General features: G+C 68.6%; 58 protein-coding genes (2 of these 58 only partly in view). 38 read left to right on the top strand and 20 right to left on the bottom strand.

Annotated features, from left to right (window positions below; translation table 11 throughout):
• On the top strand, window positions 1-582 hold the 3' portion of the coding sequence (locus ABL840_RS30915; protein ID WP_176947470.1) for a diguanylate cyclase. The gene continues 456 nt to the left of window position 1, outside the view; the window shows 582 of its 1,038 coding nt (coding positions 457-1,038); the start codon falls outside the window, past its left edge; it ends in the stop codon at window positions 580-582.
• A gap of 124 nt (window positions 583-706) precedes the next feature.
• On the opposite strand, the gene ABL840_RS30910 is transcribed toward ABL840_RS30915, so the two are convergent.
• A complete protein-coding gene (locus ABL840_RS30910; RefSeq protein ID WP_418116071.1) occupies window positions 707-1,021 on the bottom strand; it encodes a hypothetical protein in 315 nt (104 codons plus the stop codon).
• 357 nt (window positions 1,022-1,378) lie between these two features.
• Here ABL840_RS30910 and ABL840_RS30905 point away from each other — a divergent pair, with 357 nt between their 5' ends.
• Window positions 1,379-2,290, top strand: coding sequence for a hypothetical protein (locus ABL840_RS30905; protein ID WP_093302094.1), 912 nt, complete (start codon window positions 1,379-1,381; stop codon window positions 2,288-2,290).
• A gap of 23 nt (window positions 2,291-2,313) precedes the next feature.
• On the opposite strand, the gene fliR is transcribed toward ABL840_RS30905, so the two are convergent.
• The 13 genes from fliR to fliF form a co-directional block, all read right to left on the bottom strand.
• A complete protein-coding gene (gene fliR, locus ABL840_RS30900; RefSeq protein WP_176947484.1) occupies window positions 2,314-3,099 on the bottom strand; it encodes a flagellar biosynthetic protein FliR in 786 nt (261 codons plus the stop codon).
• Window positions 3,100-3,112: 13 nt separating this feature from the next.
• A complete protein-coding gene (fliQ, locus tag ABL840_RS30895; protein ID WP_093197882.1) occupies window positions 3,113-3,382 on the bottom strand; it encodes a flagellar biosynthesis protein FliQ in 270 nt (89 codons plus the stop codon).
• A gap of 49 nt (window positions 3,383-3,431) precedes the next feature.
• Entirely contained in the window at window positions 3,432-4,190 is a 759-nt protein-coding gene (fliP, locus tag ABL840_RS30890; RefSeq protein WP_093197880.1) for a flagellar type III secretion system pore protein FliP, read from the bottom strand.
• Window positions 4,187-4,612 (bottom strand): flagellar biosynthetic protein FliO, encoded by a 426-nt coding sequence (fliO, locus tag ABL840_RS30885; protein WP_093302092.1) that lies wholly within the window; start codon window positions 4,610-4,612, stop codon window positions 4,187-4,189. Before fliO ends, fliP begins: the two co-directional genes overlap by 4 nt.
• Before the next feature lie 55 nt (window positions 4,613-4,667).
• A complete protein-coding gene (gene fliN / locus ABL840_RS30880; protein WP_093197875.1) occupies window positions 4,668-5,120 on the bottom strand; it encodes a flagellar motor switch protein FliN in 453 nt (150 codons plus the stop codon).
• On the bottom strand, window positions 5,113-6,111 hold the full coding sequence (gene fliM, locus ABL840_RS30875) for a flagellar motor switch protein FliM (RefSeq protein WP_093302089.1): 999 nt from the start codon (window positions 6,109-6,111) through the stop codon (window positions 5,113-5,115). Before fliM ends, fliN begins: the two co-directional genes overlap by 8 nt.
• A gap of 36 nt (window positions 6,112-6,147) precedes the next feature.
• On the bottom strand, window positions 6,148-6,651 hold the full coding sequence (fliL, locus tag ABL840_RS30870) for a flagellar basal body-associated protein FliL (protein WP_093197869.1): 504 nt from the start codon (window positions 6,649-6,651) through the stop codon (window positions 6,148-6,150).
• Window positions 6,652-6,810: 159 nt separating this feature from the next.
• Window positions 6,811-8,238 carry a flagellar hook-length control protein FliK gene (locus ABL840_RS30865; RefSeq protein WP_093302087.1) on the bottom strand — a complete coding sequence of 476 codons (1,428 nt, stop codon included), beginning with the start codon at window positions 8,236-8,238 and terminating at the stop codon, window positions 6,811-6,813.
• A gap of 34 nt (window positions 8,239-8,272) precedes the next feature.
• Complete coding sequence (gene fliJ, locus ABL840_RS30860) at window positions 8,273-8,728, bottom strand: flagellar export protein FliJ (protein ID WP_093197864.1); 456 nt, start codon at window positions 8,726-8,728, stop codon at window positions 8,273-8,275.
• Window positions 8,725-10,209: a flagellar protein export ATPase FliI gene (gene fliI, locus ABL840_RS30855; protein WP_093197862.1), complete on the bottom strand. Its 1,485-nt coding sequence runs from the start codon at window positions 10,207-10,209 to the stop codon at window positions 8,725-8,727. Before fliI ends, fliJ begins: the two co-directional genes overlap by 4 nt.
• Before the next feature lie 5 nt (window positions 10,210-10,214).
• On the bottom strand, window positions 10,215-11,042 hold the full coding sequence (fliH, locus tag ABL840_RS30850) for a flagellar assembly protein FliH (protein ID WP_093302084.1): 828 nt from the start codon (window positions 11,040-11,042) through the stop codon (window positions 10,215-10,217).
• On the bottom strand, window positions 11,029-12,027 hold the full coding sequence (gene fliG, locus ABL840_RS30845; protein WP_093197857.1) for a flagellar motor switch protein FliG: 999 nt from the start codon (window positions 12,025-12,027) through the stop codon (window positions 11,029-11,031). The genes fliH and fliG overlap by 14 nt, the downstream gene beginning before the upstream one ends.
• Window positions 12,020-13,759: a flagellar basal-body MS-ring/collar protein FliF gene (fliF, locus tag ABL840_RS30840; protein WP_093197854.1), complete on the bottom strand. Its 1,740-nt coding sequence runs from the start codon at window positions 13,757-13,759 to the stop codon at window positions 12,020-12,022. The genes fliG and fliF overlap by 8 nt, the downstream gene beginning before the upstream one ends.
• 284 nt (window positions 13,760-14,043) lie before the next feature.
• Here fliF and fliE point away from each other — a divergent pair, with 284 nt between their 5' ends.
• The 25 genes from fliE (at window position 14,044) to ABL840_RS30715 (ending at window position 40,463) form a co-directional block, all read left to right on the top strand.
• Window positions 14,044-14,361 carry a flagellar hook-basal body complex protein FliE gene (gene fliE / locus ABL840_RS30835; RefSeq protein ID WP_093302082.1) on the top strand — a complete coding sequence of 106 codons (318 nt, stop codon included), beginning with the start codon at window positions 14,044-14,046 and terminating at the stop codon, window positions 14,359-14,361.
• Between the two features lie 191 nt (window positions 14,362-14,552).
• Window positions 14,553-16,211, top strand: a complete 1,659-nt coding sequence (locus tag ABL840_RS30830) for a FliC/FljB family flagellin (RefSeq protein ID WP_093302078.1) — start codon at window positions 14,553-14,555, stop codon at window positions 16,209-16,211.
• Window positions 16,212-16,395: 184 nt separating this feature from the next.
• A complete protein-coding gene (locus tag ABL840_RS30825; RefSeq protein ID WP_170217154.1) occupies window positions 16,396-16,743 on the top strand; it encodes a flagellar protein FlaG in 348 nt (115 codons plus the stop codon).
• Window positions 16,744-16,793: 50 nt separating this feature from the next.
• Window positions 16,794-18,236: a flagellar filament capping protein FliD gene (gene fliD, locus ABL840_RS30820; protein ID WP_093302072.1), complete on the top strand. Its 1,443-nt coding sequence runs from the start codon at window positions 16,794-16,796 to the stop codon at window positions 18,234-18,236.
• A 33-nt stretch (window positions 18,237-18,269) separates the two neighbouring features.
• Window positions 18,270-18,689 (top strand): flagellar export chaperone FliS, encoded by a 420-nt coding sequence (gene fliS, locus ABL840_RS30815; RefSeq protein ID WP_093197841.1) that lies wholly within the window; start codon window positions 18,270-18,272, stop codon window positions 18,687-18,689.
• 28 nt (window positions 18,690-18,717) lie between these two features.
• The gene (locus tag ABL840_RS30810; protein WP_256228295.1) at window positions 18,718-19,050 is read left to right on the top strand and encodes a flagellar protein FliT; all 333 of its coding nucleotides are present in this window, start codon (window positions 18,718-18,720) and stop codon (window positions 19,048-19,050) included.
• 43 nt (window positions 19,051-19,093) lie between these two features.
• Complete coding sequence (locus ABL840_RS30805; RefSeq protein WP_093302069.1) at window positions 19,094-20,398, top strand: flagellar hook-length control protein FliK; 1,305 nt, start codon at window positions 19,094-19,096, stop codon at window positions 20,396-20,398.
• Window positions 20,395-20,670, top strand: coding sequence for an EscU/YscU/HrcU family type III secretion system export apparatus switch protein (locus tag ABL840_RS30800; protein ID WP_093302067.1), 276 nt, complete (start codon window positions 20,395-20,397; stop codon window positions 20,668-20,670). The genes ABL840_RS30805 and ABL840_RS30800 overlap by 4 nt, the downstream gene beginning before the upstream one ends.
• A 336-nt stretch (window positions 20,671-21,006) precedes the next feature.
• Window positions 21,007-21,375, top strand: coding sequence for a flagellar transcriptional regulator FlhD (gene flhD, locus ABL840_RS30795; RefSeq protein WP_256228294.1), 369 nt, complete (start codon window positions 21,007-21,009; stop codon window positions 21,373-21,375).
• Window positions 21,372-21,968 carry a flagellar transcriptional regulator FlhC gene (gene flhC, locus ABL840_RS30790; RefSeq protein WP_093197832.1) on the top strand — a complete coding sequence of 199 codons (597 nt, stop codon included), beginning with the start codon at window positions 21,372-21,374 and terminating at the stop codon, window positions 21,966-21,968. Before flhD ends, flhC begins: the two co-directional genes overlap by 4 nt.
• A gap of 76 nt (window positions 21,969-22,044) precedes the next feature.
• Window positions 22,045-22,905 carry a flagellar motor stator protein MotA gene (motA, locus tag ABL840_RS30785; protein WP_093197830.1) on the top strand — a complete coding sequence of 287 codons (861 nt, stop codon included), beginning with the start codon at window positions 22,045-22,047 and terminating at the stop codon, window positions 22,903-22,905.
• Window positions 22,906-22,936: 31 nt separating this feature from the next.
• Entirely contained in the window at window positions 22,937-23,806 is an 870-nt protein-coding gene (motB, locus tag ABL840_RS30780; protein ID WP_093197827.1) for a flagellar motor protein MotB, read from the top strand.
• Window positions 23,807-23,831: 25 nt separating this feature from the next.
• Window positions 23,832-25,934 (top strand): chemotaxis protein CheA, encoded by a 2,103-nt coding sequence (gene cheA, locus ABL840_RS30775; RefSeq protein ID WP_093302064.1) that lies wholly within the window; start codon window positions 23,832-23,834, stop codon window positions 25,932-25,934.
• Between the two features lie 20 nt (window positions 25,935-25,954).
• On the top strand, window positions 25,955-27,247 hold the full coding sequence (locus tag ABL840_RS30770; RefSeq protein ID WP_093302062.1) for an EAL and HDOD domain-containing protein: 1,293 nt from the start codon (window positions 25,955-25,957) through the stop codon (window positions 27,245-27,247).
• Window positions 27,248-27,313: 66 nt separating this feature from the next.
• Window positions 27,314-28,183 carry a CheR family methyltransferase gene (locus ABL840_RS30765; RefSeq protein ID WP_371287147.1) on the top strand — a complete coding sequence of 290 codons (870 nt, stop codon included), beginning with the start codon at window positions 27,314-27,316 and terminating at the stop codon, window positions 28,181-28,183.
• A complete protein-coding gene (gene cheD, locus ABL840_RS30760) occupies window positions 28,180-28,821 on the top strand; it encodes a chemoreceptor glutamine deamidase CheD (RefSeq protein WP_093197819.1) in 642 nt (213 codons plus the stop codon). Before ABL840_RS30765 ends, cheD begins: the two co-directional genes overlap by 4 nt.
• 56 nt (window positions 28,822-28,877) lie before the next feature.
• Window positions 28,878-29,894: a protein-glutamate methylesterase/protein-glutamine glutaminase gene (locus ABL840_RS30755; protein WP_240652202.1), complete on the top strand. Its 1,017-nt coding sequence runs from the start codon at window positions 28,878-28,880 to the stop codon at window positions 29,892-29,894.
• Window positions 29,895-29,930: 36 nt separating this feature from the next.
• Window positions 29,931-30,326 carry a chemotaxis response regulator CheY gene (gene cheY / locus ABL840_RS30750; protein WP_164546721.1) on the top strand — a complete coding sequence of 132 codons (396 nt, stop codon included), beginning with the start codon at window positions 29,931-29,933 and terminating at the stop codon, window positions 30,324-30,326.
• A 1-nt stretch (window position 30,327) separates the two neighbouring features.
• The gene (gene cheZ / locus ABL840_RS30745; protein WP_093302056.1) at window positions 30,328-30,969 is read left to right on the top strand and encodes a protein phosphatase CheZ; all 642 of its coding nucleotides are present in this window, start codon (window positions 30,328-30,330) and stop codon (window positions 30,967-30,969) included.
• 132 nt (window positions 30,970-31,101) lie between these two features.
• Window positions 31,102-32,253: a flagellar biosynthesis protein FlhB gene (flhB, locus tag ABL840_RS30740; protein WP_093302054.1), complete on the top strand. Its 1,152-nt coding sequence runs from the start codon at window positions 31,102-31,104 to the stop codon at window positions 32,251-32,253.
• Window positions 32,250-34,352: a flagellar biosynthesis protein FlhA gene (gene flhA / locus ABL840_RS30735; protein WP_093197806.1), complete on the top strand. Its 2,103-nt coding sequence runs from the start codon at window positions 32,250-32,252 to the stop codon at window positions 34,350-34,352. The genes flhB and flhA overlap by 4 nt, the downstream gene beginning before the upstream one ends.
• Window positions 34,349-36,856, top strand: a complete 2,508-nt coding sequence (flhF, locus tag ABL840_RS30730; RefSeq protein ID WP_093302051.1) for a flagellar biosynthesis protein FlhF — start codon at window positions 34,349-34,351, stop codon at window positions 36,854-36,856. Before flhA ends, flhF begins: the two co-directional genes overlap by 4 nt.
• Before the next feature lie 10 nt (window positions 36,857-36,866).
• A complete protein-coding gene (locus ABL840_RS30725) occupies window positions 36,867-37,667 on the top strand; it encodes a flagellar biosynthesis protein FlhG (protein WP_093302048.1) in 801 nt (266 codons plus the stop codon).
• A gap of 21 nt (window positions 37,668-37,688) precedes the next feature.
• Window positions 37,689-38,423 (top strand): RNA polymerase sigma factor FliA, encoded by a 735-nt coding sequence (locus ABL840_RS30720; protein ID WP_093197798.1) that lies wholly within the window; start codon window positions 37,689-37,691, stop codon window positions 38,421-38,423.
• A 96-nt stretch (window positions 38,424-38,519) separates the two neighbouring features.
• Window positions 38,520-40,463, top strand: a complete 1,944-nt coding sequence (locus ABL840_RS30715; protein WP_093302472.1) for a glycoside hydrolase family 15 protein — start codon at window positions 38,520-38,522, stop codon at window positions 40,461-40,463.
• Here ABL840_RS30715 and ABL840_RS30710 read toward each other — a convergent pair.
• The 3 genes from ABL840_RS30710 to ABL840_RS30700 are packed head-to-tail and all read right to left on the bottom strand — an operon-like array spanning window position 40,429 to window position 42,137.
• A complete protein-coding gene (locus ABL840_RS30710; RefSeq protein WP_093302046.1) occupies window positions 40,429-40,767 on the bottom strand; it encodes an antibiotic biosynthesis monooxygenase family protein in 339 nt (112 codons plus the stop codon). The genes ABL840_RS30715 and ABL840_RS30710 overlap by 35 nt on opposite strands.
• Window positions 40,768-40,811: 44 nt before the next feature.
• Window positions 40,812-41,357 carry a gluconokinase gene (locus ABL840_RS30705; protein ID WP_418116070.1) on the bottom strand — a complete coding sequence of 182 codons (546 nt, stop codon included), beginning with the start codon at window positions 41,355-41,357 and terminating at the stop codon, window positions 40,812-40,814.
• Between the two features lie 18 nt (window positions 41,358-41,375).
• Window positions 41,376-42,137, bottom strand: coding sequence for a glucose 1-dehydrogenase (locus ABL840_RS30700; protein ID WP_093197757.1), 762 nt, complete (start codon window positions 42,135-42,137; stop codon window positions 41,376-41,378).
• A 161-nt stretch (window positions 42,138-42,298) separates the two neighbouring features.
• Here ABL840_RS30700 and ABL840_RS30695 point away from each other — a divergent pair, with 161 nt between their 5' ends.
• The 3 genes from ABL840_RS30695 (at window position 42,299) to ABL840_RS30685 (ending at window position 44,969) form a co-directional block, all read left to right on the top strand.
• A complete protein-coding gene (locus ABL840_RS30695) occupies window positions 42,299-43,255 on the top strand; it encodes a 2-hydroxyacid dehydrogenase (protein ID WP_093302043.1) in 957 nt (318 codons plus the stop codon).
• A gap of 15 nt (window positions 43,256-43,270) precedes the next feature.
• Entirely contained in the window at window positions 43,271-44,344 is a 1,074-nt protein-coding gene (locus ABL840_RS30690) for an L-idonate 5-dehydrogenase (protein ID WP_093197751.1), read from the top strand.
• A gap of 91 nt (window positions 44,345-44,435) precedes the next feature.
• Window positions 44,436-44,969 carry a putative immunity protein gene (locus ABL840_RS30685; protein ID WP_093302041.1) on the top strand — a complete coding sequence of 178 codons (534 nt, stop codon included), beginning with the start codon at window positions 44,436-44,438 and terminating at the stop codon, window positions 44,967-44,969.
• Window positions 44,970-45,000: 31 nt separating this feature from the next.
• Here ABL840_RS30685 and ABL840_RS30680 read toward each other — a convergent pair whose 3' ends face one another.
• Complete coding sequence (locus ABL840_RS30680) at window positions 45,001-45,924, bottom strand: LysR substrate-binding domain-containing protein (RefSeq protein WP_093197746.1); 924 nt, start codon at window positions 45,922-45,924, stop codon at window positions 45,001-45,003.
• Between the two features lie 74 nt (window positions 45,925-45,998).
• On the opposite strand from ABL840_RS30680, the gene ABL840_RS30675 reads away from it, so the two are divergent.
• The 6 genes from ABL840_RS30675 to ABL840_RS30650 all read left to right on the top strand — a co-directional run bounded on the left by ABL840_RS30675 (window position 45,999) and on the right by ABL840_RS30650 (window position 52,373).
• A complete protein-coding gene (locus ABL840_RS30675; RefSeq protein ID WP_093302038.1) occupies window positions 45,999-46,862 on the top strand; it encodes an aldolase/citrate lyase family protein in 864 nt (287 codons plus the stop codon).
• Window positions 46,863-46,920: 58 nt separating this feature from the next.
• Window positions 46,921-47,799 (top strand): amidohydrolase family protein, encoded by an 879-nt coding sequence (locus ABL840_RS30670; protein WP_093302035.1) that lies wholly within the window; start codon window positions 46,921-46,923, stop codon window positions 47,797-47,799.
• A 16-nt stretch (window positions 47,800-47,815) separates the two neighbouring features.
• Window positions 47,816-48,928 carry a hypothetical protein gene (locus tag ABL840_RS30665; protein ID WP_418116069.1) on the top strand — a complete coding sequence of 371 codons (1,113 nt, stop codon included), beginning with the start codon at window positions 47,816-47,818 and terminating at the stop codon, window positions 48,926-48,928.
• Entirely contained in the window at window positions 48,925-50,115 is a 1,191-nt protein-coding gene (locus tag ABL840_RS30660; protein ID WP_093302029.1) for a DUF5624 domain-containing protein, read from the top strand. The genes ABL840_RS30665 and ABL840_RS30660 overlap by 4 nt, the downstream gene beginning before the upstream one ends.
• 80 nt (window positions 50,116-50,195) lie before the next feature.
• Window positions 50,196-51,164 carry a Bug family tripartite tricarboxylate transporter substrate binding protein gene (locus ABL840_RS30655; protein ID WP_093197733.1) on the top strand — a complete coding sequence of 323 codons (969 nt, stop codon included), beginning with the start codon at window positions 50,196-50,198 and terminating at the stop codon, window positions 51,162-51,164.
• A 144-nt stretch (window positions 51,165-51,308) separates the two neighbouring features.
• Window positions 51,309-52,373: a porin gene (locus ABL840_RS30650; RefSeq protein WP_093302471.1), complete on the top strand. Its 1,065-nt coding sequence runs from the start codon at window positions 51,309-51,311 to the stop codon at window positions 52,371-52,373.
• A 10-nt stretch (window positions 52,374-52,383) separates the two neighbouring features.
• Here ABL840_RS30650 and ABL840_RS30645 read toward each other — a convergent pair whose 3' ends face one another.
• The gene (locus ABL840_RS30645) at window positions 52,384-53,385 is read right to left on the bottom strand and encodes a phosphotransferase enzyme family protein (RefSeq protein WP_093302025.1); all 1,002 of its coding nucleotides are present in this window, start codon (window positions 53,383-53,385) and stop codon (window positions 52,384-52,386) included.
• Here ABL840_RS30645 and ABL840_RS30640 point away from each other — a divergent pair.
• The gene (locus tag ABL840_RS30640) at window positions 53,365-54,087 is read left to right on the top strand and encodes a class I SAM-dependent methyltransferase (RefSeq protein WP_418116068.1); all 723 of its coding nucleotides are present in this window, start codon (window positions 53,365-53,367) and stop codon (window positions 54,085-54,087) included. The genes ABL840_RS30645 and ABL840_RS30640 overlap by 21 nt on opposite strands.
• A 76-nt stretch (window positions 54,088-54,163) precedes the next feature.
• The gene (locus tag ABL840_RS30635) at window positions 54,164-54,562 is read left to right on the top strand and encodes a DUF7668 domain-containing protein (RefSeq protein WP_418116067.1); all 399 of its coding nucleotides are present in this window, start codon (window positions 54,164-54,166) and stop codon (window positions 54,560-54,562) included.
• 15 nt (window positions 54,563-54,577) lie between these two features.
• Here ABL840_RS30635 and ABL840_RS30630 read toward each other — a convergent pair whose 3' ends face one another.
• Window positions 54,578-55,194: the 3' portion of a DMT family transporter gene (locus ABL840_RS30630; RefSeq protein ID WP_093302022.1), read on the bottom strand. Its footprint extends 295 nt past the window's final position; 617 of the gene's 912 nt are visible here — the last part of the coding sequence; its start codon lies off the right edge, out of view; its stop codon occupies window positions 54,578-54,580.

The following is a 55,194-nucleotide window of genomic DNA, read 5'->3' as shown; positions in this document are numbered from 1 at the left end:
TTGCTGATGCCCTGCGGAACCATCACGATGGGGCTGATCATGAACGTCATCTTCGCGACGCTGCACCGCGAGAGCCTGAAACTGCGGCAGGAGCTCGAACAGCTCGCGTACAAGGATGTGCTCACGGGCATGAGCAACCGGCGCAAGTTCCTGGCCGACGTCCAGAACCTTCACGAGCAGGGACGGCTTGGCGAAGGATGCTTCCTGATGATCGACGTGGACGACTTCAAGAAGATCAACGACGACTTCGGGCACGCGGCTGGCGACCTGGCGCTGCAGCGGGTCGCGGCCGTGCTCAGGGAGATCGGGGTCGGCAATGCCTTCGGCAGGCTCGGCGGCGAGGAGTTCGGCATCATGCTGGCGGACGGCGGCACGACGCAGGCGCGGTCGATGGCGGCGCGGATCCTGGATCAGGTGCACGGCGTACGCATCGAGGGCCGGCCCATCACGGTCAGCGTGGGCATCTCCGGCGTGGCCCGCCATCGCATCCCGCCGGAGCTGATGCGAGAAGCCGATGTCGCGCTCTATGAGGCAAAGCGCATGGGCAAGAACAGGTTCGTCCAGCACGGTGCCGTGGATTGAGTTCGCGGTTCGTCAGGGCCGCAGGCCCTGACCTTTCAGAGATGGAACTGACGGTGCTGCGGGAGGCGCTGCTCAATCTCATCGGTCCCAAAAAAAAAATAGGTGAGCCGCAAGGAACGGGCCTTCATCGCGTACCGTTCTCGCTCAAGGCGGCACGCAACGACTGAAGCGCGGATTCGGCCGTCTCGATCCGCCGCTTCAGTTCCTCATTGACCACTCGCACCAGCGCTCCGAGTTCGGTGCGAGTCGGATGGATCACTTCCGTATCGTTCACGCTCTGTGAAACGATGAGCTTTTCCAGGCCTGCATATGCACGTTGCAGCTCGTGCAGGTTGTCGATCTCATCGCTTGCCTGCAGCGCAAGCGATTCAAGGCTGGCGGCTTGGGACGATTCGGGAAAAGAAGAGACGCGCGCGGACGTGCGGGCGGATGCAGCCATGAATGGCCTCCAAGTGATTGCGGTTTGCTGAAACCGCCGCACCCAACGCCAATTGGGGGCGGCAGCTCGACGGGTTGGCGTACCGGGCAACCACTTGCGTGAAACCGGCAGGGCGCGAGCCCTCCCGTCGAGCCGCCAAAACTGGAGGCACGAACGACAAAGCCGCAGACCCTGCGGGGTGACTGCGGCTTACGTCGCAGTGATTGCACGGGACGCCAATCCCGATCACGCCTGTTTTCGACGTGACGGCGACCAGTATATCTACGCAGGTATCCGCGACGCTGGAACAATCCCCCGGTCCGCGCGAATGGCGAGATCCGCCGGCGCGAGACTCCAACATCGAACCTGCAGGACCTGATGACAACCGAAGACCTGACCCCTCTGCTCCTCGACGCACTCGGCAAGCGCATCGACGACCCCGCCGCTGTCCGGCTGGCGGAAGCCCTCGGCAAGAAGCCCTTCAAGAACGCGACGCCGGGCAATCGTTGCGACATCGGCAACCGCAAGCTCGGCATCGAAGTCATCGCCGAAATGAACCTTGCCACGCGCTCGCACTTCCCGCCGCGCAAGGACGGGCGCAAATGGGTGACCTGGGTGTCCGCTGCCTTCATCTATCCGGACTATCGCGGTTCGCTGCCGGCGGGCTTCGACTGGCAGATGGACGACGCGGCGCTCACCGCGCGCTTCAAGCGGCGCGTCGAAGGCGCGGTGGAAGAAGTGCGCTTCACGCTGCCGCCTCCGGCCGAAGGGCTGCGGGCGAAGGTGTCGATCAACTCGGCGGGCCTGCCGAAGCACATGCTGGTGAGCGTCGACGAAGAGGAGACCTACGCCACGATCTACCCCGACAGCAAGCCGGAGCATTCGGTGGAAGACGGCTTCTTCGCGAGCTGGTGTGCGCTGAACGGCATCCTGCGGCAAGACCGGCTCGCCGCCGGGCAGCTCGACGCCCTGCGTAAGCGGGAACTGTCGCCGCTGGCTTTCCTGTCTTCCAGCCTGGGCGGACTGCTGTGGCAGAACGACGTGCGCCCCGAGCATGCGGCGTTCTGCCACGCCTACATGAACCGCCTGATGGAACCGGAAAAGGCATCGGCGCTCTTCGACACGCAGGAAACGTTCGGCGACAGCAACAACTGGCGCAAGCCGGGCGACGCGATGACGCAGGACGGCTGGGAGAACTTCGACCGGATCGCGCCGCGCTATGCGCAACGCCTGGAGCAATGGAACAGGCGAGAGATCCATTCCATGGTCGACTGGCCCGAGCAGCCCTAGTTCGCGCCGGGGCCCTTCCGGAGTCAGGGCCGCAGGCCCTGCGTGAAGCGCAGCATGCTGGCGATGCCTTCCGCGAACCTCGGCTCCAGGAACGCCCCGAGGTTCGGCATCAGCAGCTGCAGCATGAAGATGCCCGCCAGCAGCGTCAGCGGGAACCCCACGGCGAAGATGCTGAACTGCGGCGATGCGCGGTTCAGGATGCCCATCGCCAGGTTCAGCGTGAGCAGCGCGGTGACGAGCGGCAGCGACAGCAACAGCCCGCTCGCGAAGATCTCGGCGCCGGCCAGCACCAGGAACATCCACCCGCCGGCCGCCAGCGGTGCATCGGCGATCGGCAGCGTGTGAAAGCTCTGGGCCAGCGCGTTCACCATCAGCAGGTGCCCGTCGAGCGCCAGGAAGATCAGCATCGCCAGCATGTTCAGCAGGCGCGACACCACCATGGTGCTGCCGTGGCTCATCGGGTCGAAGAACGATGCAAAAGACAAGCCCATCTGCAGGCCGATGTATTCCCCCGCGGCCAGCACGGCGGTGAACACGAGCCGCACGGTGAAGCCCATGGCCACGCCGATCAGCACCTGCTGCACGATGATCCACACGCCGCCCGCCGACACCACCGGCACGGCCGGCAGCGGCCCGACGGTGGGCGAGACCACGAAGGCCAGCATGGCGGCGATGAGCACCTTCACGGGCCGCGGCACCCATGCCTCGCCGAAGATGGGCGCGGTGCTCACCAGCGCGAGCATGCGCACGAAGGGCCAGAGAAAGGCCACCATCCAGCCCTCGAGCTGCGCCGAGGTGACCGAGATGATCGACGGTGTCACATCAGTTCAGCAGCAGCGGAATGCCGGAGAACAGCGCGCGCATGTAGTCGAGCATGCGGTCGAGCATCCACGGCCCCGCGATCACGAGCGTGGCGAACACCGCGAGCAGCTTGGGAATGAAGGACAGCGTGGCCTCGTTGATCTGCGTGGCCGCCTGGAAGATGCTCACGATCAGGCCGATGACGAGCGCCACCAGCAGCAGCGGCGCGCCGATGAGCAGCGATATTTCCATGGCCCGGTGGCCCATGGTCATGACGGATTCGGGGGTCATCTCTGCCTGTACCTGTGCCTGTGCCTGTGCCTGTGCCTGGGGATGGAACCTAGAGATAGAAGCTCTGCGCCAGCGCGCCGATGAGCAGTTGCCAGCCGTCGGCCAGCACGAACAGCATGAGCTTGAAGGGCAGCGCGATGGAAGCCGGCGGCACCATCATCATGCCCATGGACATCAGCACGCTGGCCACCACCAGGTCGATGATGAGAAAGGGTATGAAGATGGTGAAGCCGATCTGGAACGCCGTCTTCAGCTCGCTGATGACGAAGGAGGGCAGCAGTATGCGCAGCGGCACGTCCTCGGGGCCCTGCATCTCGGGCACCCTGGCCAGCCGCGCGAACAGCGCCAGGTCGCTCTCGCGGGTCTGCTTGAGCATAAAGGTCTTGAAGGGCGCGATGCCGCGCTCCATCGCCGCCTCGGCGCTGATCTTGTTCTCCGAGAAGGGCTTGTAGGCGTCGTTGTAGGCCTTGTCGAGCACCGGGGCCATCACGAAGAAGGTGAGGAAGAGCGACAGCCCCACCAGGATCTGGTTGGGCGGCGAGGTCTGCGTGCCGATGGCGGTGCGCAGCAGGCCCAGCACGATGAGGATGCGCGTGAAGCTGGTCATCGACAGCAGCAGCGCGGGCAGGAAGGTGAGCGAGGTCAGCAGCACCATGGTCTGCACGCTCAGCGACCAGGTCTGGCTGCCGCCGGGGCCGGGCGTGCTGGTGATGCCGGGCAGGCCCTGCGTCCAGGCCGCCGCGGGCAGCGTGGCGGCGAGCAGCAGCAGCGCGGCGCGCAGGCCGCGGCGCAATGCGGGATGCTTCATGGAGCGGGACTGGCCTTGCCGGAGATGGATTCGCGCAGCTTGCGTGCGAAGAGCTCCACCGCGCGGGGCGCGGCGGTGGTCGTCGTCGAGGCGAATGCCGTCGGCGCGGCGTGGGGCTGTACCTGCGCCGGCAGCGTGTGCAGCGTGTTGACCTGGCTCGGCGTGACGCCCAGCACCAGCCAGGTGTCGGCCACTTCCACCACGACCACGCGTTCGCGCTGGCCGATGGCGGCGCTCGACACCACCTTCACGAGTTGCCCGCCGCCGAGGCGCTGCAGGCCGAAGCGCCGCGCGGCCCACGCGCACAGGAAGATCAGGCCGACCACCACCGCCATGCCGAAGCCGGCCTGCAGCAGGCCCGAGGCGCCGACGGCGGCCGGGGCCACCTCGTGGACGGGCGTTGGCACAGTCGGGAGACTCATTGCATGGTCTCCGCGCTGCGCGCTGCGGCATTCGCCTTGGGAGCGGCCCGGCGGCTCATGCGCGCGCGAGCTTCTGCATGCGCTCGGAGGGCGTGACGATGTCGGTCAGGCGAATGCCGTACTTCTCGTTCACCACCACCACTTCGCCCTGGGCGATGAGGTAGCCGTTGATGAGCACGTCCAGCGGCTGGCCGGCCAGGCCGTCGAGCTCCACCACCGAGCCCTGCGACAGCTGAAGCAGGTTCTTGATGGTGATGCGCGTGCGGCCGATCTCCGCGGTGAGCTGCACCGGCACGTCGAGCACGCGCGCGATGTCCACCGGCGTGGTTGCCGCCGCCGCGGCTGCTGCGGCAGCAGCCGACGTGTCCTGGATCTGCTGGAAGACCTGCGCCGTGGCCGGTGCCACCGCGGGTGCCGGGGCCGGGGCTGCCGACGCGGCGGTCTGTTCGGCCAGGGCCGCGGCCCAGTCGTCCGCGTCGCTGCCTGCGGAAGAGGTGTTGTCAGTCATGTTCGTTCTTCAGGTCGCTGTCTTGATGGGAGATCATGTGTTGCACGCGCAGCGCATAGCGCTCGTTGGAGGTGCCGTAGCCGCACTCCATCACCGGCACGCCGCCGACCTTGGCGACGACGGTCTCGGGCAGCTCGATGGGAATCACGTCGCCGACCTGCAGCTTCATCACCTCGCCGATGGTCGAAGGCATGGAGACGAAGTCGGCCACCAGCTCGACGTCGGCCGACTGCATCTGGCGCGACATCTGCGTCACCCAGCGCTTGTCGACCTCGACCTCGTCCTGGATCGGGTTCGAGAGCAGGTCGCGGATCGGCTCGATCATCGAGTAGGGCAGGCACACGTGCAGGAAGCCGCCCACGGGGCCGAACTCGATCTGCAGCGTGGTGTTGATCACCACCTCGTTGGGCGCGACGATGTTGGCGAGCTTGCCGTGCATCTCGGCGCGCACGTAGTCGAAGTCGAGCGGGAACACCGGCTGCCAGGCCTCGCCGTAGCACTGCAGCGACAGGTCGAGCAGGCGCTTGATGATTCGCTGCTCGGTACGCGTGAAGTCGCGGCCTTCCACGCGCACGTGGTAGCGCCCGTCGCTGCCGAAGAGGTTGTCCACCACGAGGAACACCAGCTTCGGGTCGAACACGAAGAGGGCGGTGCCGCGCAGCGGCTTCATGTGGATCATGTTGATGTTCGCGGGCACCGGCAGGTGCCGCACGAACTCGCCGAACTGCTGGATCTGCACCGGCCCCACCGAGATGTCGGGGCTGCGCCGCATGAAGTTCAGCAGCGCGCCGCGCAGGCCGCGCGCGAAGCGGTCGTTGATGACCTCCAGCGTGTGCATGCGGTTGCGCACCACGCGGTCGGGGGCGCCGAGGTCGTAGGCGGGCAGGCCGTCCTTCGGCGGGGGAGGGGGAGCCGCCTGGTCGACGTCGCCGGTGACGCCCTGCAGAAGCGCATCGACCTCGTCCTGCGAGAGCACCTGTTCATACGCCATGGATCGCTTGTCGTCCGGAGAAAGATGACGTGGTGCTCACTGCACGACGAAGATGTTGAACGAGACGCTGGAGATGCCCAGCTCGGGCGTCTCGGGCGTGAGCGGCGCGTTCAGCGCGGTGCGGATCTCGCCGGCCAGCTTGGCCTTGTCTTCGGGCGTGACCAGCGACTCGGGCGGGCGGTTCGAAAGCAGCACGAGCAGGCGGCTGCGCAGCTCGGGCATGAACTCGACGATCTGCGCCTTGGCGTGCTCGTCGCGCACGCGCAGCGCCATGCCGATCTGCAGGAAGCGGCTGCGGCCCTCGGCCTGCAGGTTGACGGTGAGCGGGTCCAGCATCACGAAGATGGGCTTCTCGGGCGCCGCCGGCTTGGGGGCCTCGGCGGCGGAAGCTGCGCCGCCCGTGAAGCGGGGAAGAAGGAAATAGGCGGCGGCACCGGCTGCGGCGGCGAGGCCGACGGCGACCACGATCCAGATCAGCAGCTTCGATGAGCGGCCGGGGGCCGGCAGGGAGGCGGTTGCGACAGTTGTTGGGGGAGCCATGGTGAAGCGGTTTTCTTGTCCGGTCTATTCTTTGCGAAGTCCCGCGCGGACGAACGGCCGAACAAGCGCACAAAGGCGTTTCATATCCGTTCATTGCGAGGCGCCGGGCGGGCCGGAGCCTTGGTGCGCGCGGGGCGAAGGTGTGGCGTGAGCTGGGCCTCAGGCGAAGGTGTCGACGCCGGAGCGTGCGTGGTCGGGCGCGGCGGGGCGCACGGCTGCCGTTGCCGCCGATGCACTGCCGACCGGGCGGCTCGCACCGGGGTAGGACGATGCGGCCTGCTGCCGCGCGGCGTTCTGCTGTTGTTGCTGGCCCTGCTGCTGCGCGAAGGCGGCGCCGTTGCCGAAGGGCTGGCGCGTCTCCGCGCCGACCGATGTCTGGCCCAGCGTGATGCCTTGCTCCGACAGCGAGTTGCGCAACTGCGGCAACGCGGCCTCGACCGCCTTGCGCACGCTCTCGTGGGCCGAGACGAACATGGCCTGCGCCTGGTTGTCTCCCATCGACAGCGTGACCTTGAGCGGGCCGAGGCCCGCGGGGTTCAGGTTGAGCTCCGCCGTGTGGCTGCCGCTGGCGCTCATGCGCGCCAGGTGCTGGCCAAGGGCCGGCGCCCATTTATCGCTGCCGACTTCGGGGGCGATGGTGTGCACGGGAGCGCGTGCAGTGGCGGTCGCCTCGTTCGCATGTTCCGAAGGAGCCGTCGTCACCGGGGCCGGCTGCTGGAGCGCGGTGGGCGACACGTCAGGCTGGCTGTCGGTGCTGCCGGCTGCCGCGGCCGTCACCACGGCAGGGGCAGCCTTGTCGGCCTGTGCGTCGCCGGTGGTCGTGGGCTGAGCGGCGCTCGCGAGCTGTTCGGCGGTGGTGGCGCTCATGGGCGCGCGCGAGCCGGCGCCGCGGCCGGTCGCGGCGGTGCCCACGGGGGCGCCGGCGGGCGCGGATGCGGGTTTCGCGAAGCCGGTGCTCATGGTCTGCGCGGCGATGGCGGCGCGGGCGAGTTCGTGCAGCGAAGTGGCCTGGGCGGCGTCGGGCTGCGCGGCGGCTGCCTCGGTGCCGGGCAGCGCCGGCGTCGCGGGCTTAGCGGCGGAGTCCTTCGCGGCCGCCGCGGCTTCGGGCACGGCCTTGGCATCTGCGGCCGTAGAGGCCGCGTCGCCGGCGAGCGTCTTCGCGGCGGGAGCCTGCAGGGCCGGGTCCAGCGGAATGTCCGTTGCCGTCTTGGCGGGCGTGGTCGCGACCGCTGCGGCATCCGCCGCGCCGTCGCCGCCCTGTTTCCGGGCGGCGCGTCCCGCGAGGGTCAGCGCATGCAGCGCCGTGTTCGCGGGCGCGAGAAAGGCGAGGTTGGGGTCGGCGGGCAGCGTGCCTTCGTCCTTCGTGTCCTCGTCCGCGCCGGGCTTGCGCACCGGCTTGCGGTCGAGGGCGGCGGCATCCTGGGTGCCGCCTTGCGCGGCCTCGCCGGTGTTCGCGCGCGAGCGCTCCAGCGCCGCGCCGAAGCTGCGGCCCTGGTCGTCGTCGGCGGCGCGGTTGCGCGCGCCGGCCTGCGCCGCCGACTGGGCGGTGGCGTTCGTCATGACGGGGGGCGTGATCATGGAAGTCATGTCGGTTCCTGCGTGGAGATTCGGTCGGCGTGGCTCAAAGCGTCGGATGCGAGGCGCGGTCGAAGAACTTGCGCGCGGCGCGCTCGTCGCTGTCGCGCTGCTCGCGCTTGGCCTCGGCCATCATTTCCTGCATGCGCACGCGCTCGGCCAGCGTGTCGAAGGAGCTCAGCCGGCGCTTCTGCTGCTGCCAGTCGGTGCGGCCGTGGTCCAGCCGGTTCTCGGTCTGGGTGGCGATGGCGCGCTGCTGCTCGATGGCGCCGTCCAGCGTGCCGAGGAAGTTGCGGTAGTTGCGCCACTGCGAGGAGGCCAGGCCGTCGCGCATCAGCGCGTCGAGCTGGTCGTGGTAGTCCTGCCGGTACTGCAGCAGCAGTTCGAGCTTCTGGCGGGCGTCGAGGTGCGCGTTCTGCAGCGCGCCCAGGCGCCGGGCGGCGTCGTCGGTCTGCGTGTGCGCCAGGTCGATCAGCATGCCGAGGGGGAGCTTGCGTGTCATGTCTTCTGGAGTTTTTGTGGTGTGGATGCACGTGCGTCGGGCGCGAACAGGCTCTCGAGGTGCGCGATCGACTCCTCGTAGCCCGCGCGCTCGTCCATCGACTGCTGCAGCAGCCCCTCGATGCGCGGGTACATCGCGATCGCCTGGTCGAGCTGCAGGTCGTGGCCGGGCGCGTAGGCGCCCACGCTGATGAGGTCGCGGTTGCGCTGGTAGCGCGAGAGCATCTGCTTGAAGCGGCGCACGGTGTCGAACTGCGAGGACGGGATCAGCGCGGTCATGGCGCGGCTGATGGAGGCCTCGATGTCGATGGCGGGGTAGTGCCCGGCCTCGGCCAGCGTGCGCGAGAGCACCACGTGGCCGTCGAGGATCGCGCGCGCCGAGTCGGCGATGGGGTCCTGCTGGTCGTCGCCCTCCGACAGCACCGTGTAGAAGGCGGTGATCGAGCCGCCGCGTCCGTTCGCGTCGCGCGCGCCGTTGCCGGCGCGTTCGACCAGCGCGGGCAGCTTGGCGAACACCGAGGGCGGGTAGCCCTTGGTGGCGGGCGGTTCGCCCACGGCCAGCGCGATCTCGCGCTGCGCCATCGCGTAGCGGGTGAGCGAGTCCATGATGAGCAGCACGTCCTTGCCGCGATCGCGGAAGTACTCGGCCAGGCAGGTCGCGTAGGCCGCGCCCTGCAGGCGCAGCAGCGGCGAGTTGTCGGCGGGCGCCGCCACCACCACCGCGCGGGCCAGGCCTTCCTCGCCCAGCGTGTTCTCGATGAAGTCCTTCACCTCGCGGCCGCGTTCGCCGATCAGGCCGACCACGATGATCTCCGCGCTGGTGTAGCGCGCCATCATGCCCAGCAGCACGCTCTTGCCCACGCCGGAGCCGGCGAACAGGCCCATGCGCTGGCCGCGTCCCACGGTGAGCATCGCGTTGATGGCGCGCACGCCCACGTCGAGCACCGAATCGATGGGCGCGCGAGAAAGCGGGTTGATGGGCGGGGAGCTCAGCGGCACCTTGCGCGCCATGTCCAGCGGGCCTAGTCCGTCGAGCGGCCGGCCGGCCGCGTCGACCACGCGGCCGAGCATGCCTTCGCCCACGGGCAGGCGCTTGGTGTGGGCGTTGCCGGTCAGTCCCGCTTCGTCGGGCTCCGGCGCGCCGGGCCGTGCGTACACGCGCGCGCCCGGCAGCAGGCCCGCGACTTCGGTCTGCGACATCAGGAAGAGCCGGTCGCCGGCGAAGCCCACCACCTCGGCTTCGGCATGCCGCTGCGGGTGGCCGGGCGGCAGCTCTATCAGGCAGTCGCTGCCCACGGGCAGCTGCAGGCCCACGGCTTCGAGCACCAACCCCACAGCGCGCGTGAGGCGGCCCGAGGCGATGGTGGTTTCGCAGCGCGCGATGTTGGCGCGCGCCTTCTCCAGCGTGCCGAGCACCGATTGAAGGTGCGGGTTGGGGGCGGCGGTCGCAGCGGTTGCGATGGTCGCGGTGTTGGCCTGCATGCTCGTCACTGCGTCTCGGTCAGTCCGTCGGCGTCGCCGTTGAGCGCGGAGGCGACGCGCTTCCAACGCGTCTCCAGCGTGCCGTCGAGCTCGCCGGTGGCCGATTGCACGCGGCAGCCGCCGCGCGTGATGCCGTCGTCGGCGCGCACCTGCCAGCCGGCGGCCTCGATCTCCTCGCCGAGGCTGCTTCTCACCAGCGCCACGTCGTCGGGATGCAGCAGCAGGCGCGGCTCCCCGCGCAGCGCGGGCTCGGTGTTGAGCAGGTCGCGCACCACGGGCAGCACCCACTCGGGCTCGGTCTTTAGGGTACGGTGCACCACCTGGCGCGCCACGTCGAGCGCGAGCGCGAGCACGGTGCGCGAAAGCTCTTCTTCAGCGCGGCGCAGCGCGTCGGGCAGCGACTGGGCCAGCGCGCGCAGGCGTTCCGCGTGCGCGCTGGCGGCGGCGAGGCCGGTGGCCAGTCCTTCGGTGTGGCCCGTTCGGCGGCCTTCCGCGAGGCCGGCGGCCCGGCCCTCGGCTTCGCCGTCGACGCGGGCTTCCTTGCGGATGCGCGCGAGGTCGGCCAGATCGATCTTCGGCTGGGGCGGCTGGGAAGGCTGGGGCGGGGCGCTCTTGCGCTCGGCGGCCTTGCGGCTGGCGGAAGGCTTCGGGCTGCCGTCGATGGTGCCCATCTCCCAGCGCTCCCATGCGGAGAGCGCCGGCGGATTCACGGCGGCGGAGAGAGGGCGCGAGGCCCTCGGGCCGCCGGCCGCATGGCGCGCGGCTGCGTGGATGGCGGCGAGGCGCTCGCGCGATTCGCCGAAGGCGCTGGCGGTGGTGTCAGACGAACTCATCGGTGCCAGGCGTTGCGATCACGATTTCGCCGGCCTCCGCGAGGCGGCGGGCAACCTGCAGGATGGCCTTCTGCTCGGTCTCGACCTGCGACACGCGCACGGGACCGCGCAGCTCCATGTCCTCGCGCAGCGTTTCGGCGGCGCGCTGCGACATGTTGTTGAGGAACTTGTCGCGCAGCTCCATCGGCGCGCCCTTGAGCGCGATGATGAGCGAGTCGCTCTCGATGTCCTTGAGCAGGCGCTGGATGCTGCGGTCTTCCAGCCCCAGCAGGTTCTCGAACACGAACATCTCGTCGACGATGCGCTGTGCCAGCGTCTCGTCCTGTTCGCGAACGTGGGCGATGGCTTCTTCCTCCACGCTCGTGCTCATGAGGTTGACGATCTCGGCCGCGGTGCGCACGCCGCCCAGGCGGCTGCGGCGCACGCCCTGGCCGGCCAGCATCTCGGTGAGCACGTCGGTCAGCTCGTTCAGTGCCGAGGGCTGCACGCCGCCGAAGGTGGCCACGCGCATGATCACGTCGTGGCGCAGGCGCGCCGGCAGCTTCTCGAGCACTTCCGATGCCTTCATGCGGTCCAGGTGCACGAGCAGCGTCGCGAGGATCTGCGGATGCTCGTCGCGGATGAGCTCGGCCACTTCGCCGGCCTCCAGCTCGTTGAGGCGCTCGATGCCGCCGCGCGGCTCGTCGGGCTGCAGGATGTCCTCGAGCAGGTTGCTCGCGCGGTCGTCTCCCAGCGCCTTCTTGAGCACGGCGCGGATGTAGCTGGTCGAGCCCAGGTGCAGGGCCGAGAGCTGCTCGGTCTCCTGGCGGAATTCGGCGAGCACCGCGGCCAGCTCGTCCTTCGAGACGGAGCTGAGCTTCGACATCGCGAGGCCCAGCGCCTGCACCTCGGAGGTGGGCAGCTGGTGCAGCGCGGCGGCGGCGCGGTCTTCGCCCAGTGCCATCAGCAGGATGGCGCTCTTGCGGGTTCCCTGTTCGCTACTCATCGTTGTTCATCCAGTGCTGGATCAGGGCCGCGACCATCTTCGGATCCTTGTCGGCGGCCTGGTGGGCGTATTCCATGTCGGCCTTGCGGCGGTTGGCCTCGCGTTCGCGCAGGCTCTCGTCGGCCGACGGTGCGTTCGGGTCCGGCTCGGCGGGGGCGGCGACGACCGGGGCGGCCGCCACGGGCGCGGGCGGCGGAGCCAGGTGCTTGCGCATCAGCGGTCGCAGCACGGCCAGCCACGCGAAGAGCGCGAGCAGCGCGTACAGCAGGTACTGGCCGGCCGTCTTGGCGAGGTCGAGGTTCTCGCGGTCGCGCCAGAACGGAACCTCGGGCGCGGGGCCGCTGTCGGCATCGCGTGCGAAGGCGCTGTTCACCACGTTGAGCGAGTCGCCGCGGTCCTGGCTGAAGCCCATGGCTTCCTTCGCGAGGTTGCGGATCTGCTCCAGTTCTGCCGGGGTGAGGGCGCGGCTGGCGGTCTTGCCGCTCGCGTCCACCGCGTCGCGGTTGTTCACCACCACGGCGACCGACAGGCGCCTCACGCCGCCGGCGGCTTGCTGCACGTGGCGGATGGTGCGGTCGAGTTCGTAGTTGGTGGTGGTGTCCTTGCGCGAGCTGCTCGGGCCGGTGGAGGCGGTGCCTGCCGTCGAGGCGGCGGCGCCCGGTGCTCCCGGCGCGCCCGGAGTCCCCGGTGCGGGCGGCGTGCCCGGCGCGTTCGGCGCGCGCGGCCCGGTGATCGGCGCGGTCGGATTCACCGGCGGCTGGTTCGACAGCGCGCCCGGCACGCCGCCGGGCTGGCCGCCTCCGTGCTGCGCCGACTCGCTGCTCTGCTGGCTGCGGATGGCGGCCTGCGACGGGTCCTGGTTGGGCTTGTATTTCTCGTCGGTGTGCTCGACTACCGAGAAGTCGATGTCTGCCGCCACCTGCGCGCGCACGTTGTTCGCGCCCACGATCGGCTGCAGGATCGCCTCGATGCGGCGGATGTAGCCCTGCTCGATCTCCTGCGTGTACTTGAGCTGGCTCACGTCCAGCCCGCGGTCGGTGCCGCGCGCGGAAGACAGCAGGTTGCCGCGCTGGTCGACCACGGTGACGCTCTTGGCGTCGAGGTCGGGCACGCTGCTGGAGATCATGTGCACGATGGCGCTGACCTGTCCCTCGTCGATGCCGCGTCCGCGCGCCAGCGCGAGCACCACCGAGGCCGAGGGCTTCTTCTGCTCGCGCACGAACAGCGACGGCTTGGGCAGCGCCAGGTGCACGCGGGCCGACTCGATGGCGCCGATGGATTCGATGGAGCGCGCCAGCTCGCCCTCGAGCCCGCGCTGGTAGTTGACCTGCTCCGCGAACTGGCTGGTGCCGAACTTCTGGTTGTCCATCAGTTCGAAGCCCACGCCGCCGGCCTTGGGCAGGCCCTGGGCCGCCAGCTTGAGGCGCGTCTCGGCCACCTTGTCGCCCGCGATCAGGATCGCGCCGCCGCCGTCGGCGAACTTGTAGGGCACGTTCATCTGCTGCAGCGACGCGATGATCGCGCCGCCGTCGCGGTCCGACACATTGGTATAGAGCACCTTGTAGTCGGGCCCGCGGCTCCAGAGCATGAACGCGGCCGCGGCGGCCACAAGGGCCGCGCCGCCGATGATCAGCGGCAGCCGGGGCTGCGCACGCATGCGTTCGATGAGCGAGGCCGAGGCAGGGCCGTTGTCTGCCGCGGGCAGCGCGCCCGCTGGCGCAGCCGTGCTCATGGATGCACCTTCTTCTTCGCGGCCGTTGCCATGCTGGGAGAGGGATTTCGATGTTGAGATTTCATTCCGGAGGGCCGGTGATGTCGTCCACGGCCTGTTCGTTTCGCGGACGATTGTCAGCAGTCACCCGGATTTCGAATGGCCGAACAGCCGGGGTTTTTGCCCTCAGTTGCGCGCTTGAATCGGGGTCTTCCCTTGATACGCTGCAAGCCAGCCGGAGGACTTCGCTCCTCCGTGTCAAGTCACGCGGAAGTGTTCAGACATACAAGAGGAAGAGGATCACCATGTCCATCAGCGCCATCGAATCGGTCCTGCAGCAGATGCGGACCACCGCGGTCCAGACCGGCATTGCGCCGTCTACGGCCGCGCCGGCCGAGGCCGGAGGCTTCGCGGCCGAGCTCAAGCGCTCGCTTGCCAACATCAGCGGCGCTCAGCAGCAGGCCTATGCGCAGGCCGAGTCCTTCGAGCTGGGCAAGCCCGGCGTCGCGCTCAACGACGTGATGGTCGACCTGCAGAAGGCGAACGTCGCGTTCCAGACCGGCCTGCAGGTGCGCAGCCGGCTGGTGACGGCCTACCAGGAAGTGATGAATCTGCAGGCCTGACCGGGTTGAAGACTCGAAGGGTGTGGCTCCCGGGGCGCGCAGGCGAACTTTTTCGTACGGCCCCCTAAAGGTTCCAGGACGCTGGCCGATAACCAAGTCAACGATGGCTTGAGTCTCACAGTGGAAGCGGGTCCAGCGTTACGGCCGAAAGCCGGAGTCCACAACCTTTTTTCATCAATCAGGAGTCGAACATGGCGCAAGTCATCAACACGAACAGCCTCTCTCTCATCACGCAGAACAACCTCAACAAGTCGCAGTCGGCGTTGAACAGCGCCATCGAGCGCCTGTCTTCGGGCATGCGCATCAACAGCGCCAAGGACGATGCCGCCGGCCAGGCCATCGCCAACCGCTTCACGGCCAACATCAAGGGCCTGACGCAAGCGACCCGCAACGCCAACGACGGCATCTCGATCGCCCAGACGACCGAAGGCGCCCTGACCGAAGTCAACAACAACCTGCAGCGCATCCGCGAACTGTCGGTGCAAGCCGGCACGGGCACGAACTCGGCCAGCGACCTGGACTCGATCCAGTCGGAAATCAGCCAGCGTCTGGACGAAATCAACCGCGTGTCGGAACAGACCCAGTTCAACGGCGTGAAGGTCCTGTCGGCTGACGCCGGCAAGCTGACCGTGCAAGTCGGCGCGAACGATGGCGAAACCATCGACATCGACCTGCAGGAAATCAGCGCCAAGACCCTGGGCCTGGACGGCTTCAACGTCAACAACACCGGTTCGAAGAACAAGACCGCCACGGCTTCCGACCTGCTGGTCGCCGGCTTCACCGCCGGTGCGACGACCAACGGCATCACCGCCTACAGCCGCACGCTGACCACTGCCGCCAACGGCGCTACGGCCAACGACGTGCTGGCCAAGATGCAGGACGGCGGCACGGTCACCATGACCGGCGGCGCAACCTACACCTACAGCGCAGCGACCAAGAGCTACACCGCCACGGAAGCCACCCGCAGCCAGGCCAACACGCTCGCATCCCTGACCCCGCCGGCCGGCACCAGCGTGACCGCCACGGTCAAGCTCGGCAACCGTTCGATGGACGTCAAGATCGACAGCAACGGCGCGATGACCGACGCAGCCGACGGCTCGGCCCTGTACCTCGACGCTTCGAAGAACCTGACCAAGACGGGCGCTGGCGCAACGACCGCTGCCACGCTGTCGGCGGTGCTCGAGCAAGCCACCGGCATGTCCGCTGCTGGCGATTCGATCACCATCGGTGCGACCGGCGCTTCGTACACCGTGGTGACGGCAGCAGCCGGCGCCAGCACCTTCGCGGTTGCAGGCGAGCGCGCCACGGCCGACCAGGTTGCCGCCAAGATCAACGCTGGCGCGGGCAGCATCGACATCGACGGCGGTGGCGCTACCGCTGCCTACGCAGTGGCAGCAGCCGGCGGTGCCGTGACCGGTGCCTACATCGGCGTGAGCGGCCTGACGACGACCGCCGCTGAATCGATCAACCTGAACGCCAATGGCGTGGTGACCGATGCGCAAGGCAGCGTCGTGTACGCGGACTCCACCAAGCCCGGCAAGCTGACGACCAACGCCGTGAGCGATGCCAAGTCGACCGTCGATCCGCTGAAGGCCCTCGACGCCGCCCTGTCGAAGGTCGACAAGCTGCGCAGCTCGCTGGGTGCGGTGCAGAACCGTTTCGACTCGGTGATCGCCAACCTCGGCACCACGGTGACCAACCTGTCCTCGTCGCGTTCGCGCATCGAAGACGCCGACTACGCGGTCGAAGTGTCGAACATGACGCGCGCCCAGATCCTGCAGCAAGCCGGTACCTCGGTGCTGTCGCAAGCCAACCAGACCACGCAAGGCGTGCTGTCGCTCCTGCGTTGATCGAAAGGAACTGACCCGAAGAAAAGGAATGCCGGGCCCCTCCCGAAAGGGCGGGGTCCGGCGGGCGCAGGCCCCCGGAGCAAGCCGGGAGTGCCTGCGCTGTCCTCTGCGGCCATGCCCCGGTGGGCGAGGCCGCAGAGGACAGCGAACCCAGCACAACAAGGTGGAAATGATGTTGAACCCCATGTCGGCGAATTCCGTGAAGGACAACCAGTGGACGCAGCTGCTCGTCGGCGGCGTCTCGGGGGCGGGTGCGGATGTGCGCGGCGCGGCCACGGCCGGGAAGGACGACGCGAAGAACGACGCGACGCCGGTCCAGGTCGAGCAGGCTGTGCGGCAGGTGAACGAGTCGCTCGCGCTGCGCGAAGTCGGCCTGCAGTTCGAGGTCGACAAGGAAACGGACATGGTCGTCGTCAAGGTGGTCGATCGCGCCAGCGGCGAGGTCATTCGCCAGATTCCCAATGAAGAAGTCGTGCGCATCGCGAAGCTGATGCACGACGGCAACGGGCTGCTGGTGGACCAGGCGGCCTGAGGCCCCCGGCACCGGCACTCTCAATCAAGGACAGACAGGAAAGCATCCACATGGCAACCATCAGCAGCCTCGGCGTAGGCGCCAATCTCGACCTCGCCTCCTTGCTCACGCAGCTCGAGACGGCCGAGAAGCAGCCCATGGTGGCGCTGCAGGCCAAGGCCAAGAGCTACACGAGCAAGCTGTCGGCCTACGGCACGATCCAGAGCGCCCTCGCCACGCTGCAGACGGCGGCCAAGAAGCTGGGCGACCCGACGCTGTTCCAGAGCGTGACCGGCACGCCGACGGTCAGCGGCATCCTGTCGGCAACCGCCACCGACGCGAGCGCGGCCGGCAACTACACCATCGACGTGACGCAGCTCGCGCAGGCGCAGACCGTGGTCAGCGCGGGCCAGGCCGACACCAAGACAGCGATCGGCAACGGCAAGATCACCATCGACTTCGGCGCCGTCTCGGGCGGCACCCTCGACGCCGCGACCGGCAAGTACACCGGGGCCACGTTCACCGCGGACGCGAGCCAGACGGCCAAGTCGATCACCATCGATCCGACCAACAACACGCTGGAAGGCATCCGCAACGCGATCAACGGCGCCAATGCCGGCGTGACGGCCAGCATCGTGAACGACGGCAGCGGCACGCCCAACCGCCTGGTGCTGACTTCCTCGCAGACCGGCGAGAAGTCGAGCATGCGGATCTCGGTCGACGGCGACGCCGCGCTGCAGAACCTGCTGAACAACGACCCGGCCGGCACGCAGAACCTGAAGCAGACGGCGGCGGCGCAGAACGCGAAGCTCAACGTCAACGGCATCGACATCACCAGCGCGACCAACACCGTGAAGGAAGCCATCCAGGGCGCCACGCTGACGCTGGTGAACACCGGGAAGACCGGGCTCTCGATGAAGGAGAACACGGCCAGCGCGAAGACTGCGATCAACGACTTCGTGAAGGCCTACAACGCCCTGCAGAGCACCGCCACCTCGCTGACCACGTACGACGCCGACACCAACACCGCCGCCGCGCTGGTGGGCGACAGCACGCTGCGCAACCTGCAGACCCGCATCCGCCAGGCGCTCACCACGCCGCAGGCCGGCACCGGCAACAGCATGAAGGTGCTCACCGAGATCGGCGTGTCCTTCCAGAAGGACGGCACCCTGGCCGTGGATTCCGACAAGCTCGACAAGGCCCTCGCCAATAACCTGAAGGGCGTGGCGAACATGTTCTCCAGCGCAACGGGCAGCACGGCCGGCTACGGCAAGCAGATCGACGCCCTGGTGGACGACGTCACCAAGGGTTCCCTGAAGGTGGCGAGCGACGGCGTGACCGCGACGATCAAGGAGCTCGACACCCAGTACGACGCGATGCAGCTGCGCGTGGACTCCACGGTCGCCCGCTATCGCGCGCAGTTCAACCAGCTCGACGTGCTGATCAACAAGATGAACAACACCAAGAACTACCTCACGCAGCAGTTCGAGGCGATGTCGAGCAGCAGCAAGTAGGCGTACTGAAGCAGCAGACACGGAGACCAGCGGATGTACACCTCCCACAACATGCGCACAGGCGCCGGCGCGTATGCCCGCGTCGGCGTGGAAACGAGCGCGATGAGCGCGTCGCCGCACCAGCTCATCGTGATGCTCTTCGATGGCGCGAAGACCGCCATCGGCATGGCCCGGCACCACATGGCGACAGGCGAGATCGAGGCCAAGGGCAATGCGATCTCCAAGGCCATCGGCATCGTCGACAACGGCCTGAAGGCCGCTCTCGACGCCAAGGCAGCCGGCGAGGCCGGCGCCGAACTCGTGGGCAACCTGTCGGCGCTGTACGACTACATCGTCCAGCGGCTGTTCCGGGCCAACCTGCACAACGACGTGCAGGCCCTGGAAGAGGCCGACCGGCTGCTCGAGAACATCGCTTCCGCCTGGCGGGAGATCGACGAGCGGGCCCGCAGCTGAAATGCAACCGCAAGAGAAACAGGAAAACATGGCATTCCGGAGTGAGGTCGTTTATTGCTACGAAGAGCTGGCTGCGACCATCGCTTCGATGCTCGTGCTGGCGCACGCCAAGGAATGGGGCCAGCTCCCCGCGCTCGAGGAGCGCTGCTCGGCCATGGTGGATCGCCTGCGAGTCATCGAGCCGCACGAGTCGCTGGATGCGGAGCAGGTCGAGCACGTGCTCTATCTGCTCGAGCGCATCCGCTCGGACCAGGCGGAGGTGTCGGGGCTCATCAAGCCGCAGCTCGAGGACCTGATCGGGCGCATGGGCTATCTGACCCAGCAGAAGAACCTCGGCCGGGCCTACGGGCCGCCGCACTGAGCGCGCCCGCCGCCCGGACCCGACACACCGAAGAAGCCGCACCATGACTGGACTCGCCGGATTGCTCGACGCACTGCTTGCCGCAAGGCTGGCGCCGCGCCTCGACGTCCTCGGCATCAAGCCCGAGGCCGCGATAGGCGCGCCCGGTCCGGCGGTGGCGATCGGCAAGGTCGAGAACGATGTGCGGCTGCCTTCCAATGCAGCGCTCGACAGGCAGATTCCCGGCGCCGCGGCCGGCGGCACCGCGCATCTCGCCGCGGGCGCCCCGTCCTCGGTGGCCGCCCGGCTGTCGGTCGCGGCGCGCGTGATCGGTGCCGTGCTGGCCGACCTGCAGGCGCAGCCGGGCCCGGTGCGCGGCGCTGCGCCGCTGGTGCCGACGCGCGGGCAGGCCGTGAGCGCGGCGCAGCTGGCCGGGGTGCTGGCGCAGACCGTGTCGGACAGCGGCCTCTTCTACGAGTCGCACCTGGCGTCGTTCGCGGCGGGTGGTCGCTCTCTCGCGCAGATGAGGCAGGAACCGCAGGCGCAATGGGCCGTGCCGGTGGCTGCGAAGGCCGAGGCCGGTGCACCGGTCGCGTCGTCGGCGGCGACTGCCGCGGTGCTGGCGGCGATCGTCGATTCTCCCGATGCATTGCCTTCGCTCGCGGCGCAGGCGCAAGCCCCGGCGCACAAAGGCGATGGGGCCGGCGCGGCGAATGCGGTTGCACCGCAGGCATCCGCCGGCGATGCGCAATCGCGGAACGCCGACGGCTCTTTCATGCAAGGCAAACCGCAGCCTTTGGAACAGGCCGCGGCGAACGACGCGGCGCGGGTGCAGGCGGCCTATCGGCAGCCGGAGAGCGCGTCGTCGCCCGGTGGCACGCTCGATTCTTCGATGGCCGCTCATCGCGTGGGCGATTCCGCGCGCCAGGCCGATGGCGCCGCGGCCGCGCCGGCATCGCGCGGCGCCGAAGTGATCCATCCGCAGGCCGTCACGCTCGTGCACCAGCAGCTGGACCTGCTGGCGACCGCCGTCTTCCGCTGGAGCGGCCAGGCCTGGCCCGACGTGCCGATGAGCTGGTCGGTCGAGGAAGAACATGCGCAGCCCGAGGCCCGCGACAGCGGTGCGGTGGAAGGAGAGGGCAAGCGCCGCTGGTCGACCACGGTGTCGCTGGCGCTGCCGAAGCTCGGCGAAGTCGACCTGCGCCTGAGCCTCGAAGGCTCCGCCGTGCAGGCGCATCTTCTGGCGCGCGAGGCCTCGACCATGGCGCGCCTGCGCGGCGACGCCGGCCGGCTCGCGAAGCGCTTCGACGCCGTGGGCCTGCAGCTCCAGCAGGTGCTGGTGGCCGAGAAGGAGGCGGTGGCGGCATGAACGAGTTGCTCGACAACCGTAGCAGCGCCGTCGCCCTGTCGTATGCGGACAAGACGGGCGCGCCCGTCGTCGTGGCCAAGGGTTACGGCGTGGTCGCCGAATCGATCATGCGCGAGGCGCGCGAGCACGGGCTGTACGTGCACTCGTCGGCCGACCTCGTGAAGCTGCTCATGCAGGTCGACCTGGATCGGCAGATCCCGCCGCAGCTGTACCTCGCGGTGGCCGAGGTGATGGCCTGGGTCTACGGTCTGGAGGGTCGCGCAGGCGACTAATTGACCATATGGACCAATGTGAAATCATGGATCGGAATATCCGCGAAAACGGTCTTTCATCGAACGGAAATACGCTCATAGTATTTATTAATTCGATGTTGTTCACGAATAAATTACGGCCTCGAAAAGTTTCGCAAGAAACATTTGTTACCGGAAAGACTGACACCTGTAAACGACACGTTTCACTAGGGAAACAGGTCTAGCGCGTCAGACGCCTCCTACTTTTTTTATCCTCCTGTCATACAAAACACTTCAACATGTAAAACTTTGTGTATATAATGTATACACGATTGTTAGGAGCACGAAGTGAGCTTTGAATCGGAAATGGGATCAGACGTGGAAAACTGCAACATCACCGCAACCGGCGTGATTTCGAGAGAAATCGGCGAGATAAATCTGGCCTATATGCTGCTGGCGCAGAAGCTGGTCAAGCAGGACCGGGCCGAGGCGATGTTCCGCCTTGGCGTGGGCCGCGAACTGGCCGATCTGCTGGCGAACATGTCGCTCAGCCAGATCGTGAAGCTGGCCGCTTCCAACTTCCTCCTGTGCAGCTTCCGGCTGGACGACCGCCCGATGTTCGCGGTGGTCGGCGAGGGCAAGGAGCCCGCGCTGCAGCAAGCCCATATGTCGATACTGATGGCCGCGCGCCAGGCGCAGGCCCAGGTCGATTCGCAGGCGCAGATGCGCGGAGCGAGCGCGGCGTGACAGCCAAGAGCGTCCTGGGCGAGGTCCGGCAGGTGCAGCTCGCGATCGAGCTGATCGGGCTCGGCGCCCGCCTGCAGTTCCTGGAGGCTGCCGTCGCGCTGAGCCGCGAGCGGCTGATCCGCCTGTACAAGGAACTCAAGGGCGTTTCCCCGCCCAAGGGCCTGCTGCCGTTCTCGACCGACTGGTACATGACGTGGCTGGCCAACATCCACTCGTCGATGTTCTACAACATCTACCGCTTCATGCTCGACGAGGCGGACGAGAACGAACTGCCCGCGCTCATCAAGGCCTATCGCCTCTACACCGAGCAGGTGGTGGCCAACGGCGGCGAGGTGGTGCTCGACTTCACCCGCGCCGAGACCATGGTGCGCTTCTTCGACAGCGACATGCTGCAGCTGAGCACCTGCTGCCGTTGCGGCGGCCACTTCGTGGCGCATGCCCACGACAACAAGAACGGATACGTGTGCGTGCTGTGCCGCCCGCCTTCGCGCGCGGGCAAGGCACGCAAGCCCGGCAAGGCCGCCGAGGTGCGCCGCAACGGGCTGGTGGCGATCGCGCCCACGCCAGTGATGGACATCGGCGGCGCCGTCTAGGAAAAGTGCCCCGCCCGCGCATGCCGCGGGCCCGGCTTTGTTGATTCGACGCTCTAAGGGGCGATAGGGGAAGCGCGTGCTGGTTCTGGTTGGATATCTCGTGGTGATAGGCGCCGTGTTCGGCGGCTACGGCCTCATGGGCGGCCACTTCGGAGTGCTGTTCCAGCCGGTCGAGCTGCTCATGATCGGCGGCTCCGCATTGGGCGCGTTCATCGCGGGCAACAACGGCAAGACCATCAGGGCGACCATCAAGGAGCTGCCGCTGCTGCTGCGTACCTCCAAGCACAACCGCCAGCTCTACATGGACCTGCTCGCGCTGCTGTACGAGCTGCTCGCCAAGGCCCGCAAGGAAGGGATGATGAAGCTGGAGACCGACGTCGAAGACCCGGCCCAGAGCGAGATCTTCACGCGCTACCCGAACATCCTGGCGCACGAGGGCATCACGGTCTTCCTGTGCGACTACCTGCGCCTGGTCATCAGCGGCAACACCGATGCGCACGAGATCGAGGCGCTGATGGACCACGAGATCGAGACCATCCGCCACGAGGCCGAAGTGCCCGGCCACAGCCTCTCGCGCGTGGGCGACGCGCTGCCCGCGCTGGGCATCGTCGCGGCCGTGATGGGCGTGGTGCACGCGCTCGGCTCCGCCCACCTGCCGCCCTCGGAAATGGGTGCGCTCATCGCGCACGCCATGGTCGGTACCTTCCTCGGCGTGCTGCTGGCCTACGGCTTCGTGTCGCCGCTGGCCTCGCTGATCGAGCAGAAGGTGGAAGAGGGCATGAAGATCTACCAGTGCGCCAAGGTCACGCTGCTGGCCAACCTCAACGGCTATGCGCCGCAGCTCGCGGTGGAGTTCGGCCGCAAGGTGCTGTTCTCGACGGAGCGCCCCTCGTTCACCGAGCTGGACGACCACGTCCGCGAAGTCAAGGCACGCTGACGCGGCAGGCACGCGAACAGGTACGCATGTCATGAGCGACGAGAAGCCCAGGGTCATCTTCAAGCACGTCCACAAGGGCAAGCACGGCGGCGCCCACGGCGGCGGCTGGAAGATCGCCTATGCCGACTTCATGACGGCCATGATGGCCTTCTTCCTCGTGATGTGGCTGCTGTCGATCTCCAGCCCGAAGCAGCGCGAGGGCATTGCCGAGCACTTCCGCATGCCGCTGCGCGTGGCGCTGAGCGGCGGCGACAAGTCCAGCCTCAGCACCAGCATGATTCCGGGAGGCGGCGCCGACGTGATGCACGTCGAGGGAGAGGTCAGGCAGGCCGATGCCGAGGAACAGGCCGACGCCGAACGCCTTGCCGAGATGAAGAAGAAGCTCGACGAGCTGATCGAGAAGAGCCCCGTCTTCCAGCAGTTCCGCTCGCAGATCCTGATCGACATCACCACCGAGGGCCTGCGCCTGCAGATCGTCGACACCGAGAACCGGCCCATGTTCGAGCTGGCCAGCGCGCGCGTGGTGCCGCACATGCGAGCCATCCTGCGCGAGCTGGCGCCCGCGCTCAACGGCCTGCCCAACAAGATCACGCTGTCGGGCCACACCGACGCCATCGTCTACACCAACGACCGTTCCTACGGCAACTGGGAGCTCTCGTCCGACCGCGCCAACGCCTCGCGGCGCGAGCTCGTGGCTGGCGGCATGACCGACGGCAAGGTGCTGCGCGTGATCGGGTTGGCCGACAGCATGCACCTGGACAAGGCCGATCCGCGCAACCCGATCAACCGCCGCATCAGCATCATCCTGCTCAACCACCGCACGCAGGAGCGCATCGAGCGCGAGAACAGCACCGAGCCCGTCGGCACGCGCATCGGCAAGGCGGCCGCGAAAGCGCCGTAACAACAAAACAACAAGAGCTCAAGAGATGGACCTCAGTCAATTCACCCAAGCCTTTTTCGTCGAAGCCGTCGAACTGCTCGCGGAGATGGAGCAGCTGCTGCTGGAGCTCGACGTCGAGGCGCCCGACAGCGAACAGCTCAATGCCATCTTCCGTGCGGCGCACTCGATCAAGGGCGGCGCCGCGACTTTCGGTTTCACCGCCCTGACCAACACCACGCACGTCCTCGAATCGCTTCTGGACCGCGCCCGCCATGGGCAGCTGCGCCTGAACGGCCGAATGATCGATGCATTCCTTGAAACGAAGGACGCCTTGCAAGAACAACTCACTGCCTACCAGGCCGGCAAGGAGCCGGACCCGGACATGGTCGCGCACATCTGTGGCGTGCTCCAGCAACTCGCGCTGGAAAGCGGCGATGCCAGTGCGGCGGCACCTGCACCGGCGACTGCACCCGCTCCGGCGCCCGCACCCGTTCCGGCCCCGGCACCCGTGGCCGCGCCCGCGGCGCCGGTCGCAGCCGGCGGCAGCGGCGCGCTGCGCATCCGCTTCGCGCGCCTGTCGGAAAGCGAATGCGATCTTCTCGCGGGCGAGCTGGCCAACCTCGGCAAGGTGCTGTCGCGCACGCGCAGCAACGACCAGTTGACCGTGCTGCTGGAGACCACCTGCGCGCCCGACGACATCGTCGCGGTCTGCTGCTTCGTCATCGACGAGTCGCAGATCGACATCACGCATGAAACAGCCGCCGCGGCGGAAGAGGCCGCTGCCGTGGTCGAAGCTCCCGTGCCCGTGGCTGCGCCGGAACCTGCTGCTGCAGCAGCAGCGGCAGCGGCAGTTGTCGCCGAAGCGTCGAAGCCGCAGGCTGCTTCCTCCGCGCCCGCAGCAGCAACAGCTTCGGCCGGCGCCAAGGAATCCAGCTCCATCCGCGTCGACGTGGAGAAGGTCGACCAGCTCATCAACCTCGTGGGCGAGCTCGTCATCACGCAGTCGATGCTCACGCAGGCCGCGACCATGCTCGACCCGGTGGCCTACGAGCGCTTCCTCAGCGGCCTGGGCCACCTGGAGCGCAATGCCCGCGACCTGCAGGAATCGGTGATGTCCATCCGCATGATGCCGATGGACTACGTGTTCAGCCGCTTCCCGCGCGTCATTCGCGACGTGAGCGCCAAGCTCGGCAAGCAGGTTCGCCTGGACACCTACGGCAAGGAAACCGAGCTCGACAAGGGCCTGATCGAGCGCATCGTCGACCCGCTCACGCACCTGGTGCGCAACAGCCTCGACCACGGCATCGAGACGCCCGACGTGCGCCTGGCCAAGGGCAAGGACGCCACCGGCCAGCTGCTGCTGTCGGCGCAGCATCACGGCGGCAACATCGTGATCGAGGTGAGCGACGACGGCGCCGGCCTCAACCGCGAGCGCATCCTCGCCAAGGCCATGCAGCAGGGCCTGCCGGTCAGCGAGACCATGCCCGACGAGGAGGTGTGGCAGCTCATCTTCGCGCCCGGCTTCTCCACCGCCGAGCAGGTCACCGACATCTCGGGCCGCGGCGTGGGCATGGACGTGGTCAAGCGCAACATCCAGGAGATGGGCGGCCACGTCGAGATCCATTCGCGCGGCGGGCAGGGCACCACCACGCGCATCGTGCTGCCGCTGACGCTGGCCATCCTCAACGGCATGTCGGTGAAGGTGGGCAGCGAGGCCTACATCCTGCCGCTGAGCTACGTCATCGAGTCGCTGCAGCCGCTGCCCGAGCACCTTCACTCCATCACCGCCGACGGCCACGTGATCCGCGTGCGCGGCGAATACCTGCCGCTGATCGAGCTGCACCGTGTGTTCGACGTGGCGGGTGCGCAGACGCATCCCACCCAGGGCATCCTGGTGATCGTGCAGGCCGACGACAGCCGCTTCGCGCTGCTGGTGGACGAACTGTTGGGCCAGCACCAGGTGGTGGTGAAGAACCTGGAGACCAACTACCGCAAGGTGCCTGGCATCTCCGCCGCGACCATCCTCGGCGACGGCAGCGTGGCCTTCATCATCGACGTGGGCGCCATGCCGCGAATCCAGCGCGCGCAGGCCGCGAGCACGGCCGCACTCGCGGGCGCGGCCCGAAGGACGGACGCCATTGCGCTTTGACACACGACGGAGACAGCTGAATGCGGTTTGATTTCTTCCGTCGCTCTTCCGAAGACACCGGCAACGATGCACCCGCGCATGCGGAGGCCGGTGCCGACGGCCGCGTGGCCTATGCCATGCTGCTCGACGCGCAGCGGCGCGTCATCGGCTATCGCATGGCATGGCGTTCCGCGGACGAGGGTTCCGAGGCGTCCGGCGCCGCGGGCGTCAAGGCGCTCACGGACACGCTCGCCATGCACCTCAATCCTGGGTCCGGCGGCTGGCTGCTGGGTTCGCAGATGCTGTTCGTCGACGTGACGGTCGACGCGCTGTTCCAGAGCGACCTGCAGTCGCTGCCGCCGCAGCAGGTGGTGCTGTGCATGGGTGCCGAGGAAATGCTCGACGCCGATCTGCGCTCCATCGTGCTGTTCCTGCGCGAGCAGGGCTTCGGCTTCATGCTGTGCGGCGCCTCCGGGCTACCCGAAGACCCGGAGCTGCGCTCCATCGTCACCCACTTCGAGGTGGGCGCGCACGACGCCGAAACAGTGATGCGGCTGCGGCAGGATGCCCAGCTGGGCCATCCCCCGGTGGAGCCCATCGTCTCGCGCGTGGAGGACTGGGCCGCATTCGACGCCTGCGCCGGACGTCGCGTAAGCGTGTTCGTCGACGGCGCGTTCAGCAATCCGCCGGTGCGCGAGACCGAAGACGCGCTGCAGCCCGAGGCGCTGCTGATCGTGCAGCTGATGCAGATGCTCCAGCGCAACGAAGACCTGCGCGTCATCGAAGCTGCACTGAAGCACGACGCCGCGCTCACCTACCGGCTGCTGCGCTACATCAACTCGCCCGCCGTGGGCATGGCGGTGGAGATCCATTCGCTGCGCCATGCCGTGGCCATGCTCGGCTACTCGCCGCTGTACCGCTGGCTTTCGCTGTTGCTGGCCACCAGCAACAAGGCGGGTTCGCCGTACATGATGAAGAAGGCCATCCTGCGCGGGCGCTTCGTCGAGCTGGTCGGGCAGGGCATGCTGCCGGCCAGCGAGGCCGACAACCTCTTCGTGGCCGGCATGTTCTCGCTGCTCGACCAGTTGCTGGGCGTCTCGATGGAAGGCGTGCTGCGCAAGGTGCAGCTCACCGAGGCGGTGCAGCAGGCCATTCTTTCGCGTGGCGGGCTTTACGGCCCCTTCGTCGCGCTCGCCGAGAGCTGCGAGCGCGACGACGGAGAGGCCGCACGCCTGTCGGAAGCCCTGTTCCTGAGCCCGGCGCAGGTCAACGCGGCGCAGCTGTCGGCACTGGTGTGGGCGCAGGACGCCAGCCCGGCCGCGGGTGGCCCATGACGCGAAGGAGGCCTGAAGTGCAGGGCATTCGCGCGTCTGATCGGTCCATTGGAAACGGTGGGCGCTATGTACATTGAAAGCCAAGCTTCCAGGCTGGCCGTGACGACCGAGTTCCATTTCACCGACCACGACTTCTCGCGCATCCGGACCCTGATCCACCGCCGCGCGGGCATTGCCCTGGGCGAGCAGAAGCGGCAGATGGTGTACAGCCGGCTGTCGCGGCGGCTGCGGGAACTGCAGCTGCCCGATTTCGCCTCGTACCTCGACTGGCTCGAACAGCGCCAGGACGGCGACGAGTGGCAGCTCTTCATCAACTCGCTGACCACCAACCTGACCTCGTTCTTCCGCGAGGCCCATCACTTCCCGACGCTGGCCGACCACGTGCGCAAGGCGAAGCAGCCGGTCACCGTGTGGTGTGCGGCGGCGTCGACGGGTGAAGAGCCCTATTCGATCGCCATCACGCTGCTGGAAGCGTTGGGCGACAAGGCGGCAGCCTCGCGCGTGATCGCCACCGACATCGACACCGCCGTGCTGGCCAAGGCCGCCACCGGCGTGTTCACCACCGAGCAGGTGCGCCGGCTCGCGCCCGAGCGGCTGCGGCGCTTCTTCAACAAGGGCACCGGCGCGAACGCGGGCAAGGTGCGCGTGCGCCCCGAGGTCGCGGCGCTGGTGAAGTTCTCGCGGCTCAACCTGCTCGACGGCAGCTGGCCCGTGAAGGAGCCGGTGGACGCGATCTTCTGCCGCAACGTGATGATCTATTTCGACAAGCCGACGCAGAAGAAGGTGCTCGACCGCTTCGCGCCGCTGCTCAAGGCAGACGGCCTGCTGTTCGCGGGACATTCCGAGAACGCGTCGCTCGTCAACCAGGCCTTCCGGCCGCTGGGCCAGACCGTGTACGAGCTGGCGCGCACGCGTGCGCCGGGTGCCTCCGCATGACGGCCCCGAACGCGGCGGCACCCGAATCGGTGGCCAGCCATCACTACTTCGACCGCGACGTCGGCCTCATGGCCGTGAAGCTGCTGCCCTCGGAGTATTACGTGACCTCGAGCAACACAGTGCTGAGCACGGTGCTGGGCTCGTGCGTGGCCGCCTGCCTGCACGACAGGGAAGCCGGCGTGGCCGGCATGAACCACTTCATGCTGCCCGACGACGGCGAATCGGGGGCGGGAGGCGCCGCGCGCGATGCCGCCGAATCGATGCGCTACGGCACCTACGCCATGGACGTGCTGATCCGCGAGCTGGTTCGCGCCGGCGCGCGACGCGAGCGGCTGCGCGCCAAGGTGTTCGGCGGCGGCGCGGTGCTGGCCAACATGACCACGCTGAACATCGGCGACCGCAACGCCGACTTCGTGCTGCGCTACCTGCGCGAGGAGCGCATCGAGGTCGCGGCGCAGGACCTGCGCGGGCCGCATGCGCGCCGCGTGTGCTTCGTGCCGGCGACGGGCAAGGCCATCGTGCGCAAGCTGCGGGCGCAGACAGAGGTGCGGCAGGTGCAGCACGAGGAGGGCGAGCTGCTGCGCAGGCTGTCCACCTCGCGCGCGGCACCGGCGGCCGACAACAAAGGAATCCAGTGAGCGTCAAGAAAATCAAGGTGCTGTGCGTCGACGACTCGGCACTCATCCGCAGCGTGATGACGGAGATCATCAACAGCCAGGCCGACATGACCGTGGTGGGCACGGCCGCCGACCCGCTGGTCGCGCGCGACCTCATCAAGGTCACCAACCCCGACGTGCTCACGCTCGACGTGGAAATGCCGCGTATGGACGGGCTGGAGTTCCTCGAGAAGCTCATGCGGCTGCGGCCCATGCCGGTGGTCATGGTCTCGTCGCTGACCGAGCGCGGCTCCGAGATCGCGCTGCGCGCGCTCGAGCTGGGCGCCATCGACTTCGTGACCAAGCCGCGCCTGGGCGTGCGCGACGGCCTGCTCAACTACACCGAGCTGATCGCCGGCAAGATCCGCACGGCCGCCAGTGCGCGCCTGCGGCCCGCCGCGACCGCGCGCCCGGGCGGCGACGCACCGCAGGAGTCACTGCTGCGCAGCCCGCTGCTGAGCACCGAGAAGCTCATCATCATCGGCGCCTCCACCGGCGGCACCGAGGCCATCCGCGAAGTGCTGCAGCCGCTGCCCCCTGATTCGCCCGCGGTGATGATCGCGCAGCACATGCCTGCCGGCTTCACGCGCTCGTTCGCGCAGCGGCTGGACGGCCTGTGCCGCATCACCGTGAAGGAAGCCGAGCACGGCGAGCGCGTGCTGCCGGGCTATGCCTACATCGCACCCGGTGGCTTCCACCTGTCGCTCGCGCGCAGCGGCGCCAACTACGTGGCCCATCTCGACCAGGAGCCGCCGGTGAACCGCCACCGGCCCTCGATCGACGTGCTGTTCGATTCGGCCGCCAAGCACGCGGGCAAGAACGCCATCGGAATCATCCTGACCGGCATGGGCAAGGACGGCGCCGAGGGCCTGCTGCGCATGCGGCGCGCCGGCGCGCACACGCTGGCGCAGGACGAGGCCAGCTGCGTGGTCTTCGGCATGCCGCGCGAGGCCATCGCGCTGGGTGCGGTGGACGACGTGTCGCCGCTGGCCGAAGTGAGCCGCCGCGTGCTGACGCACCTTCGCACGTTCGGTGAACGTGCGAACCGAGTTTGAGAGAAAGAAAACGACCTTGGAGTTGGAAATATCGTGATGGACAAGAGCATCAAAATCCTGGTTGTGGACGACTTCCCGACCATGCGCCGCATCGTGCGCAACCTGCTGAAGGAACTCGAGTTCCACAACGTCGACGAGGCTGAGGACGGCGCCGCCGGCATCGAGAAGCTGCGCGGCGGCAACTTCGGCTTCGTGGTGTCCGACTGGAACATGCCCAACATGGACGGCCTGACCATGCTGCAGACCATTCGCGCCGACCCGGAGCTGAAGAAGCTGCCGGTGCTGATGGTCACCGCCGAGGCGAAGAAGGAGAACATCGTCGCGGCGGCGCAGGCCGGTGCCAACGGCTACGTGGTGAAGCCCTTCACCGCCGCCACGCTCGAAGAAAAGATCACCAAGATCTTCGAGAAGCTGGCCAAGGAGGCCGCGTGACATGAGCCAGAACACTGCCGTCGTGGCGGACTCCGCCAACACCACCGAGGAACTGCTGGGCCGCATCGGCCAGCTCACGCGCCAGCTGCGCGACGGCCTGCGCGAGCTGGGCCTCGACAAGCAGGTGGCCAAGGCCGCGCAGGCCATCCCCGACGCGCGCGACCGCCTGAGCTACGTGGCCGCAACCACCGAGCGTGCGGCGCACCGCGCGCTCAACGCCATCGACGTGGCGCAGCCGCTGCAGGAGGCGCTGGCCACCGACGCGAAGAGCCTCAGCAAGCGCTGGGACCAGTGGTTCGAGAACCCCATCGAGCTCGACCATGCGCGCGAGCTCGTGCTGGACACGCGCGGCTACCTCAACGAGGTGCCGGACCGCGCCAGCGCGATCAACACGCAGCTCATGGAGATCCTCATGGCGCAGGACTTCCAGGACCTGACGGGCCAGGTCATCAAGAAGATGATGGAAGTGGTCAACGACGTCGAGACGCAGCTGCTGCAGGTGCTCATCGACAACTCCGCGCCCGAGAAGCGCCACGAGGCCGTGCAAAGCCTGCAGAACGGCCCGCAGATCAAGCCCGGCAACCCCGATGCCGTGACCGACCAGGCGCAGGTCGACGACCTGCTGGAGAGCCTCGGCTTCTGATTCCGGAGGTCGCTTCTATTGTCCGAACTGCAGGGGTATCAGGCCCCTGATCGGCAGATTGTTCCGAGGGGCCGAATCCAATAATTTGGCCATGAGCAAGGCGTGTTGCGCCAGTGCTGGTTCGGAGCATGAATGGCTGAGGAAAGCGATCTCGAGAAAACGGAACCCGCCTCCGAGCGGCGCCTGGAAAAGGCGCGCGAGGAAGGCAACGTAGCCCGTTCACGCGAGCTCACCACCTTCGTCATGTTGGGCACGGCATGCGCCGGCCTGTGGCTCACGGCGCAGTCCCTGGGCACGAGCATGAGCGGCGCGCTGCGCCGCGGCCTGCACTTCGACCGCGCCAGCGCCTTCGATCCTTCCCACATGCTGGCCCAGACCGGGCTGATGTCGCTGCAGGCGATGACGGCCATCGGTCCGCTGTTCGCGATGATGGTCGTCGCGGCGGTGCTCGCGCCGATGATGCTCGGCGGCTGGCTGTTCTCCACCAAGTCGGCAGCGCCGAACTTCGGCAAGCTCAATCCGCTGGCCGGCATCGGCCGCATGTTCTCCACACAGTCGCTCGCGGAGCTGGTGAAGGCGCTGGCCAAGTCGGCGCTCATCGGCGGCGTGGCGTGGTGGGTGGTGTCGCGCGACATCGAGGCGCTGATGGCGCTGATGGCCCAGCCCGCGCAGTACGCGCTGCCGCACGCGATGGTGCTGGTGGCCAGGCATTGCGCGCTGATCGCCGCCACGCTCTTCCTCGTGGCGCTGATCGACGTGCCCTTCCAGCTCTGGAGCTACTACCGCAAGCTGCGCATGTCGCGCGAGGACGTGCGCCAGGAGCACAAGGAAAGCGAAGGCGATCCGCACATCAAGGCGGCGATCCGCCGCCAGCAACAGCAGATGGCGCGCCGCCGGATGATGTCCGAGGTGCCCAAGGCCGACATCGTGCTGACCAACCCCACGCACTTCGCCGTGGCGCTCAAGTACCAGGAAGGCGGCATGGGTGCGCCGCGCGTGGTGGCCAAGGGCACCGAGCTCGTGGCCGCGCGCATCCGCGAGCTGGCCAAGGAGCACAAGGTGGCGATCCTCGAGGCGCCGCCGCTCGCGCGCTCCCTCTACAGACACACGAAGCTGGGTGACGAGATTCCCGCCGGCCTCTACACCGCGGTGGCCGAGGTGCTGGCCTGGGTTTACCAGCTCAGGCGCTGGAAGGCCGAAGGCGGCGAAGCGCCGCGCACACCCACCGATCTGCCGGTTCCCGCAGAACTCCAATACACCGCCGACACGGCGACACACGCATGAACGCGATGACAAACCTGATGCGCATGCCGACGCGCATGTTCGCCGGCTCGCAGCTCAAGGGGCTGGCGGGGCCGATCCTCATCATCCTCATCCTGAGCATGATGGTGCTGCCGCTGCCGCCGTTCCTGCTCGACCTGCTGTTCACCTTCAACATCGCGATGTCGGTGATGGTGCTGCTGGTGAGCATGTACACGATGAAGGCGCTGGACTTCGCCGCCTTCCCGGCCGTGCTGCTGTTCTCCACGCTGCTGCGCCTGTCGCTGAACGTGGCTTCCACGCGCGTGGTGCTGATGAACGGCCACACCGGCCCCGATGCGGCGGGCAAGGTGATCGAGGCCTTCGGCCACTTCCTGGTGGGCGGCAACTTCGCCGTGGGCGTGATGGTGTTCATCATCCTCGTGCTCATCAACTTCATGGTGATCACCAAGGGCGCGGGCCGCATCGCCGAGGTGGGCGCGCGCTTCATGCTCGACGCGATGCCGGGCAAGCAGATGGCCATCGACGCCGACCTCAACGCCGGCCTGATCGGCGAGGACGTGGCCCGCAAGCGCCGCACCGAGGTGGCCCAGGAAGCCGACTTCTACGGCTCGATGGACGGTGCCAGCAAGTTCGTGCGCGGCGACGCGATCGCGGGCCTGCTCATCATGGTGATCAACATCATCGGCGGGCTGGTGGTGGGCATGGTGCAGCACGGGCTGGACTTCTCCACGGCCGGCAAGACCTACACGCTGCTGGCCATCGGCGACGGCCTGGTGGCGCAGATCCCGGCGCTGGTGATCTCCACCGCCGCCGGCGTGATCGTCTCGCGCGTGACCACCGACGAGGACGTGGGCAGCCAGCTCACGGGCCAGCTCTTCTCCAACCCGCAGGTGCTGTTTCTCACGGCCGGCATCGTCGGCCTGCTGGGCATGATTCCCGGCATGCCGAACCTGGCCTTCCTGCTCATCGCGGGCGGCCTGGTGTGGCTGGGTCGCGGGCTGCTGCAGCGCAAGCCGAAGCAGCAGGCGGCGCAGGAAGCCGCCGCCGTGCAGGCCGCGAACCTCGCGGCATCGTCCGCCGAGACCGCGGAAGCGACATGGGACGACGTGGCCATGGTCGACCCGCTGGGCATGCAGGTCGGCTACCGGCTGATCCCGCTGGTGGATCAGTCGCAGCAGGGCGAACTGCTGGGCCGCATCAAGAGCATCCGCAAGAAGATCGCGCAGGAGGTCGGCTTCCTGGTGCCGGTGGTGCACATCCGCGACAACCTGGAGATCAAGCCCAACACCTACGTCATCACCCTGAAGGACGTGGAGATCGGGCGCGGCGAGGCCTTCCCGAACCAGTGGATGGCCATCAACCCGGGCCAGGTGACGGGCTCGCTGCCCGGCACGCCCACGCGCGACCCGGCCTTCGGCCTCTCGGCGGTGTGGATCGACTCCAGCCTGCGCCAGCAGGCGCAGGTGTACGGCTACACGGTGGTCGATGCCTGCACGGTGATGGCCACGCACCTGAACCACCTCATCCAGACGCATGCCGCCGAGCTGCTGGGCCGCCAGGAAGTGCAGCAGCTGCTCGACCAGATCGCCAAGACCGCGCCCAAGCTCACCGAAGACCTGGTGCCCAAGGTGCTGTCGCTCAGTACGCTGCACAAGGTGCTGCAGAACCTGCTCGACGAGGAAGTGCCGATCCGCGACATGCGCACCATCCTCGACGTGATGGCCGAGTACGCGCCGACCGTCAAGGACCCGACCGAGCTCACCACGCTCACGCGCCTGGCGCTGGGCCGCGCGATCACGCAGCAGCTCTTCCCGGGCGACACCGAGATGCAGGTCATCGGCCTGGACGGCTCGCTCGACGGCGTGCTGCAGCAGGCCCTGGGCAACAGCAGCGGCATCGAGCCCGGCATTGCCGACAACCTGCTGCGGCAGGCGCAGGCCGCCATCGTGCGGCAGGAGCAGATGGGGCTTGCGCCGGTGCTGGTCGTGCAGCACTCGCTGCGCGTGCTGCTGTCGCGCTTCCTGCGGCGCAGCCTGCCGCAGCTCAAGGTGCTGTCGCACGCCGAGATTCCTGATTCCCGAACCATCAAGGTCACCACCGCCATCGGAGGACGAGGTTGAATTCCCCCCAACAGACAGACGTGCGCACCACCGCGCGCAAATTCGTCGCGGCCACCAGCCGCGAAGCCCTGCGACTGGTGAGGGAGGCGCTGGGCGCCGACGCCATCGTGCTCACGCATCGCGCGACCGCCGAGGGCGTGGAGATCGTCGCCATGGTCGAGGGCGAAGTGCAGGGCGTGCTGCAGGGCAGCGCGGCCGCGAAGCCCGTTGCAGCCGTTGCCCCTGTTGCGGCACCGGCCGTTCGTGTGGCACCCGCTCCTTTGCCGGTCGCCTCGATGCCCGCGCCGCTGCCTGCGCCTGCGCCCGTGCAGGTCCACGCGCCCGCCGCCGCACCAGCCGACACCGTGCTCGAGGAGCTGCACTCCATGCGCGGCATGATCGAGGAGCAGCTCGCCAGCGTCGTGTGGAACGACAGGCAGCGCCGCGACCCCGTGCGCGGCCGCCTGCTGCGCACGCTGCTCGGCGCCGGCTTCAGCGCGCGCCTGTCGAAGGCCATGCTCGAGAAGCTGCCCACCGGCCGTACCTACGCCGAGGGCATGGCCTACGTGCGCTCGGAGCTGATCCGCGCCGTGCCCGTGCATGAGGACGAGGACGCGCTGTTCGCCGCGGGCGGCGTCTATGCGCTGATGGGCCCCACCGGCGTGGGCAAGACCACCACCACCGCCAAGCTGGCCGCGCGCTGCGTGATGCGCTTCGGCGCCGACAAGCTCGCGCTGGTGACCACCGACAGCTACCGGATCGGCGCCTACGAGCAGCTGCGCATCTACGGCCAGATCCTCAACGTGCCGGTGTACGCCGTGAAGGACGCCGCCGATCTGCACCTGGTGCTGCAGGACCTGCGCGAGAAGCACATGGTGCTGATCGACACCGTCGGCATGAGCCAGCGCGACCGCGCCGTGCCCGAGCAGATCGCCATGCTGGGCCAGAGCCCCAGGCCGGTGAAGAAGCTGCTGCTGCTCAACGCCACCAGCCACGGCGACACGCTCAACGAGGTGGTGCACGCCTACCGCCACGGCAACGAGCTGGCCGGCTGCATCTTCACCAAGGTGGACGAGGCCACGCACCCGGGCGCGCTGATCGACACCGTGATCCGCCACCGCCTGCCGGTGCACTACATCTCCAGCGGCCAGAAGGTGCCCGAGAACCTGATGCAGGCCGACCGCACGCAGCTGGTGGACAGCGTGTTCCAGCCGCGCCAGCACAGCCCGCTGTTCGTGCCCGCCGAGAGCGACCTGCAGGAAGACGCTGCCGCCGCGGCGGGCGCCTCGCAGCAGGTGGCCCGCGCGCAGGGCGAGACCGACCTGCTGCGCCTGAAGTACCAGAACCTGATCCGCGCCATGGCGCACGACGCGCAGGAGCTGGCCACCACCGCGAGCGCGCTGGCCGGCGCGCAGATCGGCTTCGAGCGCGCACGCGCGCTATGGCGCCAGGCCGGCGACGAGGAAGCGGGCCAGAAGGCCGTGCTGCAGGACCTGCTGGTGCACGCGCGCGGCGAAGTGGCCGCCGCCTGCGAGACCCATGTGCTCGCGCTATGCGGGCAGGTGGGACTGCGATCGAACGAGGGCGGCGACGCCTACGAATGCCACGGCAGCCTGCTGCTGTCGGACCGCACGGGCCTGCCGCTGGCGGCGCCCAACCAGTGGCTCTCGACGGCCGCCACGCGCGGCATGAAGGACGCCGCGCGCAAGCCCGGCGCACGCCAGGTTCCGTGGCTGCGCCAGCAGGACTTCGGCAGTCGGCCGCTGGTGCACCTGCTGACCCGCCTGCCCGGCATCGAGGCGATGGTGCAGTGGCAGGCCGCGGGCCAGCGCTGGCTGGCGCGCGCGCCGGGCTCCACCGCCGTGATCGACATGCGCACCGGCGCACCCGACACGCTGGCGCGCATGGACTTCGAATTCGGCGAAGCGCGGCCCGTGCGCTTCCGCGGCAAGGCGGCGCTGCTCGCCGAGTCGCATGCCGACGTGGTGCTGCGTTTCAATGCGGCCGCCCTGGCGGCGGGCATCGCCCGCGACGAGATGCCGGCGCTGCGCTGCGTCGCAACGCGCGTGGTCGATGCGCGCACCGGCAATGTGCTGGCGCAGGTGCACGCGCTTTCGAACATCGGCTCCGAGGTTTCCGCGCGCCAGCTCGCGCAGTGGCTGGGCTGGGCGGTGGATGCCGAGCCCTGCTTCCGCCTGCTGCGCGACGGCGTGCAGCTCGTGGGCGGCATCGGCGAGCTGGGCGACCCGGACATCATGAAGCGGCTCCTGATCGCCGGCCAGATGAGCACCACCGTGTGGCGGCTGCTGCAGGCCGAGGGCGAGTGGGCCGACCGCGCGCGCGCGCTGCTGGGCCAGCTGATGGGCCGCCCGGCGCGCAACGGCCGCGCCATGAGCGGCAGTGCGCTGTATGCGGGCGTGGGCAAGCTCTTCCTGCTGCTCGATGCGCTGGGCACCGAATCGACCGCGCCCGTGCAGGCGCCGCGCGAGCCCGCGAAGCCGCAGAAGCTGGAGAAGCAGGATTGAGGGTGGCGCAATGAACAAGCTGGTTGCGGATCAGGCGGACGGCCTCCGGCGCCTGCTCGCGCCGATGCAGGCGCGCGTGGTCGCGGTGGCCGGCATGGGCAGCGGCGCGGGCGGCACCACCATCGCGATGAACCTCGCGGTGGCGCTGGCGGGGCAGGGCCGCAACGTCCTGCTGCTCGACGAGCACTGCCCGGCCGAAGGCTCGGCGTGCGAGGTCTGGGATATCGACCCGCTGGGCAGCCTGGCCGACGTGGCCGGCGGGCGCCTGACGCTCGACGGCGCCGAGGTGCGCGCGGCCTGCGGCGTGCGTGTGCTGCCGGCGCCGCCCGGCGCGGTGCATGGCGCAGGCAACGATCCGCGCAGGTTCTGGTACGACGGCTTCGTCATCGTCGATGCGGCCTTCGACCGCGAGGGCCGGCTGTCGGCGCTCGCGCAGGGCGCGGACGACCTGCTGCTGGTGCTGCAGCCGCACCCCTCGTCGGTCACCTCGGCCTATGCGGGCATCAAGCACCTGCAGCGAGCGCATGGCATGAGCCAGATGCGCTTCCTGGTCAACGGCGTGGTCGACGTCCAGGCCGCGCGCCAGATCATGAACAACCTCGCCCATGCCGGCAGCCGCTATCTCGCGCTGTCGCTGCAGCCCGCCGGCTGGGTGCGCTTCGATCCGCTGGTCGCCGATGCCTGGCGGCTGAAGAAGACCATCGCCGAGGCCTTTCCCGCGAGCCACGCGGCGATCGACCTGCGTCGCGTCGCAGGCGAGATGGACGGCTGGCCGTGGCGCGCGGCCGAGCCCCAGCAGGCCGTGGCCTGAGCCCAGGAAGGACGGAACGCCGTGTACACCGCACAGGGAACCATCGAGAAATCTCACCTGCTGGCGCAGCACCAGCCGCTGGTGCGCCGCATCGCGCTGCAGATGATGGCCAAGCTGCCCGCCAGCGTGGAGCTGGACGACCTGATCCAGGCAGGCATGCTCGGCCTGCTGGACGCATCCAGCCGCTACCAGGACAACCGGGGCGCGCAGTTCGAGACTTTCGTCAGCCAGCGCATCCGCGGCGCCATGCTCGACGAACTGCGCGCCGCCGACTGGGGCTCGCGCGGCCTGCGCCAGTCGGCGCGCGGCATCGAGAAGGCGATCCAGGCGCTGGGCCACAAGCTCGGGCGTTCTCCCACCGAAGGGGAGATCGCCAGGGAGCTGAAGATGGACATCGAGGCGTACCAGTCGCTGCTGCAGGAGATTCAGGGCTGCCAGCTGCTGTACGTGGAAGACTTCTCCAAGGACGACGCCGACAACGCCTTCCTCGACAGCCATTCGCAGGACGCGCGCAAGGACCGCCGCAGCAGCGACGACCCGCTGGAGCAGCTGCTGGAAAGCGGCTTCCGCCACCAGCTGGTGGACGCCATCTCGGCGCTGCCGGAACGCGACCAGCTGCTGCTGAACCTCTACTACGAGGAAGAGCTGAACCTGCGCGAGATAGGCGCCATCCTCGAAGTGAGCCAGTCGCGCGTGTGCCAGCTGCACAGCCAGGCGATCAGCAGGTTGCGGGCGAAGCTGAAGGACCTGCTCTAGGCTGCCCTCCGGGGCACGCCGATTGGGTCTTGTCCGTCAGCAATGCGCGCCCTGCGCTGGCGCGCCGTGCCCGCGCGGGCGGCAAAGCTCGGGCTCTTGCCAAAGACCTCCAAGCAACCTTCCGTCAAGCTGCACGGCGACCGCCCCATCGGCGACTACGCGCTCATCGGATCGACCCACAGCGCGGCGCTGGTGCACCGCGGCGGCGACATCGAGTGGCTGTGCCTGCCGCGCTTCGATTCCGCGGCGATGTTCGCCAGCCTGCTCGGCGACGAGCGCAACGGCCACTGGTCGATGCGCGCGACCGACCGCAAGGCGCGCATCGCGCGGCGCTATCTGCCGGGCACCGTGGTGCTGGAGACGACGATTCACGTGGCCGGCGGAACGGCCGTCGTCACCGACTTCATGCCTCGCCCCGCGCTCGACGGCACGCACGAGGTGGTGCGCATCGTGCGGGGCGTGCGCGGCACGGTCGCCATGCACACGGAGTTCCGCATTCGCTTCAACTACGGCGAGTGGTGCCCGTGGATGGACCGGCGCGACGGCGCGGTGTTCGCCACGGCCGGGCCCGACTCCGTGCGCATCAGCTCCGGCGTGCCACTGACCAACGAGAACTTCGCGAGCTTCGCCGACTTCACCGTGTCGGCGGGCCAGTCCATCGCCTTCAGCCTCGACTGGTTTCCCTCGCACCTCAAGCCGCCCGTGACGCGCGACGCCAATGCGCTGCTGGCGCGCACCGTCGCCGAATGGAGCGCGTGGACCGAACGCTGCGGCTACCACGGCGAGTTTCGCGAGCCGGTGATGCGCTCGCTGCTCACGCTCAAGGCGCTCACCTACGAGCCCACCGGCGGTATCGTCGCCGCGCCCAGTGCATCGCTGCCCGAGCTGCCCGGCGGCGAGCGCAACTGGGACTACCGCTTCTGCTGGCTGCGCGACGCGGCGCTCACGCTCTACGCGCTGATCGGCTCGGGCTACGTGGAGGAGGCCAGCGCCTGGCGCTGGTGGCTGATGCGCGCGGTCGGCGGCTCGCCCGAGGAGCTGCAGGTGATGTACGGCCTGCACGGCGAACGTTCGCTGACCGAGCTCGAGCTCGGCTGGCTGCCCGGCTACGAAGGCAGTCGCCCGGTGCGCATCGGCAACGGCGCGCACGGGCAGCGGCAGCTCGACGTCTACGGCTCGGTCATCGCGGCCTTCCATGCGGCGCGCAAGGCCGGGCTGGCGGACATGGACAAGCTGTGGCCGCTGGAGCGCGCCATCGCGAAGCAGCTGATGGATCTGTGGCGGGAGCCCGACTCCGGCCTGTGGGAAGTGCGCGGCGAGCCGCGCCACTTCGTGCACTCCAAGGTCATGTGCTGGCTGGCCTTCGACCGGGTGATCGCGAGCGCCACCGAGTTCGGGCTCGAAGGCCCGGTCGATCGCTGGCGGGAAGTGCGCGACGAGATCCACGCCGAGGTCTGCGCGCGCGGCTACGACGCCGCGTCCAATTCCTTCATGCAGTACTACGGCGCCGATACGGTGGACGCCGCGCTGCTGTGGATGCCGCTGATCGGCTTCCTGCCGATCAACGACCCGCGCGTGCAGGGCACCATCGCGCGCATCGAGAAGGAGCTGATCTTCAACGGGCTGGTGTACCGCTACCGCACCGAGAAGGGCGTGGACGGGCTCGGCGGCGGGGAGGGCGCCTTCCTCGCATGCAGCTTCTGGCTGGCGAACGTGTATGTCGCCATGGGCAGGCTGCGCAAGGCGCGGGCGCTGTTCAAGCGGCTGCTGGCGCTGGCCAACGACCTGGGGCTCTACGCCGAGGAATACGACCCGGTGGCGCGCAGGCAGCTCGGCAATTTTCCGCAGGCCTTCTCGCACATCGGGCTGATCAACAGCGCGCATGCGCTGGTGTCGGCGGCCGGCGGGGTGTGGGAGCTGGCGGACATGGACGGCAAGGCGTCGTCGAAGAAGGCGGCGAAGAAAGCGGTGAAGAAGAGCGAGAAGAGCGAGAAGAGCGCTCCGCTCAAGAGGCCGAGAGCGCGAACTCCCCGGCGCTGAACACCGTGTGGAAGACCGTGCCGTCGAACATCTCGAACAGCTTCTTCGAGACTTCGCGGCTTTCGTAGCGCACGGGCGAGTCGAGCGCGCGGGCGATGTCCTCGCGGCTCGCCCAGCGGATGGCCACGACCATCGCCAGCTCGGGGTCGTTCACGTCGCTTTCGACCTGGCGCAGTACGCGCACCTCGAGCGCGCCGGGAAAGCGGGTCCACAGCGGCACGAGCCTTTCGTGCACGTGGCGGTCGAAGGCCTCTTCCATGCCGGCCTTGACCCGGCCCCTGAAGAATGCGCAGCGGATGAACATGGGTTTCTCCTTGCTTGCCGGTTCGGGCCTGTGCGGCGTGGCCGTCAGGCGGAGACTTTCGCGGAGGCTTCTTCCGCCTGCCTGAGAAGCTGCGCACCGATGCCGGCGACGATCAGCGCAACGGGCATGTCGATCGGGGTGTGCAGCACGTCGGGCTCGCCGGCGTCCGGTCGTTCCAGGGTCGCCAGCTGGCTGTCGAGCAGGGTGGCCGGCATGTAGTGGCCGGTGCGCTGTTCCATGCGCTGGCGCACCAGCGCCGGAGGGCCGTCGAGGAACACGAAGCGCAGACCCGGCGAGGCGGCGCGCAGCCGGTCGCGGTAGGCGCGCCGCAGTGCGGAGCAGGCCACCACCACGCCACGAGGCGCGGCCGTGCGGTCGGCAAGATTGGCGCCCACGCGGTCGAGCCAGGGCCAGCGGTCTTCATCCGCCAGCGGCAGGCCGGCCCGCATCCGCGCCACGGCCTCGGGCGCGTGCAGGTCGTCGCCGTCGATCCACGGAATGCCCAGCAGCTGCGCGAGCCCGGCCGCCACGCTGCTCTTGCCGGTGCCCGATACGCCCATCACCACCACGGGCAGGCGGAATGACGGCACTGCAGCGGCGGCACGGCGCTAGAGGCTCGCGGTGATGCCGCCGTCCACGTACAGGATGTGGCCGTTGACGAAGCTCGATGCGTCGGAGGCCAGGAAGATGGCCGCGCCGCCCAGTTCTTCCACGTCGCCCCAGCGGCCGGCGGGCGTGCGGCCCGAGAGCCACGCGGTGAAGGCCTCGTCGGCCACCAGCGCCTGCGTGAGTTCGGTCTTGAAGTAGCCCGGCCCGAGACCGTTGACCTGGATGCCGTGCTTGCCGAGGTCGATCGCCATGCCCTTGGTGAGCATCTTCACCGCTCCCTTGGTGGCGGCGTAGGGCGCGATGCCCGGGCGACCCAGCTCGCTCTGCACCGAGCACACGTTGATGATCTTGCCGCGCTTGCGCTCGATCATGCGCTGCGCGACGGCGCGGCCGACCAGGAACACGCTGTCGATGTTGGTGGTGGTGATCTTGTGCCACGCGTCGATCGGGAACTCCGCGAACGGCCCGCGGTGCTGCATGCCGGCGTTGTTCACGAGGATGTCGACGGGGCCGATGTCGGCCTCGATGGCCGCCACGCCGGCTTCCACCGCGGCGGCGTCGGTGACGTCGAAGGCCGCGGCCTCGGCTGCGATGCCCCGGGCGCGCAGGGCGTCGCGGGCCGCGGTGAGCGCGGCGGCATCGCGCGCATTGAGCACGACGCGGGCGCCGGCATTGCCCAGCGCGCCGGCCAGCGCGAAGCCGATGCCCTTGCTGGAGCCGGTGACGAGGGCGGTGCGCCCGGAGAGGTCGAACAGTTTCAAGGGGAGTTCCTGGATGAGGGGCGAGACTGGCGAAGAAAGTTACCGGTATCTTTTGATTTCGTCAATGGGTGAAACCTTCGCTGGCTTTACATTCACGTATCGGCTAAAGTTACCGGTATCAAATTGAGCCAGAACCGCCGCCATCCGCTGGAGACACCCGCTTGACCGCTACCGCCGCCGCTTCCCCGCACGTGCTGATGATGGGCGCCTACCCCGAGTGGGACATGGCGCCGATGCGGGAGTCCTACACCCTGCATCGCCTGTGGGATGCGCCCGACCGGCAGGCCTTCATTGCCGCGCATGCGCAGGAGATCCGTGCGATCGCCACGCGCGGCGAGCTGGGCGCGAGCGCCGAGCTCATTACCGCGCTGCCGAAGCTGGAGCTGGTCTCCTGCTACGGCGTGGGCACCGACGCCATCGACCTCGCCGCCTGCCGCGCGCGCGGCATCCGCGTGACCAACACGCCCGACGTGCTCAACGGCGACGTGGCGGACCTTGCCGTGGGCCTCATGCTCGCGGTGCAGCGCCGCATTCCGGCGGGCGACGCCTTCGTGCGAAGCGGTGCATGGGCCAAGGGGGCCTTGCCGCTGGCCACGCGCGTCTTCGGACAGCGCGTCGGCATCGCGGGCTTCGGCCGCATCGGCGGCACCATCGCGCGGCGGCTCTCGGGCTTCGACGTGGAGCTGGGCTACTTCAGCCGCACGCCGAAGGCCGACAGCCCGCACCGTCACTTCGCCAGCCTGAGCGCGATGGCCGACTGGTGCGACGTGCTCATCGTCATCCTGCCCGGCGGCGAAGCCACGCGCGGCATCGTGAACGCCGAGGTGTTGCGCGCGCTGGGCCCCAAGGGCTGGCTCGTGAACGTGTCGCGCGGCACCACGGTGGACGAAGGCGCGCTGCTGCAGGCGCTGGAGGCGCGCGAGATCGCCGGCGCCGCGCTCGACGTGTTCCTCAACGAGCCGGGCATCGATCCGCGCTTCGCCGCGCTCGACAACGTGGTGCTGACCCCGCACCATGGCAGCGGCACCGAGCAGACGCGCCGCGCCATGGGCGAGCTGGTGCGCCGCAACCTGGAGGCCCATTTCGCGGGCCTGCCCCTGATCACTCCCGTTGCCTGAAAAAGGAAGAAAACCATGCGCCTGCGTTGCATGTGCCTCGTGATTCACGCCCCCGACGACCTGCGCCTGGACGAACAGGACGCCGGCGAGATCGGCCCCGGCCAGGTGCTGGTGAAGGTCGGAATGGGCGGCATCTGCGGCTCCGACCTGCATTACTTCCACAACGGCGGCTTCGGCACCGTGCGCATCAAGGAGCCGATGGTGCTGGGCCACGAGGTGGCCGGCACCGTGGTGGCCGTGGCGCCCGGCGTGGAGAACGTTCGCATCGGCGACAAGGTGGCCGTCAACCCGAGCCGCCCCTGCGGCGCCTGCAAGTTCTGCCTCGAGGGCCTGCCCAACCAGTGCCTCGACATGCGCTTCTACGGCAGCGCGATGCGCACGCCGCACGTGCAGGGCGCCTTCCGCAACATGCTGCTGTGCGAGGCCACGCAGTGCGTGAAGGTGGCCGACCACGTGCCGCTGCGTCTCGCCGCACTGGCGGAGCCGTTCTCGGTGGGGCTGCACGGCGTGTCGCGCGCCGGCCCGCTGCTGGGCAAGCGGGTGCTGGTGTCGGGCTGCGGGCCCATCGGCGTGCTCGCCATCGCGGCGGCGCGCGCGCACGGCGCGGCCAGCATCACGGCCACCGACGTGGTCGACGAGCCTCTGGCCATCGCGCGTGCCATGGGCGCCGACGACGTCATCAACGTTGCGAAGGACAAGGCCTGGGTGTCGCGTCATTCGGCCGACAAGGGCACCTTCGACGTGATGCTCGAATGCTCCGGCAACGAGCGCGCTCTGCGCGACGGCCTGGAAGTGATGCGCCCGCGCGGCGTGGTCGTGCAGCTGGGGCTGGGCGGCGACGTGAGCATTCCGCAGAACATGGTGGTGGCGAAGGAGCTCAGCATCTGCGGCTCGTTCCGCTTCCATGCCGAGTTCGCGCTGGCGGTGAAGCTCATCAACGAAGGGCGCGTCGATCTTTCCCCGGTCGTGTCGCACACCTTCCCGATGCTGCAGGCGCGCCAGGCCTTCGAGCTGGCGAGCGACCGGCAGAAGGCGATGAAGGTGCTGATCGATTTCGCGGACGCGGGGGCGGAGAGCGTCGCGGCCTGAGGGCAGGACGAAGCACCCGAGCCGCAGGCGCGGGTTGGCAGGCGGCGCTCATGGTCCGGCTACAGTCGGCCGGGAGCGAATACGCCGAGCCATGGATCAAGTGCCTGCCCGCCCCCTGCTGAACAACGAAGACCTGCGCCATGTCGCCCTCTGGGCGGCCGATTGCGCTGAGAGGGCGTTGCCGGTGTTCGAGGCAAGGGCGCCGGGCGACAGCCGCCCGCGCGAGGCCATCGCGGCCGCGCGCGCCTTCGCCGGCAGCGGCGTGCGGACAGCGAACCTGCGCAAGCTCGCCTGGGCCGCCCTGGCGGCCGCGCGCGAAGTGGGCGACGAGGCCGCGGCCGCCGCCGCGCGGTCGGCATCCACGGCCGCCGGGTCGGCCTACACCCATCCGCTTGAGACTGCGCACCAGGTGAATCACATCGTCGGCCCCGCGGCCTACTGCGTGCAGGCGATCTCGCGCGGTGCCGCCGACGAGGCCGGCACCCGCGAAGCGGAGATCCGGTGGGCGATCGATCACGCGTCGCCCGCGGTCCGCGAGGTGGTGCGGCGCCTGCCGGCACGGGCGCCCGGTAAAGGAGCGTCGAGCGCGCTGTTCCATCGGATCGACGCGGCCCTGCGCAGCTGACGGTCCGCCCTTTGCGGGTGGAAGGGCGGAACTAGTCGACCTGCCGTTTCGCGCTTCGCGCCGTCCTGCGCTTCAGTGCCGCACGAAGCTCCTTGAGGATCAGGGCCACGTACGGATTCGGGTCGTCCCGACGATGCGCGAGATAGAGGCTCGACACCGCCTCCTTGTCGAGCACCGTCTGGTAGACCACCCCGTCCGGCTGGATGCAGCGGGTGTCGCCCGGCACCAGCGCGATGCCCACGCCGGCCGCGACCAGCCCGGCGATGGTCGATGCCTCGCGCGCTTCCTGCACCATGCGCGGCCTGAAGCCGGCCTTGGCGCAGAGGTCCTGCACCTTCCAGTAGAGGCCGATGCCGGCATTGCGCGGATACATCACCAGCGGCTCGTCGCGCAGGTCCGCGATGCGCAGCGGCTTGCCGGCGAGCCTGTGCTCGCGCGGCACGATGGCCAGCAGCGGCGACTGGTACCACTCCTCGACCACGATGCCGGTAGGGATCTCCACGTTCGGCCGGCGCAGCACGGCGACGTCGAGGCCGCGCCCGTGCACCGCGTCGAGCTGGTCGAGCGATGTCATCTCCTTCAGCGTCAGGATCACCCGGGCGTGCTCGCGCCGGAAGCGAAGAATGGCCGCCGGCAGCGCGGGCGAGAGCATCGACGACGCCGTGTAGCCCAGCGCGATGCTGCCGACCTCGCCCGAGGCCGCGCTCTGCGCCTCGCCCTTGGCCGCCTCCACGTCGCGCAGGATGCCGCGCGCGCGTTCCAGGAAATGCCGGCCCGCCTGCGTGAGGAACACGCGCCGCTTGTCGCGCTCCAGCAGGCGCACCTTGAGCTCTTCCTCCAGCGCCTGGATCTGGATGCTCAGCGGCGGCTGCGCGATGTGCAGGCGCTGCGCGGCGCGCGTGAAGTTGAGCTCCTCGGCGACCGCGACGAAGTAGCGGAGATGGCGCAGTTCCATGATATTCAGAGAGTATTGAAAACCGAAGAAAAACGGTATTTCCAAATATAAGACAGCTTGCCTACGATGCCCTCATGACAAGCAGAGACAAGCCGCAGGAGCACCCTGCAACCCGGCCTTTCCAGGGGCACCCGCTGATGATCGGGCTGGCTCGCGGAGAGCCGATGACGGCCTTCGGCATCCGCATCTCGCGCACGCCCGACATCGCCCGGCTGGCCAAGGCCAGCGGGCATCACGCGATCTGGGTCGACCTGGAGCACAGCACCATTTCGCTGGACGCGGCGGGCGCGATCTGCGCCGCCGCGCACGACCTCGGCCTGATGGCGCTGGTGCGCGTGCCGGAGCGCGAGTACGGCGCCATCGGCCGGCTGCTCGACGCGGGCGCGTCCGGCCTCATCTTCCCGCGCGTCGAAACGGCGGAGCAGGCCGCCGACCTGGCGGCCGCCTGCCGCTTTCCGCCGCACGGCCACCGGTCAGCCATCGCGGCGCTGCCGCAGTTCGGCTATCGCCGGCTTCCGGCTGCCGAGACCTACCGGCTCGCCAACGACACGGTGGTCGTCAACGTGCTGATCGAGAGCCCGCTCGGCATCCGCAATGCCGAGGCGATTGCCCGGGTGCCCGGCGTGGACCTGGTGAGCATCGGCACCAACGACCTGAGCGCGGAACTCGGCGTGCCCGGCGACTACCGCCATCCGCTGGTGCAGCAGGCGCTGAACGACGCGCTCGCGGCCTGCACGCGCGCCGGCAAGCCGCTGTCGATCGGCGGCATCGCCGATGCCGCGCTGAACGCCGAGCTGCTGGCGCGCGGCGCCGCGCCTTTCCTCATGACGGGGATCGACACCGACGTGCTCCTCGCCTCGATGCAGGAGCGCGTGCGCGGCGCGCTGGCGGGCCACGCGGCGGTTGCCGTGCGGACGTCCGAGCCACAGGCTGCCTGAGCGGACGCCTCCTTCCGCGACTTCTTCGTTTTCTCCTTCTCCCGCCTTCGTTCCGAACATGAACCACGAGATCCTGACCTCCAAGCCCATGCGTGACGCGCAGACCCTGACCCGCGCGGCCTTCGAGGTTCCCGCCGGCGCCTGCGATGCGCATGTGCACGTCTTCGGCCCGGCCGAGCACTATCCGCGTGTCGATCACCCGCACTACACGCTGCCCGACGGCAACCTCGCGCAGCTGCACAGCGCGCTCGAGGTGCTCGGCGTCGAACGCTTCGCGATCGTCCAGCCCAGCTTCTACGGCACCGACAACCGCTGCATGCTCGATGCGCTCGACGCGGCGGGAGACCGTGCGCGCGGCGTCGCGATGGTGGAAGACGGCGTGTCCGACGAGACCCTGCGCGAGATGCATGCACGCCGCGTGCGCGCGCTCAGGCTCGACCTGTTCCTGCGCCAGAAGCTGCCCACTTCGCAACTGCATGCGTACATCGAGCGCAGCATCCGGCGCATCCGGCCGTTGGGCTGGCATGTGCAGTTCTATACGCCGGGCTGGGTCGTGCGCGACCTGATCCCGGTGCTGCCCGACCTCGAATCGGACTTCGTGATCGACCACATGGGCTACATGCTGGAGAGCGACGGCCTCACGCGCGCCGACTTCGACCGCCTGCTGCGCGCCGTTGCCGACGGGCGCGGCTGGTTCAAGCTCTCGGGGCCGTACCGCCTCGCGAAGGACGGCAACTACGCGCGGCTGAAGCCGCTCGCGCAGGCGATCGTCGAGACCGTGCCCGACCGCGTGATCTGGGGCAGCGACTGGCCGCACATCCCGGAAGGCGGGCGCGACACCGGCGAACTGCTGAACCTGCTGGGCGACTGGATCCCGGACCCGGTCGCGCGCCGCAAGGTGCTGGCCGACAACCCCGCTCGGCTGTTCGGCTTCTGAAACGGAAGGCATGAAGATGGCGGACACCACCATGGACTGCATCCAGGAACTGGACACCTCCGGCGCGCGCGCCGCGGAAGTCTTCGAACATGCCGGCACCCGCTACCTCGTGGTGCCGCAGCTCGCCGAAGACGTCGCGGGGCAGCCCGCGCAGATGACGCTGGGCAACAGCGATGTCGACGCGCTCGTCTACCGCTGGGAGGGCGAAAGCTTCGTCGAGCACGCTCGGCTGCCCGTGCCGGGCGGCGAGGACGCCGAGTTCTTCCGCATCGGCGAGCGCGCCTTCCTCGCCACCGCCAGCCTGCGCACCGGCTCGGGCCCGTACGCGCTGGACACACATTCGACGATCTTCGAACTGGTGGACGGGCGCTTCGACGTCTTCCAGCGCATTGCGACATCGGCCGCCAAGCAGTGGATTCATTTCGAGATCGGCCCGCGCCACTTCCTTGCGCTCGCGCAGGGAGTGACCCATGGCGAAACGCCGCTCGCGCCGGGCGCCGAATCGTGCATCTACGAATGGAACGGCGAGCGCTTCGAGAAGCTGCAGACGGTGCGCTCGGGCTGGGGCTACAACTGGGCCTTCTTCGAGGTCGACGGGCAGAAGCTGCTGGCCTATGCCGACCACGCCGTGCCTTCGCAGCTGCTGCGCTGGAACGGCAACAGCTTCGAGCCCTTCCAGGAGCTGGAAGGAAAGAGCGGGCGGGCCTTCCGCTTCTTCGAGACCGAGGGCTCCACCTGGCTCGCGTTCGCATGCCTGCACGACGACACCGTGCTCTACCGCTGGAGCGACGGCCGTTTCGTGCAGCACCAGGTGCTCAGCGGACCGGGTGGCCGCGAGTTCGACTGGATCGCGACGCCGGACGGCGGCCGGCTGGTGCAGGTCAACTTCCTGCATGGAACGCGCGAGGCGCCGATCCCCCGGCTGCAGTCGACCATCCTGCGCATGACGAAGGGCCGCATGGAGCCGGTCGCCGAGTTCCCGACTTCCGGCGGCACCGACGCATCCTTCTTCGAGGCGGAGGGCCGGCGCTACCTGGTCGTGACCAACAGCCTCAGCGGCGAGGTGCGGTTCCGCACGCCGAGCCGCGTCTACCGCCTCGACTTCCCCGCGGACAAGGAGCCGGCATGAACCATCCCGCTGCCCCGCACCAGAGCCCCGAGCTGCTGCGGCTATTCGAAACCTACACCGGCGGGCCGCACGGCATCGGCGCGAACCTGGCCGCGCTCACGGGCGCGGCGACGGCGGGCGATCCGCTCATCGTGGCCACCAGCGCGGACATCGTGCTGTTCCCCGGTAACGGCCGCGATCCCGAGGTCGAGGGCTTTCGTCTCTCCACGCGCGGCTTCAAGGAGCTGGCCGGCATCTCGCACCACGGGCCGGCGGTGGCGTCGATCCTCAAGATGCGGCTGGTCGACCCCGACGGGCCGCTCTGGCGCAGGGAAGCCGAACGGCTGGTCGCGGCCACGCGCGTGGCGCGCGAGGCCAACTCGGTGGCGCTGTGGCGCGACCGGATCGCGGTGCCGGCCTACCGGGGGCGCGAGCAGAAGATCGCCGAACTGGTCCGCTACTCGTGCATGCTGACCGAGCGTTACCTCGAACGCGTGCTGGAGCGGCCCGAGCTCTTCACGCCAGGGGACATGCGCGAGCACTACCTCGAAGGCAGTGGCTCCGCCGTCGGCGCCACGGTGCCGATGAACGCGGTGATGATCGCCACCTTCTTCCTGGTCGGCATGGACATCAGCCACCGCGTGATCGGCTGGCTCGACCGCCATGCCATCGACTGGTCGCGCGCCATGGCGCTGGTGATCGGGCGCCAGGGCAGGCCCACCGCCGGCGTGACGTGGACCACCAATTCGGTGGCCGCCATGATCCTCGGCGCCTCGCGCCACACGCTCTCGCTCGACCGGCTCTTCATCGCGCCCCACGCCGCCGAGTTCCCGGCCGGGGCGGCGTCTGACATGGCGGCCATGCGCGCGTTCGAGAGCTCGATGCGCCAGCTGTGGGCCCACACGCGCGCCGTGAGCGAACTCGGCACGCTGATGTACGACGGCTATCCGCGCTACGAGCCTTCCTCCACTGTCCGCCCGGTGCTCGACGCGGACACGCGCACGGTAGCCGAGATGCCGGCCATCGCTGGCCCGGACGACTGGCGTGCGCTGAACACACGGCTGCGCGTGGTGCTCGAAGACCCGCGCCAACTGCTGTCGGGCTGCGTCACCGACTACGCCGTCGAGCAACTGCAGGCGCACGGCAACGACCCCACGCGGGTGCCGGTGCCGGGCCTGGACGGCACGGACTATCCGCCGCTGCCCTGAGCACGAGCCGCGCCCGCGACGCGGGCGGGAGGCCTGGAAGAGAAACAGAAGAGAGACAGAAGAGATACAGGAGACAAACCATGAAAAGAATCGCTCGCTCGCTGCTCGCCGTGCTGGTCTCGGCCAGCGCATTCGCACCCGCCTGGGGGCAGGGCTCGCCCTGGCCGTCGCGGCCCATCAAGATCATCACGCCCACGCCCGTGGGAGTGGGCTCGGACATCTTCGCCCGCGCCTATGCGGACCGCCTCAGCCGCGCGCTGCAGACGCCGGTGGTGGTCGAGAACAGGCCGGGCGCGCTGGCTTCCATCGGCACCGACGCGGTCGCCAAGGCCGCGCCCGACGGCTACACGATCCTGTTCTCGACGAGCAACCCGTTCACCATGACGCCGTTCCTGCTCTCGAAGATGCCCTACGACGCGAAGAACGACCTGGTGCCCGTCACGCAGGCGCTCAAGGGCGGATCGTTCATCCTGGCCAACGCGGCAGTGCCCGTGAAGAACATTCCCGAGCTGGTCGCGCTGGCGAAGAAGGAGCCGGGCAGGATCTCGTTCGCCTCCTATGGCTCGGGCACCACCTCGCACCTGGGCTTCGAGCTGTTCCAGGAGGCCGCAGGCATCGAGCTGCTGCACGTGCCGTACAAGCAGAGCGCAGCGCCGGACCTCATGGCCGGGCAGGTGCAGCTGGGCTTCGAGCCGCCCGTCTCGGCGCTGCCCAACATCAAGTCGGGCCGCGTGAAGGCGCTGGCGTACACGGGCAGCAAGCGCAGCGCGGCACTGCCCAACGTGCCCACGCTCTCGGAGAGCTATCCGGGCGTCGAGGTGTTCACCTGGCTGGGCTTCTGGGTGCCGGCCAGGACGCCGCAGGCCATCGTCGACAGGCTCAACAAGGAGATCGTCGCCATCACGCATTCGCCGGAGATGGGCAGGCTCCTCAGTGACGCCGGCCTCGATCCCATCGGCAGCACGCCTGCCGAGGCGGCCGCCGTCATCGATCGCGAAGCGCAGGCCATGAGCCGGCTGATCAAGGCCAAGAACATCCGCATCGACTGACGGGCGATGCCCCGGGGCGCGGCCACGCACCGCGCCGCCTTCTTTCTTTTTCCGGAATTCCCACGCCACGGTGCTTGCAGCGCAAGCGCCGTGCGCCGGCGCACGCGCCAGAACTACAACGATTTCTACAACCAGGAGACAAGCATGAGGATCAGGACCACCAAACCCCCAACCACCATCGCCCGCCGCGGCTTGCTGCCGCATGCCTTCACCGGCGCGATCTGCCTCGCGGCCGGCGCGAGCGCCACGGCGCAATCCAGCGTGCAGATATTCGGCACGCTGGACATGAACGTCACCTGGTCGAAGAGCGGCGGCGCTTCGGTCAAGTCGCTCGACCAGGGCGGCAACATCTTCCCGAGCCGCCTCGGTTTTCGTGGCACCGAAGACCTGGGCGGCGGATTGGCCGCGAGCTTCTGGCTGGAGATGGCGCTGCTGCCCGACACCGGCGAGATCCAGGGCACCGGCTTCCACCGGCGCTCCACCCTGAGCCTGTCGCACAACAGCTTCGGCGAACTGCGACTGGGGCGCGACTACACGCCCACCTTCTGGAACATCTCGCAGTTCTCGCCCTTCGGCACCGTGGGCGTCGGCGGCTCGGCCAACATCGTCGAGGGCTGGCCCTTCGGCCTCGGCGGCGCGCGTACGCTGGCGCGGGCCAACAATTCGGTGGGCTATTTCCTGCCCAAGGGCCCGGGTGGCTTCTACGGCCAGGCGATGTACGCGTTGCCCGAAGACCAGGAAGGTTCACGCTACCGCGGCGCGCGCGTGGGCTGGACCAACGGCACCGTCGACGTGGCGGCGGCCTACGGCGTCACGCCGGTCGGCACCACCGACTACCGCGTGGCCAGCATCGGCGGCACCTACGATTTCGGTGTCGCCAAGCTCTACGCCAACTATTACCGCCAGAAGGCCGACACCGACAAACAGGTGAACGCGCTGCTGGGCGTGAGCGTGCCGGTGGGGCCGGGCGTGATCAAGGCCTCGGTGGCGCGCTCCAACCGCTCGGGGCCGGGACTCGACGGCGACGATGCGACGCAGTACGCCGTCGGCTATGTGCACTACCTGAGCAAGCGCACCGCGCTGTACGGCACCTACTCGTACATCCGCAACCGGGGCAACGCAGCCTATGTCGTCGCCGATTCGTCGCCGGCCGGCGTGCCGGGGGCGGGGTCTAGGGGCCTGCAGTTCGGCATCTCGCACAACTTCTGAGGGGCGCCGATCACAGAGGCAGTTCCAGCTTCTCCCAGGCGCGCAGCATGGCCAGCTGCCGACGGAGGACGCTGGTAGGCATTGCCTGCGAGCCCCACACAGGAACGCGTCCGGCGTTCTCCCCCAGCATCCAGAACTGCCGGACCGCCATGAAACGCGGGACGGCGGCCAGATCGTTGTCGGCGACGGGTCTTGCCTCGCGATAGGCCGAGATGAAGTGCTTCCACTGAGTCTTCGCCTTGTCGCTCAGCACGCCGTCGGTCGTACGTGGATGCAGAAGCCACGGATAGACAGCAAGTTCGTAGGCAAGGTAGCCAGGGCCTGTTTCATCGAAATCGAAGAACACGGCCTCGCATTGCTCCTGGGCATTGCGCACGATGAAGTTGTTGCTGCCGTGGGCATCACCGTGGCACAGCACCTGCCTCAGCGCGCCCAGGGCCGAGATGTCGGCATGCAGGCGCTCGCCCAGTTGCTCGAATTGCGGGCGCAGCTCGGCGGTCATGGTCGGGGCACGCAGCAGGCCCTGCAGCGGTCGCAGAAGGAGGTAGTCGAGGTCGAGGGAGTAGGCACTGCCGGGGCCTTCGTAGGTCTCGCCTGCGACGTGCAGGGTGGCCAGGCCTTGCGCGAAAGCCCGGATGTCTTCGGCCGAGTCGCTGGTGAACTCGCCGTCGAGGTGCTCGAACAGCATCAGCGCTCGCGAACCTTCCGGCAGGGGTACCTGCACCGCGATCTCGCCGTTCGCGGCCGGCAGGCAGCGTGACACGCGGCATCCGGCGCGGGCCAGGTGCTCCAGCGCGGCCGCCTCGAACATCACGTTGGGATCGCCCCGCGGCCGTTCGGCCGAGAGCCGCGCCACCACGCGGCGCCCGTCGGCAAAGCCGAGCCTGTAGACCTGGTTGAAGCTGCGCCGCAGGAATTCGCTCTCGATCACCTCGCCCAGGCCATAGTGGGCCTGCACGAACTTCGCGATGCCGGCGGCGGTTGGCGTGGATTGCGCGATCTCCAGTTCCATCGAAACCCCCAGGACAAAAGGGGCGCGATTATGCCGCCCGGGGGCGAGTGCGATGATCTTTTCATCATGAACGCAGCGAGCGACGCCAGGTTCTGGGACCGGACTTCACGCAGGTACGCGAAGAGTGCGGTCGGGGATCCGGCCGGCTACGAGCGCACGCTGGAGCGCACCCGCGCACTGCTGCGGCCGGATTCGAGGGTGCTCGAGCTGGGATGCGGAACGGGCACGACAGCGCTGCGGCTCGCGGCCGATGCGGGGAGCTACCTCGCGACGGACATTTCCGCCGGCATGATCGCGATCGCCAACGAGAAGCTCGCGGCCAGCCCCGTGCCCGCGCTTGCCTTCCGCATCGCAACGGCGGAAGCGCTCGCGCAGGAAGCCGCGCGGTTCGACGTCGTCATGGGGTTCAACTATCTCCACCTCGTGCGCGACCTGCCCGGCACGCTGCGCAGCATTCACGGCCTGCTTGCGGCGCAAGGCCTGTTCATCTCGAAGACGCCTTGCGTCGGCGACATGAACCCGCTGATCCGGCTCCTGCTGCCCGCGATGCGCGCGATCGGCGCGGCGCCCTATGCAAGCGCTTTCCGCGAAGCGGAGCTGAAGCAGCACATGGAGGCCGCGGGCTTCGAGATTCTTGCCGTCGAAGACCACGCGACGAAGGGCGGGGAAAACCGTCCCTGCATCGTGGCCCGCAAGAGATGAAGCGGGCGGCCTGCCTGTTCGTCGCTCGTCATCACGGCAGCGCAGAATGGCCGCGATTTTTCCGGAGCCTGAACCGATGACTTTTGATGACGGACATGCCGACGTGCCGGTGCTCAAGGATGGGGACGTCCAGCAACCCATACCTTCGGCCTGGCGCTCGACCATTCGGGAGATCGTCCACGCCTTCGTGCTTGGCGACTATCGCATCGGCACTCCCATCGCGGGAGTGCGGCCCATACCGGCGCAGGATGCCCGGCAGATCGAGGACTACATCCGCGACTACGGCGAGACGCTGGTCGACCTGCCCGACGACACCTGGGATTCGTCGGTCTGCATCTGGCTCGGCAGGCGGTGGAACGCGCTGGTCGATCTCTGGACGGTTTCCGAGGGGCGCAGCGACCTGGTGCTGCACCTTCACGTGTCTGAAGCCGAAGGCGGCTTCGCGTTCGAGGTCTACATGGTGTACGTGCCCTGAGAGCGCGCGGCGCGTTCAGTCCCTGCCGCGCACCATTCCGAGCGCGATGCCGCCGAGGATGAGCGCGAGCGCTCCCACCAGCGCCATGCCGATGCGCTCCCCCAGCGACACGGCGGAGCAGACGATGCCGATCACCGGCACGCCCAGCAGCCCCAGCGAAGTGGTCGTCGCGGGCAGCGCGCGGTTGATCGTGGTCATGGCCCACGAGGCCAGCGCGATGCCGAACACGCCGCCGTAGAGCAGCTGCGAGACCAGCGCCGGGCTCCAAACGATGCGCGGAACGCCTTCGAGCACGAAGGCCATCGGCAGCAGCAGGCAGCTGGCGAGCAGCGCATGCCAGAAGACGAGCTCGAAAGGCGGCGTGACCCACCGGTGCGCGCGCACGTAGAGGATGCTGCCCGCCCAGCACAGCGCGGCCAGCAGCACGGCAGCGTTGCCGGCGACCGCGCGGCGGTCGTGCCAGTCGAAGCTCAGCGGATTGAAGATCAGCAGCAGCCCCGCCAGGCCGATGCCCGCGCCCAGCAGCCGCCAGCGCGTGGGAGCCTCGCCCAGCAACAGCCATGCGCCCGGCACCACCCACAGCGGCGTGGTGTAGGCCAGCACCACCGAGCGGCCGGCCGTCACGTGCTGCA

Origin of the sequence: Variovorax sp. NFACC27 (genome assembly GCF_048301545.1) — a bacterium.
Classification (GTDB): Bacteria; Pseudomonadota; Gammaproteobacteria; order Burkholderiales; family Burkholderiaceae_C; genus Variovorax; species Variovorax gossypii.
Note: the sequence above shows the minus strand (reverse complement) of the source record. Positions and strands in the feature narration are given on the sequence as shown.

What these genes read in the sequence shown, in the direction of transcription:
- fliQ (WP_093197882.1), bottom strand. Translation starts at nt 3,382, where the DNA reads ATGACCCCCGAATCCGTCATGACCATGGGCCACCGGGCCATGGAAATA.
- fliD (WP_093302072.1), top strand. Translation starts at nt 16,794, where the DNA reads ATGGCAACCATCAGCAGCCTCGGCGTAGGCGCCAATCTCGACCTCGCC.
- ABL840_RS30805 (WP_093302069.1), top strand. Translation starts at nt 19,094, where the DNA reads ATGACTGGACTCGCCGGATTGCTCGACGCACTGCTTGCCGCAAGGCTG.
- fliF (WP_093197854.1), bottom strand. Translation starts at nt 13,759, where the DNA reads ATGAGCACGGCTGCGCCAGCGGGCGCGCTGCCCGCGGCAGACAACGGC.
- fliJ (WP_093197864.1), bottom strand. Translation starts at nt 8,728, where the DNA reads ATGACACGCAAGCTCCCCCTCGGCATGCTGATCGACCTGGCGCACACG.
- ABL840_RS30810 (WP_256228295.1), top strand. Translation starts at nt 18,718, where the DNA reads ATGGCATTCCGGAGTGAGGTCGTTTATTGCTACGAAGAGCTGGCTGCG.
- ABL840_RS30665 (WP_418116069.1), top strand. Translation starts at nt 47,816, where the DNA reads ATGGCGGACACCACCATGGACTGCATCCAGGAACTGGACACCTCCGGC.
- ABL840_RS30765 (WP_371287147.1), top strand. Translation starts at nt 27,314, where the DNA reads ATGTACATTGAAAGCCAAGCTTCCAGGCTGGCCGTGACGACCGAGTTC.
- ABL840_RS30770 (WP_093302062.1), top strand. Translation starts at nt 25,955, where the DNA reads ATGCGGTTTGATTTCTTCCGTCGCTCTTCCGAAGACACCGGCAACGAT.
- flhA (WP_093197806.1), top strand. Translation starts at nt 32,250, where the DNA reads ATGAACGCGATGACAAACCTGATGCGCATGCCGACGCGCATGTTCGCC.
- ABL840_RS30755 (WP_240652202.1), top strand. Translation starts at nt 28,878, where the DNA reads ATGACGGAGATCATCAACAGCCAGGCCGACATGACCGTGGTGGGCACG.
- ABL840_RS30910 (WP_418116071.1), bottom strand. Translation starts at nt 1,021, where the DNA reads ATGGCTGCATCCGCCCGCACGTCCGCGCGCGTCTCTTCTTTTCCCGAA.
- ABL840_RS30660 (WP_093302029.1), top strand. Translation starts at nt 48,925, where the DNA reads ATGAACCATCCCGCTGCCCCGCACCAGAGCCCCGAGCTGCTGCGGCTA.
- fliM (WP_093302089.1), bottom strand. Translation starts at nt 6,111, where the DNA reads ATGGCGTATGAACAGGTGCTCTCGCAGGACGAGGTCGATGCGCTTCTG.
- fliG (WP_093197857.1), bottom strand. Translation starts at nt 12,027, where the DNA reads ATGAGTAGCGAACAGGGAACCCGCAAGAGCGCCATCCTGCTGATGGCA.
- fliE (WP_093302082.1), top strand. Translation starts at nt 14,044, where the DNA reads ATGTCCATCAGCGCCATCGAATCGGTCCTGCAGCAGATGCGGACCACC.
- cheY (WP_164546721.1), top strand. Translation starts at nt 29,931, where the DNA reads ATGGACAAGAGCATCAAAATCCTGGTTGTGGACGACTTCCCGACCATG.
- fliO (WP_093302092.1), bottom strand. Translation starts at nt 4,612, where the DNA reads ATGAGTCTCCCGACTGTGCCAACGCCCGTCCACGAGGTGGCCCCGGCC.
- fliP (WP_093197880.1), bottom strand. Translation starts at nt 4,190, where the DNA reads ATGAAGCATCCCGCATTGCGCCGCGGCCTGCGCGCCGCGCTGCTGCTG.
- ABL840_RS30710 (WP_093302046.1), bottom strand. Translation starts at nt 40,767, where the DNA reads ATGTTCATCCGCTGCGCATTCTTCAGGGGCCGGGTCAAGGCCGGCATG.
- cheZ (WP_093302056.1), top strand. Translation starts at nt 30,328, where the DNA reads ATGAGCCAGAACACTGCCGTCGTGGCGGACTCCGCCAACACCACCGAG.
- fliI (WP_093197862.1), bottom strand. Translation starts at nt 10,209, where the DNA reads ATGCAGGCCAACACCGCGACCATCGCAACCGCTGCGACCGCCGCCCCC.
- ABL840_RS30650 (WP_093302471.1), top strand. Translation starts at nt 51,309, where the DNA reads ATGAGGATCAGGACCACCAAACCCCCAACCACCATCGCCCGCCGCGGC.
- ABL840_RS30800 (WP_093302067.1), top strand. Translation starts at nt 20,395, where the DNA reads ATGAACGAGTTGCTCGACAACCGTAGCAGCGCCGTCGCCCTGTCGTAT.
- ABL840_RS30825 (WP_170217154.1), top strand. Translation starts at nt 16,396, where the DNA reads ATGTCGGCGAATTCCGTGAAGGACAACCAGTGGACGCAGCTGCTCGTC.
- ABL840_RS30905 (WP_093302094.1), top strand. Translation starts at nt 1,379, where the DNA reads ATGACAACCGAAGACCTGACCCCTCTGCTCCTCGACGCACTCGGCAAG.
- fliS (WP_093197841.1), top strand. Translation starts at nt 18,270, where the DNA reads ATGTACACCTCCCACAACATGCGCACAGGCGCCGGCGCGTATGCCCGC.
- ABL840_RS30690 (WP_093197751.1), top strand. Translation starts at nt 43,271, where the DNA reads ATGCGCCTGCGTTGCATGTGCCTCGTGATTCACGCCCCCGACGACCTG.
- cheA (WP_093302064.1), top strand. Translation starts at nt 23,832, where the DNA reads ATGGACCTCAGTCAATTCACCCAAGCCTTTTTCGTCGAAGCCGTCGAA.
- ABL840_RS30655 (WP_093197733.1), top strand. Translation starts at nt 50,196, where the DNA reads ATGAAAAGAATCGCTCGCTCGCTGCTCGCCGTGCTGGTCTCGGCCAGC.
- ABL840_RS30725 (WP_093302048.1), top strand. Translation starts at nt 36,867, where the DNA reads ATGAACAAGCTGGTTGCGGATCAGGCGGACGGCCTCCGGCGCCTGCTC.
- ABL840_RS30830 (WP_093302078.1), top strand. Translation starts at nt 14,553, where the DNA reads ATGGCGCAAGTCATCAACACGAACAGCCTCTCTCTCATCACGCAGAAC.
- flhB (WP_093302054.1), top strand. Translation starts at nt 31,102, where the DNA reads ATGGCTGAGGAAAGCGATCTCGAGAAAACGGAACCCGCCTCCGAGCGG.
- fliN (WP_093197875.1), bottom strand. Translation starts at nt 5,120, where the DNA reads ATGACTGACAACACCTCTTCCGCAGGCAGCGACGCGGACGACTGGGCC.
- ABL840_RS30680 (WP_093197746.1), bottom strand. Translation starts at nt 45,924, where the DNA reads ATGGAACTGCGCCATCTCCGCTACTTCGTCGCGGTCGCCGAGGAGCTC.
- ABL840_RS30865 (WP_093302087.1), bottom strand. Translation starts at nt 8,238, where the DNA reads ATGACTTCCATGATCACGCCCCCCGTCATGACGAACGCCACCGCCCAG.
- ABL840_RS30670 (WP_093302035.1), top strand. Translation starts at nt 46,921, where the DNA reads ATGAACCACGAGATCCTGACCTCCAAGCCCATGCGTGACGCGCAGACC.
- fliH (WP_093302084.1), bottom strand. Translation starts at nt 11,042, where the DNA reads ATGAGTTCGTCTGACACCACCGCCAGCGCCTTCGGCGAATCGCGCGAG.
- cheD (WP_093197819.1), top strand. Translation starts at nt 28,180, where the DNA reads ATGACGGCCCCGAACGCGGCGGCACCCGAATCGGTGGCCAGCCATCAC.
- ABL840_RS30645 (WP_093302025.1), bottom strand. Translation starts at nt 53,385, where the DNA reads ATGGAACTGGAGATCGCGCAATCCACGCCAACCGCCGCCGGCATCGCG.
- ABL840_RS30685 (WP_093302041.1), top strand. Translation starts at nt 44,436, where the DNA reads ATGGATCAAGTGCCTGCCCGCCCCCTGCTGAACAACGAAGACCTGCGC.
- ABL840_RS30675 (WP_093302038.1), top strand. Translation starts at nt 45,999, where the DNA reads ATGACAAGCAGAGACAAGCCGCAGGAGCACCCTGCAACCCGGCCTTTC.
- fliL (WP_093197869.1), bottom strand. Translation starts at nt 6,651, where the DNA reads ATGGCTCCCCCAACAACTGTCGCAACCGCCTCCCTGCCGGCCCCCGGC.
- ABL840_RS30635 (WP_418116067.1), top strand. Translation starts at nt 54,164, where the DNA reads ATGACTTTTGATGACGGACATGCCGACGTGCCGGTGCTCAAGGATGGG.
- motB (WP_093197827.1), top strand. Translation starts at nt 22,937, where the DNA reads ATGAGCGACGAGAAGCCCAGGGTCATCTTCAAGCACGTCCACAAGGGC.